At 58.4% G+C, this 57,671-nt stretch carries 55 protein-coding genes and 2 pseudogenes (2 of these 57 running past the window's edge); 28 read left to right on the top strand and 29 right to left on the bottom strand.

The window, feature by feature from the left end; translation table 11 throughout:
* Positions 1-360, bottom strand: the 5' portion of a protein-coding gene (locus QU606_RS16525; RefSeq protein WP_024074944.1) for a sigma-70 family RNA polymerase sigma factor. It extends 147 nt beyond the left edge of the window; 360 of the gene's 507 nt are visible here — the first part of the coding sequence; the start codon lies at positions 358-360; the stop codon falls past the left edge of the window.
* Between the two features lie 417 nt (positions 361-777).
* Here QU606_RS16525 and QU606_RS16520 point away from each other — a divergent pair, with 417 nt between their 5' ends.
* The 3 genes from QU606_RS16520 to QU606_RS16510 all read left to right on the top strand — a co-directional run bounded on the left by QU606_RS16520 (position 778) and on the right by QU606_RS16510 (position 2,615).
* Positions 778-924 carry a hypothetical protein gene (locus QU606_RS16520; RefSeq protein ID WP_024074943.1) on the top strand — a complete coding sequence of 49 codons (147 nt, stop codon included), beginning with the start codon at positions 778-780 and terminating at the stop codon, positions 922-924.
* A 220-nt stretch (positions 925-1,144) separates the two neighbouring features.
* Entirely contained in the window at positions 1,145-2,014 is an 870-nt protein-coding gene (locus tag QU606_RS16515; protein WP_069076414.1) for a GyrI-like domain-containing protein, read from the top strand.
* Positions 2,015-2,123: 109 nt separating this feature from the next.
* On the top strand, positions 2,124-2,615 hold the full coding sequence (locus QU606_RS16510) for a GNAT family N-acetyltransferase (protein WP_024074941.1): 492 nt from the start codon (positions 2,124-2,126) through the stop codon (positions 2,613-2,615).
* A 107-nt stretch (positions 2,616-2,722) separates the two neighbouring features.
* Here the strand turns inward: QU606_RS16510 and QU606_RS16505 are convergent.
* Positions 2,723-2,890, bottom strand: a pseudogene (locus QU606_RS16505) (GNAT family N-acetyltransferase); the annotation flags it as partial.
* Positions 2,891-2,919: 29 nt separating this feature from the next.
* Positions 2,920-3,477: a hypothetical protein gene (locus QU606_RS16500; RefSeq protein ID WP_304997210.1), complete on the bottom strand. Its 558-nt coding sequence runs from the start codon at positions 3,475-3,477 to the stop codon at positions 2,920-2,922.
* Between the two features lie 152 nt (positions 3,478-3,629).
* Here QU606_RS16500 and QU606_RS16495 point away from each other — a divergent pair, with 152 nt between their 5' ends.
* On the top strand, positions 3,630-4,523 hold the full coding sequence (locus QU606_RS16495) for an AraC family transcriptional regulator (RefSeq protein WP_304997209.1): 894 nt from the start codon (positions 3,630-3,632) through the stop codon (positions 4,521-4,523).
* Here QU606_RS16495 and QU606_RS16490 read toward each other — a convergent pair.
* On the bottom strand, positions 4,465-5,052 hold the full coding sequence (locus tag QU606_RS16490) for a LysE family translocator (RefSeq protein ID WP_024074937.1): 588 nt from the start codon (positions 5,050-5,052) through the stop codon (positions 4,465-4,467). The two genes, QU606_RS16495 and QU606_RS16490, sit on opposite strands and share 59 nt — an antisense overlap.
* Before the next feature lie 191 nt (positions 5,053-5,243).
* On the opposite strand from QU606_RS16490, the gene QU606_RS16485 reads away from it, so the two are divergent.
* The gene (locus QU606_RS16485; RefSeq protein ID WP_304997208.1) at positions 5,244-5,831 is read left to right on the top strand and encodes a TetR/AcrR family transcriptional regulator; all 588 of its coding nucleotides are present in this window, start codon (positions 5,244-5,246) and stop codon (positions 5,829-5,831) included.
* Between the two features lie 54 nt (positions 5,832-5,885).
* Here the strand turns inward: QU606_RS16485 and QU606_RS16480 are convergent, their stop codons facing one another.
* Positions 5,886-6,590 (bottom strand): FadR/GntR family transcriptional regulator, encoded by a 705-nt coding sequence (locus QU606_RS16480; RefSeq protein ID WP_024074935.1) that lies wholly within the window; start codon positions 6,588-6,590, stop codon positions 5,886-5,888.
* Between the two features lie 321 nt (positions 6,591-6,911).
* Between QU606_RS16480 and QU606_RS16475 the strand changes: the two genes are divergently transcribed.
* On the top strand, positions 6,912-8,261 hold the full coding sequence (locus tag QU606_RS16475; protein ID WP_024074934.1) for an MFS transporter: 1,350 nt from the start codon (positions 6,912-6,914) through the stop codon (positions 8,259-8,261).
* A gap of 12 nt (positions 8,262-8,273) precedes the next feature.
* Positions 8,274-9,623, top strand: a complete 1,350-nt coding sequence (gudD, locus tag QU606_RS16470) for a glucarate dehydratase (RefSeq protein WP_304997207.1) — start codon at positions 8,274-8,276, stop codon at positions 9,621-9,623.
* 36 nt (positions 9,624-9,659) lie between these two features.
* Here gudD and QU606_RS16465 read toward each other — a convergent pair whose 3' ends face one another.
* Positions 9,660-10,544 (bottom strand): NAD(P)/FAD-dependent oxidoreductase, encoded by an 885-nt coding sequence (locus QU606_RS16465; RefSeq protein WP_304997206.1) that lies wholly within the window; start codon positions 10,542-10,544, stop codon positions 9,660-9,662.
* A 143-nt stretch (positions 10,545-10,687) separates the two neighbouring features.
* Here QU606_RS16465 and QU606_RS16460 point away from each other — a divergent pair, with 143 nt between their 5' ends.
* Positions 10,688-11,125: an Rrf2 family transcriptional regulator gene (locus tag QU606_RS16460; RefSeq protein ID WP_024074931.1), complete on the top strand. Its 438-nt coding sequence runs from the start codon at positions 10,688-10,690 to the stop codon at positions 11,123-11,125.
* 5 nt (positions 11,126-11,130) lie between these two features.
* On the opposite strand, the gene QU606_RS16455 is transcribed toward QU606_RS16460, so the two are convergent.
* The 5 genes from QU606_RS16455 to QU606_RS16435 all read right to left on the bottom strand — a co-directional run bounded on the left by QU606_RS16455 (position 11,131) and on the right by QU606_RS16435 (position 17,361).
* Entirely contained in the window at positions 11,131-12,576 is a 1,446-nt protein-coding gene (locus QU606_RS16455) for a mechanosensitive ion channel family protein (protein WP_024074930.1), read from the bottom strand.
* Positions 12,577-12,704: 128 nt separating this feature from the next.
* Positions 12,705-13,565, bottom strand: a complete 861-nt coding sequence (locus QU606_RS16450; protein ID WP_102624856.1) for a pirin family protein — start codon at positions 13,563-13,565, stop codon at positions 12,705-12,707.
* A gap of 747 nt (positions 13,566-14,312) precedes the next feature.
* Positions 14,313-15,542, bottom strand: a complete 1,230-nt coding sequence (locus QU606_RS16445; RefSeq protein ID WP_024074927.1) for a M20/M25/M40 family metallo-hydrolase — start codon at positions 15,540-15,542, stop codon at positions 14,313-14,315.
* 47 nt (positions 15,543-15,589) lie between these two features.
* Complete coding sequence (locus QU606_RS16440) at positions 15,590-16,648, bottom strand: diguanylate cyclase (RefSeq protein WP_024074926.1); 1,059 nt, start codon at positions 16,646-16,648, stop codon at positions 15,590-15,592.
* Positions 16,649-16,719: 71 nt separating this feature from the next.
* A complete protein-coding gene (locus QU606_RS16435) occupies positions 16,720-17,361 on the bottom strand; it encodes a LysE family translocator (RefSeq protein ID WP_304998601.1) in 642 nt (213 codons plus the stop codon).
* Between the two features lie 144 nt (positions 17,362-17,505).
* Between QU606_RS16435 and QU606_RS16430 the strand changes: the two genes are divergently transcribed.
* Positions 17,506-18,906: a PLP-dependent aminotransferase family protein gene (locus tag QU606_RS16430; protein ID WP_304998600.1), complete on the top strand. Its 1,401-nt coding sequence runs from the start codon at positions 17,506-17,508 to the stop codon at positions 18,904-18,906.
* A gap of 35 nt (positions 18,907-18,941) precedes the next feature.
* On the opposite strand, the pseudogene QU606_RS16425 reads toward QU606_RS16430, so the two are convergent.
* A pseudogene (locus QU606_RS16425) lies at positions 18,942-19,376 on the bottom strand (thioredoxin family protein); the annotation flags it as partial.
* A gap of 317 nt (positions 19,377-19,693) precedes the next feature.
* Here QU606_RS16425 and QU606_RS16420 point away from each other — a divergent pair.
* From QU606_RS16420 to QU606_RS16395, 6 genes are all read left to right on the top strand, one after another.
* A complete protein-coding gene (locus QU606_RS16420; protein ID WP_069076425.1) occupies positions 19,694-20,434 on the top strand; it encodes a response regulator in 741 nt (246 codons plus the stop codon).
* Positions 20,431-21,762, top strand: a complete 1,332-nt coding sequence (locus tag QU606_RS16415; protein ID WP_304998599.1) for an ATP-binding protein — start codon at positions 20,431-20,433, stop codon at positions 21,760-21,762. Before QU606_RS16420 ends, QU606_RS16415 begins: the two co-directional genes overlap by 4 nt.
* A 298-nt stretch (positions 21,763-22,060) precedes the next feature.
* Entirely contained in the window at positions 22,061-22,789 is a 729-nt protein-coding gene (locus QU606_RS16410) for a winged helix-turn-helix domain-containing protein (RefSeq protein ID WP_150055737.1), read from the top strand.
* Positions 22,782-23,537 (top strand): hypothetical protein, encoded by a 756-nt coding sequence (locus QU606_RS16405; RefSeq protein WP_304998598.1) that lies wholly within the window; start codon positions 22,782-22,784, stop codon positions 23,535-23,537. The genes QU606_RS16410 and QU606_RS16405 overlap by 8 nt, the downstream gene beginning before the upstream one ends.
* 31 nt (positions 23,538-23,568) lie before the next feature.
* A complete protein-coding gene (locus QU606_RS16400; protein ID WP_024074918.1) occupies positions 23,569-24,252 on the top strand; it encodes a winged helix-turn-helix domain-containing protein in 684 nt (227 codons plus the stop codon).
* 255 nt (positions 24,253-24,507) lie between these two features.
* A complete protein-coding gene (locus QU606_RS16395) occupies positions 24,508-25,899 on the top strand; it encodes an undecaprenyl-phosphate glucose phosphotransferase (RefSeq protein WP_069076429.1) in 1,392 nt (463 codons plus the stop codon).
* An 899-nt stretch (positions 25,900-26,798) separates the two neighbouring features.
* On the opposite strand, the gene QU606_RS16390 is transcribed toward QU606_RS16395, so the two are convergent.
* From QU606_RS16390 to rfaH, 14 genes are all read right to left on the bottom strand, one after another.
* A complete protein-coding gene (locus QU606_RS16390) occupies positions 26,799-28,874 on the bottom strand; it encodes a YjbH domain-containing protein (protein ID WP_304998597.1) in 2,076 nt (691 codons plus the stop codon).
* Positions 28,871-29,638: a capsule biosynthesis GfcC family protein gene (locus QU606_RS16385; RefSeq protein ID WP_102624862.1), complete on the bottom strand. Its 768-nt coding sequence runs from the start codon at positions 29,636-29,638 to the stop codon at positions 28,871-28,873. The genes QU606_RS16390 and QU606_RS16385 overlap by 4 nt, the downstream gene beginning before the upstream one ends.
* The gene (locus tag QU606_RS16380; protein WP_370531102.1) at positions 29,635-30,294 is read right to left on the bottom strand and encodes a YjbF family lipoprotein; all 660 of its coding nucleotides are present in this window, start codon (positions 30,292-30,294) and stop codon (positions 29,635-29,637) included. Before QU606_RS16380 ends, QU606_RS16385 begins: the two co-directional genes overlap by 4 nt.
* 12 nt (positions 30,295-30,306) lie before the next feature.
* Complete coding sequence (locus QU606_RS16375) at positions 30,307-31,419, bottom strand: polysaccharide biosynthesis/export family protein (RefSeq protein ID WP_304998596.1); 1,113 nt, start codon at positions 31,417-31,419, stop codon at positions 30,307-30,309.
* Positions 31,420-31,512: 93 nt separating this feature from the next.
* On the bottom strand, positions 31,513-31,752 hold the full coding sequence (locus QU606_RS16370) for a hypothetical protein (protein ID WP_024074912.1): 240 nt from the start codon (positions 31,750-31,752) through the stop codon (positions 31,513-31,515).
* 180 nt (positions 31,753-31,932) lie between these two features.
* The gene (locus QU606_RS16365) at positions 31,933-33,342 is read right to left on the bottom strand and encodes a mannose-1-phosphate guanylyltransferase/mannose-6-phosphate isomerase (RefSeq protein WP_304998595.1); all 1,410 of its coding nucleotides are present in this window, start codon (positions 33,340-33,342) and stop codon (positions 31,933-31,935) included.
* A 23-nt stretch (positions 33,343-33,365) separates the two neighbouring features.
* Positions 33,366-33,824 carry a GDP-mannose mannosyl hydrolase gene (locus QU606_RS16360; protein ID WP_041161167.1) on the bottom strand — a complete coding sequence of 153 codons (459 nt, stop codon included), beginning with the start codon at positions 33,822-33,824 and terminating at the stop codon, positions 33,366-33,368.
* Positions 33,825-33,829: 5 nt separating this feature from the next.
* Positions 33,830-35,038, bottom strand: a complete 1,209-nt coding sequence (locus tag QU606_RS16355) for a glycosyltransferase WbuB (protein ID WP_304998594.1) — start codon at positions 35,036-35,038, stop codon at positions 33,830-33,832.
* Positions 35,038-36,015, bottom strand: a complete 978-nt coding sequence (locus tag QU606_RS16350) for a GDP-L-fucose synthase (RefSeq protein WP_102624863.1) — start codon at positions 36,013-36,015, stop codon at positions 35,038-35,040. Before QU606_RS16350 ends, QU606_RS16355 begins: the two co-directional genes overlap by 1 nt.
* Positions 36,016-36,017: 2 nt before the next feature.
* Positions 36,018-37,139, bottom strand: a complete 1,122-nt coding sequence (gene gmd, locus QU606_RS16345) for a GDP-mannose 4,6-dehydratase (protein WP_024074907.1) — start codon at positions 37,137-37,139, stop codon at positions 36,018-36,020.
* Between the two features lie 69 nt (positions 37,140-37,208).
* Complete coding sequence (locus QU606_RS16340; RefSeq protein ID WP_024074906.1) at positions 37,209-38,144, bottom strand: glycosyltransferase family 2 protein; 936 nt, start codon at positions 38,142-38,144, stop codon at positions 37,209-37,211.
* Positions 38,141-38,710, bottom strand: coding sequence for an acetyltransferase (locus tag QU606_RS16335; protein ID WP_041160909.1), 570 nt, complete (start codon positions 38,708-38,710; stop codon positions 38,141-38,143). The genes QU606_RS16340 and QU606_RS16335 overlap by 4 nt, the downstream gene beginning before the upstream one ends.
* Complete coding sequence (locus QU606_RS16330; RefSeq protein WP_041161166.1) at positions 38,707-39,852, bottom strand: glycosyltransferase; 1,146 nt, start codon at positions 39,850-39,852, stop codon at positions 38,707-38,709. Before QU606_RS16330 ends, QU606_RS16335 begins: the two co-directional genes overlap by 4 nt.
* Positions 39,853-40,101: 249 nt before the next feature.
* A complete protein-coding gene (gene rfaH, locus QU606_RS16325; RefSeq protein WP_304998625.1) occupies positions 40,102-40,635 on the bottom strand; it encodes a transcription/translation regulatory transformer protein RfaH in 534 nt (177 codons plus the stop codon).
* A gap of 358 nt (positions 40,636-40,993) precedes the next feature.
* Between rfaH and QU606_RS16320 the strand changes: the two genes are divergently transcribed.
* The 10 genes from QU606_RS16320 (at position 40,994) to QU606_RS16275 (ending at position 52,237) form a co-directional block, all read left to right on the top strand.
* Positions 40,994-41,434, top strand: a complete 441-nt coding sequence (locus QU606_RS16320; protein ID WP_024074902.1) for a low molecular weight protein-tyrosine-phosphatase — start codon at positions 40,994-40,996, stop codon at positions 41,432-41,434.
* Positions 41,435-41,476: 42 nt separating this feature from the next.
* Positions 41,477-43,702, top strand: a complete 2,226-nt coding sequence (locus tag QU606_RS16315) for a polysaccharide biosynthesis tyrosine autokinase (RefSeq protein ID WP_102624864.1) — start codon at positions 41,477-41,479, stop codon at positions 43,700-43,702.
* Between the two features lie 196 nt (positions 43,703-43,898).
* The gene (locus QU606_RS16310; protein WP_024074900.1) at positions 43,899-45,221 is read left to right on the top strand and encodes a UDP-glucose/GDP-mannose dehydrogenase family protein; all 1,323 of its coding nucleotides are present in this window, start codon (positions 43,899-43,901) and stop codon (positions 45,219-45,221) included.
* Between the two features lie 170 nt (positions 45,222-45,391).
* A complete protein-coding gene (locus QU606_RS16305) occupies positions 45,392-46,630 on the top strand; it encodes a hypothetical protein (RefSeq protein ID WP_024074899.1) in 1,239 nt (412 codons plus the stop codon).
* 153 nt (positions 46,631-46,783) lie between these two features.
* Positions 46,784-48,094 (top strand): hypothetical protein, encoded by a 1,311-nt coding sequence (locus QU606_RS16300; protein ID WP_304998593.1) that lies wholly within the window; start codon positions 46,784-46,786, stop codon positions 48,092-48,094.
* Complete coding sequence (locus QU606_RS16295) at positions 48,091-48,873, top strand: glycosyltransferase family 2 protein (RefSeq protein ID WP_024074897.1); 783 nt, start codon at positions 48,091-48,093, stop codon at positions 48,871-48,873. Before QU606_RS16300 ends, QU606_RS16295 begins: the two co-directional genes overlap by 4 nt.
* Positions 48,874-48,890: 17 nt before the next feature.
* Positions 48,891-50,039, top strand: a complete 1,149-nt coding sequence (locus QU606_RS16290; protein ID WP_024074896.1) for a glycosyltransferase family 4 protein — start codon at positions 48,891-48,893, stop codon at positions 50,037-50,039.
* 239 nt (positions 50,040-50,278) lie between these two features.
* Positions 50,279-51,421: an acyltransferase gene (locus QU606_RS16285; protein WP_304998592.1), complete on the top strand. Its 1,143-nt coding sequence runs from the start codon at positions 50,279-50,281 to the stop codon at positions 51,419-51,421.
* A 178-nt stretch (positions 51,422-51,599) separates the two neighbouring features.
* Complete coding sequence (locus QU606_RS16280; protein WP_024074894.1) at positions 51,600-51,908, top strand: hypothetical protein; 309 nt, start codon at positions 51,600-51,602, stop codon at positions 51,906-51,908.
* Entirely contained in the window at positions 51,905-52,237 is a 333-nt protein-coding gene (locus tag QU606_RS16275; protein WP_024074893.1) for a hypothetical protein, read from the top strand. The genes QU606_RS16280 and QU606_RS16275 overlap by 4 nt, the downstream gene beginning before the upstream one ends.
* On the opposite strand, the gene QU606_RS16270 is transcribed toward QU606_RS16275, so the two are convergent.
* On the bottom strand, positions 52,189-52,809 hold the full coding sequence (locus tag QU606_RS16270) for a hypothetical protein (RefSeq protein ID WP_370531101.1): 621 nt from the start codon (positions 52,807-52,809) through the stop codon (positions 52,189-52,191). The two genes, QU606_RS16275 and QU606_RS16270, sit on opposite strands and share 49 nt — an antisense overlap.
* A 258-nt stretch (positions 52,810-53,067) precedes the next feature.
* Here QU606_RS16270 and QU606_RS16265 point away from each other — a divergent pair, with 258 nt between their 5' ends.
* Positions 53,068-54,144, top strand: coding sequence for an LLM class flavin-dependent oxidoreductase (locus QU606_RS16265; RefSeq protein ID WP_168233562.1), 1,077 nt, complete (start codon positions 53,068-53,070; stop codon positions 54,142-54,144).
* A 162-nt stretch (positions 54,145-54,306) separates the two neighbouring features.
* Here the strand turns inward: QU606_RS16265 and QU606_RS16260 are convergent, their stop codons facing one another.
* Together QU606_RS16260 and QU606_RS16255 are read right to left on the bottom strand one after the other, a co-directional pair.
* Positions 54,307-55,101, bottom strand: coding sequence for a class II aldolase/adducin family protein (locus QU606_RS16260; RefSeq protein WP_024074890.1), 795 nt, complete (start codon positions 55,099-55,101; stop codon positions 54,307-54,309).
* A 323-nt stretch (positions 55,102-55,424) separates the two neighbouring features.
* A complete protein-coding gene (locus tag QU606_RS16255) occupies positions 55,425-56,330 on the bottom strand; it encodes a LysR family transcriptional regulator (protein ID WP_069076435.1) in 906 nt (301 codons plus the stop codon).
* Positions 56,331-56,557: 227 nt separating this feature from the next.
* Between QU606_RS16255 and QU606_RS16250 the strand changes: the two genes are divergently transcribed.
* Entirely contained in the window at positions 56,558-57,169 is a 612-nt protein-coding gene (locus QU606_RS16250) for a cysteine dioxygenase (RefSeq protein WP_304998590.1), read from the top strand.
* Positions 57,166-57,671: the start of a rhodanese-related sulfurtransferase gene (locus QU606_RS16245; RefSeq protein ID WP_024074886.1), read on the top strand. It continues 1,078 nt past the right edge of the window; the window shows 506 of its 1,584 coding nt (coding positions 1-506); the start codon lies at positions 57,166-57,168; the stop codon falls past the right edge of the window. Before QU606_RS16250 ends, QU606_RS16245 begins: the two co-directional genes overlap by 4 nt.

Below are 57,671 nucleotides of genomic sequence, written 5' to 3'. Positions count from 1 at the left end.
AGGCAGGCCAATCAGCAACGAGTCAAGCTGCAACAAGGTTTCGATCACCAGATAGCGGGCCTCGGGTGACGATTCCACCCCTTCGGGTCGAGCAGCCAACGCTTCAAGATAAGCCCGCTCAATCTCCTGGCGGCGCCAGCGATTGATCAGCAGTCCATTGGCAATTGCTGCGAGAAACGCCATGGGCTGGCGCAACTCGCGCACCTGCTGAGGCGCGCGCAGCACGCGGATGAACGTGTCGTGGGCCAGGTCCTCGGCATCGGCACTCTGCCCCAATCGCCGGTTCAGCCAGCCCTGCAGCCAGCCGTGATGATTCTCGTACAACTGTTCGACGGACGATATTGGGCTGGCATCCTGCATGTGAGGCTCGCGAGACGTGAATGATAACGCTTCTCATCTTATTGATCCGGCGGAGGGTTGTACAGCGTTTACACATGTTTCGCGGTGGAATTCTCCGCCAATCAAACTACGACCCGGTGACCTTGCGGTGCGTATGGGCAGGAAATTCCGTGTCGTTTCGCTGACTCCCCAGCCTCAACGCCACCGCGGGCGGCTCGAAACTGTCCAGTTCGAATTGATCAACCGGGGCCCCGCCTCAGTTGTCCGAATTTGATTATATCTTGGCAGCATACTCAATATCGGCAAGGCCCAGCAGTCCCTACCATCCTCATCAAGGCCATTGCCGACGGCGAGACTCAACCGATCATGCGGCGCTGGCTGGACGGGAAACGCGGATATCCGCACCCGTTTCAGTTCAAACAACCAGGGTGAGATGAAATGAAGCAACTTCTTATTTGGGCGCTTTTCGGCACGATCGTGTCGACTCCACTGGCCGCGCAGGCATCGGATGGGGCTGATGCGTTGGTGCGCTGGCATGAGCAATTCAAGCAAGAGCAAAAAAAGCTCACTGAGCGCCAGGAGTGATCATGGCTTCGGTTCCAAGCCGGCAGTTCTCAGCCATCCGGCTTGATCTATGTGCCGGGAGCTGTCGTTCAGGCGGCAACTATATGGCCATATGGCCATGGCCGGCACCGCGCACGTCGGTGAGTCCGCTGGTCTATACACTTGAGCAAGTACGGCTAGGCGCAGGCATGTGGGTATAGTCGATCCTATCGTCCAGCGCACATCCCGGAGTTTCCAACCCGTGTCTGACTTGCCAGGCAACGCCGCCTACACAAAACGCTTCGACGCCGTACTCGCCTATATCGACGCGAATCTTGAGGGCGACTTGTCGGTGAAGACGCTGAGCCAAGTGGCGTATTTTTCGGCGTTTCACTTCCATCGGCAGTTCACCGCGTTTGTGGGCATGCCTGTTGCGCGCTATGTGCAACTGATGCGTCTACGACGCGCGGCGCATGACTTGTCTTCCCGCGCTGACTATTCGGTGCTGGAGGCCGCATCGGGGGCGGGCTTTGAAAGCCCAGAAGCCTTTTCCAGGGCGTTCAGGCGAGCGTTCGGCATGGCGCCGAGCGCATTCAGAAAGCGGCCGAATTGGCAGGTCTGGCGTGGGGTGTTCAGCGTCCCTCATTTTTCCAGGAGCATCATCATGCAGGTACGAATAGTTGAGTTTCATTCCGTCAGGGTTGCTGCATTAGAGCACCTCGGCGACCCAGAGCGCGTGGATGAAAGCGTGCAGTCATTCATCGCCTGGCGCATGCAGAGCGGGCAATCGCCGGTAGCTTCCAGTCGCAGCTTCGGTATTCCTTTCGGCAATCCTGATACCACCCCGGCCGATGAGTTCCGGTTTGCCATTTGCGGCGAGATCCACGCGCCGCTGGCAGCAAATGCGTTCGGCGTCACTGAGCGCGTCATCCCGGGTGGGCGCTGTGTGGTGGTGCGTCATGTGGGTTCGCCGGATCACATCGCAGAGTCGATCTATCCGATCTATCGTGACTGGCTCCCTGGCAGCGGCGAAGAGCTTCGAGACCAGCCATTGTTTTTCGAGTACCTGAGCATCTTCCCCGAAACACCGCAGGATCAATGGCAGACCGATATTTATGTGCCATTGCAATAGCAGCGCTTTACCGCCGGTAGAGTGAAGAATGCCCATCCAAGGCCGCGATGGCGGTGTTATTGGTGCACCGCTATGATGTGGCCTTTCGCTAAACGCCTCAGGAAAGACCATGCCCGCCCTCACCTTCCGCAACGCCCTGCCCGCCGACGCCGCCCGTTGCTTTGATATCGAAATCAGCGCCTATGAGGGCGACGAAGCCGCGACGCTGGAGAAGATCGCCACGCGTATTGCGCAATACCCGCAAGGTTTTTTGATCCTGGAGGCCGCTGGCGAGGTGGTGGGTTTTATCAATTGTGGCTGCGCCCATCAGGTGGTGATGTCGGACGAGGCGTTCAAGGAGTTGGTGGGCCATTCGCCCGAAGCGCCGAATGTGGTGATCATGTCGGTGGTGGTCGACCCGGCGCATCAGGGCAAGGGCTATTCCACGCTGCTGATGACCGAATTTGTGCAACGTATGCGGGCCATGGGCAAGCAGACCATTCACCTGATGTGCAAAGAGCGCCATGTGCCGTTGTACACGCGCATGGGCTACCGCTATGTGCAGCCTTCGCCCTCGGATCACGGCGGGATGGCGTGGCATGAGATGGTGATGGCTTTTTAATGGAGCCCCGTGAAACCAATCCCGTTTGCAGCATCCAGCCAGGCACCACGAATTGACTCGGAATGCCTTGATGTCCAGGACTCGGATTAGCAGCCGGGTGTTTCTGTCTAAAGCGCTGTGATCGTCAGGGCTTTACCGAACAACCGGTTCTCATGGGTTTCGCCCTGGAAGGTATACGTCGGCGAACCGAGCAGCTCGTACCCGCGCCGAGGGTAGACCCCTAGCGCCCGCTCATTACCCACCCACGCCGTCGCCCACACTAACGTCGCGCCCCCCAGCCGCCCAAGGCTGGGTAGTAAGGTTTTTACGGGTTAGAGATTAACGTCCCCGTACCGGCAGGCGGGTAGATGATTTCCTGGGTATCCAGGTTCCGGATGCTGGAATAGGTGTGGTACTGGGTACTGTAGTTGGGCCCGACCCCCTGGGTGCTTGCACTCAGGCGGTAGGTCACCACATAACGCTGCCCGGCCTTGAACTCCACGTCGTCGGCGCCTTCATTACAGAACGCACCGCCAGTGCCCAGGGCATTCATCGACACGTTGCACCAGCGCAGCGAATGTTTGCCAGGGCTGAGCTTCAGCGCCTGTTCGCCGGTCACGTTGAGGATCGAGTGACGGCCAGCACCGGGCAAGGACACACCATCGACTTCGAACGCCAAGGCCAGGCGGTGAAATGGCACGCCCAGTTCACGTTCGCGCCAGGTATCGAAGTACACCAGCGCGGGGTTGGGGGCGCCGTTGGACAGGTCGACGGGGTGGAGTTTTTCCGGGGCCCAGTCGCCCTGGTAGTTTTTGTAGTGGTAGTCGGAGCAGGCGCCGAGCAGTGGCAAGGTCAATACGGCGGCAAGTTTCAGCAGTTTCATCGGGTAACGGTCCTTGTGGGCGATGAGATCCTATCGACAGCACTTTTGTTTTCTTGAATAACCATCGCGCCCGAACACTGACAACCATGGCGGTGCCTCGCCGGGCTGTGTAATCATCGCCTCTCGATCTCTCGAGGGATGGAGCCACCGCCATGTCGCTGAACACCACCACCCACCCGGCGCAAGCACCGCGCTTCTGGCGTGACGAGCGTCTGCCGTTCATCGAAGCGCGGACCATTGCCGACGGGCGCAAGGTCACCTACACCCGCCACTCCCACGAGCATTTTTCCATCGGTGCGATCACCACCGGGCGCAGCTATTACCACTATGGCGCGCAGACCTTCCAGATCAGCGCCGGCACCGTGGTGTTGATGAACCCCGGCGATGTGCACGCGTGCAACCCGATCCATGACCAGCCCTGGTCGTATCACATGCTCTACCTCGACACCCCGTGGCTGACCGACCTGCAATACCAACTGGGGTTCAGTACCGACCAGGGGTATCGCCCGTTCAGTGCGCCGCACACCCGCGACCCGGTGCTGTACAAGGGCCTGATCGAGCTGTACCAGGTGCTGCTGGATGAGCAGGCCGAATTGCTGCACAAACAGAGCGTGCTGGTGAGTTACTTCACGGAAGTGCAACAGCGCCTGAACCCTTCGCCGGCCCCCGTGCGGGAGGTCAACCACAAGCTGGAGCGTGCAGCCGAGTACATCCGCGTACACTGCACCGAGGCCTTGAAACTGGAAGACATCTGCCTGGCCGCCGAGCTGTCGCCGTCTTATCTGATCCGCGCCTTCAAGCAGTATTACGGGCTGACGCCCCATGCCTTCCTGGTGAACCGGCGCATCCAGTTTGCCCGTACCCAATTGCGCAAGGGTGAGTTGATCGCCGATGTGGCCTTGGCTGCCGGCTTTGCCGACCAGGCGCATTTCCAGCGCACCTTCAAACAGCATTTCGCGGCCACGCCCGGGCAGTACCGCGACTTGCTCAAGCCATCAGCAAATAACCCACACTGGCCACCAGCAACGCGGCCATTGAGCGGTTGAACAGGCGCACGCCGTGCGGGTTGCCGAGGTAGCGGCGCAAGAACGTACCGGCATAGGCCCAGCACGCTACCGACAGGTAGCAGATCACCAGGTAGAGCCCGGCAAACAACCACACTTGCCGGGCGTCGCCATCGGCGACAAACAAGCCCATCCCCGCCACGCAGGCCAGCCAGGCTTTCGGGTTGAGCCATTGCATGATCGCGCCATAGAGCATCGACGGCGCGGTGGCCGAGCCGTCGGCGTCCAGCCGGCCATCGTCCACCGCCAGCTTCCACGCCATGTACAACAGGAAGGCCACCCCGCCCCACTGGATCAACTGAGTCAGGATCGGCCAGCGCACCAGGACTTCATGCAGCCCCAGGCCGATCAGCACCAGTAGCAACGTAAAACCTGTGGCGGCGCCGAACACGTGTTTCTGGCTGGCGGCAAACCCGAAGCGCGCGCCTGAACTGAGCGCAACCACATTGACCGGGCCCGGGGTGATGGAGGTAGCCAGAGCGAAGGCCGCCATGGAAATGATCAAGCTCATTGCAGTTCCTTTTTGTCATGCCAAGCGAAGATGACTTCACGGTAAAGGGCCAGGCCAACGCGGTATTGAACAAAATGACCCTGGCGCCTCAAATGCGCCCCGGTTGGGCTTCCTTGACGGTAAATAGACCCTGTACCCTGTCGCCGCGCCCCCACTGTGCGCCGACCGATCCCAGCCACGTCAGGATGCCAATGCCAAACCCGATTCCTCGACGGCGCGATGCCGCCGTCACCCGCGACGCCATTTTGCTGTCTGCGCGCAAGGTGTTCGCCCGCTCGGGCTATGACGCCGCTACCGTGCACGACATCGCCGTCGGCGCGGGCCTGACCACGGCGCTGGTCGACCGCTACTTCAGTTCCAAGGAGCAGTTGTTCGCCGACGTCATCGCCGACACCCTGGCCCGCCCGCTTATTCCCGCCGGCGGTCATCTGCGTGCGGACAACCTCGGGCGCACCCTGGCGACGGCACTGGTGAGCATCAGCGACGACAGCAGCGCGTCGCTGGAAGGTTGGCTGCTCCTGCTGCATTCGGCGTCGAGCCCACGCGCAGCGGCGATTGGCCGCGCGCAACTGGAAAACAGTCAACAGCCGAGCATGGCCGCGACACTCAAGGGCGCGCACGCGCAAGAACGCGCGGCGCTGGCGATGGCGCTGGTGGCGGGGTTTCAGGTGATGCGCCAGCAACTGGCGTTGTCGGCACTGGTCAAGGCTGACCCGCAGGTGTTGATTGACTTGCTGACACCGCTCTTTCAGCAGTTGGTAGACGCACCCTCGACGTGACGGACGCGCGGCCATTCAACTGGAGTGAGCATGGGGACCGGGCTGCACACTGGCTTACTCGCCGGTCATGCGCGCCAGGCTGTTGCTCAAATGCAGCAGCATCGCCGCGCGTGCCGCGTCAGGGTCCTGGCGGCGGATGGCGTTGAGGATCGCCTCATGTTCCAGGTTGGCCAACTGCCCCAGCTTCATCAAGTCCGCATCGCCGCGCTCCTGGGCATTGATGCGCGCACGCGGAATCACTGAATTGCCCAGGTGCTGGATCACGTCGGTGAAGTAGGTGTTGCCGGTGGCCTGGGCGATCAATTGGTGAAAACGCACATCGGGCTCGACGCTGCTGCTGTCCTGGTTGCCGAGTGAGTCCTGGTAATCGTCGAGGGCCTGGCGCATCTGCTGCAATTGCGCGTCGCTGCGGCGCAAGGCGGCCAGGGCGGCGGCCTGGGTTTCCAGGCCCATGCGCAATTCGAGGATGCCGCGCACGCTGACGGCGGTGTCATGGGTCAGGTGCAGGCCCTGGCGCTCGTCGCGCGCCAGCACAAATGTGCCCACGCCATGCCGGGTTTCCACCAGCCCGGCCGCCTGCAGTTTCGACAATGCCTCGCGCACGACCGTGCGGCTGACGCCGTACTCGCCGACGATGGCGGATTCGGAGGGCAACCTCTCGCCCGGCAGCATTTGGCCAAGGAGGATGCGCTGGGTCAGCGCGGTGACGATGTCATGGGCCAGGCCCTGGGAGCGCTTGCGAGGGGGGTTGTTGAGCATCGGTCATTCCATGCATGGGACTCGGCCAATACTAACACCCTCGATCGTCACCAACTTGTATGACAACAAACAAACTTATCCTTTGCGATGCTGCGTTTTTTTACCGGACCGACTTGCCTGCGGGGAAAGTCCCGCAGCGCATACCTCCCGCAATATCGATGTTATTCGAGGGAAACCGGCTTCCACACAGCGTGCAGACAACTGAAATTTACGTTGCCACATCGAAAATCCAAGTTGTATGATGTCTATCAAGTTGTCAGACCTCTCCGACAACCCCTGAACCCATCCCCGCACAACAATAATCAGTGGGAGTTCTACCTCGTGACCCCTTCCAGCCCTGCGACAGCTGCGCCTGCCCTCGACCCCGTCCTGGCCCGCGCGATCAAGAAAGTGAAGAGCCATGTGCTCCCACTGTTCGTGATCATGTTCATCGTCAACTACATCGATCGCGTCAATATCGGCTTCGTGCGCACCCACATGGAACACGACCTGGGCATCGGCGCGGCCGCCTATGGTTTCGGTGCCGGCTTGTTCTTTATCGGCTACGCCTTGTTCGAAGTCCCCTCCAACCTGCTGCTGCAAAAAGTGGGCGCGCGTATCTGGCTGACCCGCATCATGTTCACCTGGGGCATCACCGCAACCCTGATGGCCTTTATCCAGAACGAAACCCACTTCTACATCCTGCGTTTTCTGCTGGGGGTGGCCGAGGCCGGGTTCTTTCCGGGGGTGATCTACTACTTCACCCGCTGGTTGCCTGGGGTGGAGCGCGGCAAGGCGATTGCGATCTTCCTCAGCGGCTCGGCCCTGGCTTCGCTGATCTCCGGCCCGCTGTCCGGCGTGCTGCTGCAAATCACCGGGCTGGGCCTGCATGGCTGGCAATGGATGTACATCATCGAAGGCATGGCCTCGGTGCTGCTGTGCTTTTTCGTGTGGTTCTGGCTCGACTCCAAGCCCCACGACGCCAAGTGGCTCAGCCGTGAGGAACAGGACGCACTGGTGGGCGAAATCGAGCGCGAACAACGCGAGCGTGACGCCGCCACCACGGTCAAGCCGAGCCTGGGCAAGCTGCTCAAGGACCGCCAGATCATGCTGTTCTGCGCGCTGTATTTCTGCATCCAGCTGACCATCTACGCCGCCACCTTCTGGCTGCCGAGCATCATCAAGAAAATGGGCGACCTGAGTGATATCCAGGTGGGCTTCTACAACTCCATCCCCTGGCTGATCTCGATCATCGCCATGTACTCATTCGCGGCGCTGGCCGGCAAGTACAAGCACCAGCAGGCGTGGGTAGCCACGGCGCTGTTGATTGCAGCGGCGGGCATGTTTTTCTCCACCACCGGCGGACCGATCTTTGCGTTTGTCGCCATCTGTTTTGCGGCGATTGGCTTCAAGTCGGCGTCGTCACTGTTCTGGCCGATCCCCCAGGGTTACCTGGATGCACGCATCGCGGCGGCAGTGATTGCGTTGATCAACTCGATTGGCAACCTTGGCGGGTTTGTCGCGCCCACGACCTTCGGTTTCCTGGAACAGACCACCGGGTCGATCCAGGGCGGTTTATATGGGCTGGCCGGCACCTCGATCCTCGCCGCGATCCTGGTGTTTTTCGCCAAGACCCTGCCCGGCGCCCACACCCCCAGCGTGCCGCACCCCGCCCCCGTCTTGAGCAAATAAGGAAGCGTTTTCATGAACACAGAACATCAGCACCACGCCCGCCACGCTCCGGTCGTCACCCACCTGGACGTGATCCCGGTGGCCGGCCATGACAGCATGCTGCTCAACCTCAGCGGCGCCCATGGGCCGTTTTTCACGCGCAACATCGTGATTCTCAAGGACAGCGCCGGGCATATCGGCGTGGGCGAAGTACCGGGGGGCGAACGCATCCGCGAAACCCTGGAAGACGCGCGCAGCCTGGTGATCGGCAAGCCGATCGGCCAGTACCAGGCCATCCTCAATGCCATGCGCCGTACCTTTGCCACCCGCGACAGCGGTGGGCGCGGCCTGCAAACCTTTGACCTGCGCATCACCATCCATGCCGTCACCGCCATGGAAGCCGCACTGCTCGACCTGCTCGGCCAGTTCCTCGAAGTGCCGGTAGCGGCGTTGCTGGGCGAAGGCCAGCAACGCGATGCAGTGAAGATGCTCGGCTATCTGTTCTACATCGGCGACCGCCACCAGACCGACCTGGCCTACCGCAGCGAAGCCGACGCGGACGACTGGTTCCGCCTGCGTCACGAACCGGCCATGACCCCGGGTGCCATCGTGCGCCTGGCCGAAGCTGCCCAGGCCCAGTACGGCTTCAACGACTTCAAGCTCAAGGGCGGCGTGCTGCGTGGCGCCGAAGAAATCGAAGCGGTCACCGCGCTGGCCGAGCGCTTCCCCGACGCACGCATCACCCTCGACCCGAATGGCGCCTGGTCCCTCAAGGAAGCCATCGCCCTGTGCCGCGACCAGCATCACGTGCTGGCCTATGCCGAAGACCCCTGCGGCGCGGAAAACGGCTACTCGGGGCGCGAAGTCATGGCCGAATTCCGCCGCGCCACCGGCCTGCCGACCGCCACCAATATGATCGCCACCGACTGGCGCGAGATGGGCCACGCGATCCAGCTGCAATCGGTGGACATCCCCCTCGCCGACCCGCACTTCTGGACGATGCAAGGCTCGGTGCGCGTGGCGCAGATGTGCCATGAATGGGGCCTGACCTGGGGCTCGCACTCCAACAATCACTTCGATATTTCCCTGGCGATGTTCACCCAGGTGGCCGCCGCCGCACCGGGCGATATCACCGCGATCGACACCCACTGGATCTGGCAGGACGGCCAACGACTGACCAAGGCACCGCTACAGATTGTCGACGGCCATATCCAGGTGCCCGCCAAGCCGGGCCTGGGGGTGGAGATCGACATGGACGCCGTGGCCCACGCCCACGAACGCTACAAGGGCATGGGCCTGGGCGCGCGCAATGACAGCGTCGCCATGCAGTTCCTGATTCCCGGCTGGAGCTTCGATAACAAACGCCCCTGCCTGGTGCGCTGAGCCGATGCCCGCGAAAAAGTGACAGCCCGAGTGGCGTCAACCGTTGATCAACGAGAAGTGCGCGCCCACCCCGGCGCGCACGCCCTCGGCCACCGCCAACGCCACGGAACCGGCGGCCAGTGATGCATCGCCACAGGCAAACACGCCGGCCACGGAGGTCTGGCGGGTTTCGTCAGTGTGCAGGTAAGGACCGGTGGGGCCGTCGACCCGCCCGCAGCCCAATTGTTCGGCCAACGGGCTGAGCCGGGTCCGCGACATTGTGAACACCCCATCCAACTGCACGATTCGGCCGTCAGCCAGTTCCAGGTCGGCACGCTCACCGCTGATGCGCGTCACGGCTGCGCTTTCCACGCTGACACCGCGCCGGTCCAACTGCGCCTGTTGCTCGGCATTCGGCGTGAACACGCCATTGGTGAACAAGGTGGTGCTGCCCCAGTCCGGCAACATCAGGGCATGGTGCATCGCCAGCGGCGAGGTGGCCAACACGCCGATGCGCCCTTGGCCCAGCTCATAGCCATGGCAATAAGGGCAATGGAACACCCGCTTGCCCCAGCGCTCCTGCAAGCCGTCAATGCCGGGCAATTCATCCACCACTCCGGTGGCCAGGATCAGCCGCTTGGCCTGGAACTGCCCATTGCATTGGGTGCGCACGCTGAAACCGCCCTGCTCCGCCCCCGCCTGGACCACGCTGTCCTGCACCCAGGTGACCGTCGGGTACTCCATCAACTGGCTGCGACCTTCGGCGGCGATAATCCCGGGCGCCTGGCCGTCCTGGCCGAGAAAGCCGTGGGAGGTCGGCGCAAACCGATTGCGCCGCAGCCCCGCATCAATCACCAGCACCTTGCGCCGCGCCCGCGCCAGTTGCAGGCCCGCTGACAGGCCGGCGTAGCTGCCGCCCACGATAATGACGTCGTGCATCATGGAAGTGACCCCGTGTTGGCGCGCGCGGTGGTCCGTGCGCTTTCACGACACACCATAAGTTACGTAAAAATACCGCGTCAAGTGTCTCGCAACTTTTTAGGTTACGAACGATACTCCCGACCGAATCGACTTGAGGGTTTTTGATGAGAAATGACACCCGCCTCTCGCGCATGCTGCATGTGCTGATCCATATGGGCCGCCATGAAGCGCGCGCCACCTCGGAGACCATCGCGCAGATGCTCGGCACCAACCCGGTGGTGGTGCGACGCACGCTGGGGCTGCTCAAGGAAAAGGGCTATGTGCGTTCGGAAAAAGGCCATCAGGGTGGCTGGACCCTGGGCAAGCCCTTGAGTGAAATCACCTTGCTGGATATTCACAACGCGCTGGGCACGCCGTCGATCTTTGCCATCGGCCTATCCACCGATCACCCGCAATGCCTGGTGGAGCAGGCGGTAAACGCGGCGCTGACCGACGCGTTCGACCAGGCCCAGGCCTTGTTGCTGGCGCGCTTGGGCGATGTGACATTGGCGCAACTGGCAGATGACTTTGACGAGCGCTACCGCATCGCCATGGCGCCCTGATCGCGTTACAACCCGCGCTTGCGCAACCACTGCAGGAACCCCTTCTTCGCCGGCACCACCGGCGACTCCTGGGTCATGACCTGCGCAGCATGGATGCGGAAATCCAGCAGTGCTTTCATCGCTTCGCCGATGTCATGCCGCGCATCCAGGCACGGCTTGAGGTATTCCTTTTCGATACGGTACAGGGTGCAGAAGGTCTTGGCGGAGAAGTCCGCCGGGGTGGCCTCGTCGGACAAGATCCCGGCTTCGCCAATCACTTCCCCCGGCCCCATGCGCCCGGCCTCGAACTTGTGCCCGCCCTTGACCAGCATCACCGAGACCACGCCGGACTCCACGATAAACAAATGGTCGCTGACCTCCCCCGCCGGCAGGATCATTTCACCGGCACGGTAGCTGTGCAGGGTCATGTTCTGGCTGAAGGTGTCTTTCTCTTCCTGGCGCAACGTGGAGAAAATCGACGAGCGTTCCAGCAACGCCCGCGCACCGGACACCGCCGGCGGCGCGCTGCTTTCAGTGGCGGATAACAGCCCCACGCCCGCCGCCTGCAAATGCCGGAAGGCCAGGTCATACAGCTGGTTGCGCACCTCGCGCTTGAGCGGCATGGCCGGCACGAACCCGCTGATTTCGTACTCCACGCCCCCACTGGCCGAGGTCTTGAACGCCACGCTCGGCGCGGGCTTGGCCAGCAGCGGCCGGCAACCTTGCATCGCGCGCTCCAGCGCCTCGATCACCGTTTGCGGGCGCGCATGGGGGCTGACTTGCAGGCACACCGACAAGCCGAACATATCCGCCGGGCGCGAAAAGTTGATGATCTTGGCCTTGGCCGCCAGGGAGTTGGGAATCACCGCCATGCTGCCCTGGGAGGTTTGCAGCCGCGTGGCGCGCCAATCGATGTCAGTGACACGCCCTTCGGTGCCGTCGATGGAGATCCAGTCATCCAGCTGGTAGGGCTTGGTGGTATTGAGCACGATCCCGGAAAACACATCACTCAAGGTGCTTTGCAAGGCCAGGCCGACAATGATCGCCACCGCGCCGGAAGTCGCCAGCACGCCCTTGACCGGGAGGTCGAGCACATAGGCCATGGCGGCGATGATCGCGATCAAGAAGATCACCGCGCCCATCAAGTCCTGCAACAACCGCCCGGTATGCCCGACGCGCTGCATCATCAAGGTGCCGAGCAACACCGTGAGGGTCCGCGCGGCGAACAGCCACCAGCCGATCTGCAACGCGGTGGCCGCCAGGTGCAAGGCCGTGTTGTCGGCATAAGGCGCCAACTGCATGGGGTTCATGCCGTCGTTGAACAGCACGGCGCTGAATACCGCGAAGATCACCAGCCGCGCCGCCAGCTTCCAGTTGGCCAGGTTGGCGGAAATCAGGCGCCATACGGCGATGTCGATAAAGATCAGCGCCAGCGCGCATAACATCGGGTGATCAGCGATAAATGAGGGCATCCAGGCGACTCCAGGGTGAATGACGGGAAGATCGCATGAAATGGGGAGGCGGGGTATAGCGCAGAACAAAATGTGGGGGCGAGCACGCTCGCTCCCACATCAGGTTTGGCGTCACCTTTGAGTCAGTGCTACATCCGCCCGAACTTACCCGATTGGAAATCGGCAAACGCCTGGTGAATCTCCTGCTCGGTGTTCATCACAAAGGGACCATGCCCAACGATCGGCTCGTCGATGGGTTCGCCACTGAGCAGCAGCACCTTGGCGTCGTCATTGGCCTCCAGGGTCAGTTGGGTGCCGTCACGCTCGAACACTGCCAATTGCCCCTGGCGCGCAAGCTCTTGGCCATTGACCAGCACCGTACCGCGCAGGATCACCAGGGCGGTGTTGCGTCCGGCATGCAGGTCCAGGCTGACCGCCTTGCCAGCACGCAGGCGCAGGTCCCACACATCGATGGGCGTGAAGGTGCGCGCCGGGCCTTGGGTGCCCGCGAACTCACCGGCGATCAGACGCAATTGCCCGGCCTGGTTGGCCAACGGCAACAGCGGAATATCTCCGTCGAGAATCGTCTGGTAGCCGGCGTCGGCCATCTTGTCCTTGGCTGGCAGGTTGACCCACAGTTGCACCATCTCCAGTGCCCCGCCGCTGCGGGCGAAGGCTTCGGAGTGGAATTCCTCGTGGAGGATGCCCTTGGCGGCGGTCATCCATTGCACGTCGCCCGGGCCGATCTTGCCGCCGGCACCGGTGGAATCACGGTGTTCGACTTCGCCGTCATACACGATGGTCACGGTTTCAAAACCGCGATGCGGGTGTTGGCCGACGCCGCGACGTTGCTCAGTGGGGGTGAAATCGGCCGGGCCGGCGTGGTCCAGTAACAGGAATGGGCTGATGTGTTTGCCCAGGGTGTCGTAGGAAAACAGCGTACGCACCGGAAAGCCATCGCCGACCCAATGGGTGCGGGGGCTGGTGTAGATGCCGATCAGTTTCTTCATGGTGGTCCTCCAAAGTGCCTACACCATAAGTCGGCATAAGCTGGAGTACTAGCCGGTGAAAGCAGCTTGGTTCGTTCTACGTATAGGACAATCCGCTGACTCGGCGCTCACGTGCCAATGGGGAAGCCCTATACGCCGCCAACACCTGGCACGCTTGGCCCCGCCCAATCGGCGCGCTACTGCCGTCACGTAAATAGCTCAACGACAAGCCGCCAAACCCCATCCCCCTCTTAGCCAACCGTTGGCATTGTCACGCTCATCACCACAATCCGCCGCGTGATATTGCGCAGGGCTCAGGTGAAACCGACGGTCTGCATCGCGCGTCGGGAAGGCGCCGGGGCATCCGACAGGGAAATAGTCCGAGGGCTGGTCATCCCTGGCCTATGTGCTGATTGGCGGAGTCCTGGTGGGCACCGTGTTGACCCTGTTGTTTTTGCCGGCGCTGTGCAGCCTGGTGCTGGGGCGGGAGAAGCAGATAAGTGTCGAAACCTCCCACTTGACGGCCGGATAGCCTTCCGGGACACCGCTCTCCAAGGCTATACCGCCCCCCCTGTGGCGAGCGAGCTTGCTCGCGTTGGGCCGCGAAGCGGCCCCAGTCCAGGCGATGGGGATGTTCAGGTCAATCGCGTTGTTTGCTTCAGGGCTGCTGCGCAGCCCAACGCAAGCAAGCTCACTCGCCACAAAGGGAGATGCGATCATCGGCTAAGAGGGGCTCACCCACACTGAACGGATGAGCGCCTATCCCGGTCAGCGCTTTGAAAGCTCCATGATCATCCGGCTCAGCAAGTAGACCCGCGGCGCGACACTTTCCACTTCCGCATATTCTTCAGGCGTATGAATGTTGCCGCCGACAATCCCAAAGCCATCCAACGTCGGTGTCCCGACCCCGGCCGACAAACTCGCATCCGCCGCGCCACCACTGCCTTCAATCGTCAACTGTTTGCCCAATTCCGCATAAATGCCTTGGGCAATCGCCACCAACTTGTCTGACTCCGGTGTCTGCGGCATCGGTGGCAAGCCGCGTTGCAAACTGGTCTTCACTTGCGTCTCGGGAATCAACTTGTTGGCCGATACCCGCGCCAGATCTTTTTCGATCCGATCGAACTCTTCGGGTAACGCCGCACGCACGTCGGCCTTGGCGATGGCTTGATCGGGGATGACATTAGTGCGATCCCCGGCCTTGATCACAGTGAAGTTGATGGTGGTTTTCTTCTCTTCATCCCCCAGCTTGCCCAGTTGCAGGATCTGGTGCGCGGCTTCCATGGCGGCGTTGCGCCCCAGTTCCGGAGCGACGCCGGCGTGGGCGGCCTTGCCTTTGACTTCGACCACCGCAGTGGCGCTGCCTTTGCGCCATACCACCAGGCCGTCCGCCGGCCGGCCGGGCTCCAGGTTCAGGGTGACGTCGTGGGCCTTGGCGGTATTGCGGATCAGCTCGGAGGCGGCGTCGGAGCCGGTTTCTTCGCTGGCGTCGAGCAGGAAGGTGATTTGCGCATAGTCCTTGAAGCCTTGGTTTTTCAGGACCTTGAGTGCGTAGATACCGGCGACGATGCCGCCCTTGTCATCCATCACGCCGGGGCCATAAGCGCGGCCGTCCTTGATGTGGAACGGGCGCTCGGCAGCGGAGCCTTCCTTGAATACGGTGTCCATGTGGGCCATCAGCAGGATCCTGGCCTTGCCGGTGCCCTTGAGGGTGGCAATCACATGGCTGCTGTTGGCGGCCGCATCCGGCACGCGCTCGATACTGAAGCCCAACTGCTGGAGTTCATCGACGGCAATGTCACTGACCTGGGTCAGGCCCGGCCCGTAGCCGGAGCCCGAGTCGATATTCACCAGGCGCTCGAGCAGTTTCAGGGCATCGGCCTTGTACTGTTCGGCGTCTGCCTGGATCTGTTTATGGGGTTCGGCGCTGTAGGCCGGGAGCGTGAAGGACAAGGCCAGGGTCGCGGCCAGAAGGGTACGGGGGAAGGTAAAAAGCATGCAACGGTCCTTGTTTTTATAGGGAGGTCACGCCACACCCTACCCCACTAGACCGACCGCAACCAAGCCCCCTGCACCGCACTGACGCAGTTGCGCCCGCTGCTCTTGGCTTCGTACAACGCCAGGTCAGCGTCATTGAGCCAACTGGTGGAGTCGGCATGCGTGAGTTGATAAGGGGCCAGGCCGATGCTCAAGCTGGCGCGCAAGGTCGGGTCCTGGGCGTAGGCCAGCGCGTTGAAGCGATCACGCAGGGCGTCCATCACTTCGGTGGCACGGTTGAGCGGCATGCCCGGCAGGATCACGCAGAACTCATCACCGCCGTAGCGCCCGGCCAGGTCGGCGACACGCAGGTTCTGGCGCAGCACCTTGCTGAGCTGGCGCAGGACGATATCGCCAGTGACATGGCCGTAGGTGTCGTTGATCACCTTGAAATGATCGATGTCGATCAACGCAATGGCCGCGCCCTGCTGCTCGCGCCGACAGCGCTGAAACTCGATTTCCAGATGGTCCTTCCAGGCGCCATGGTTGAGCAGGCCAGACAGGCTGTCGGTGCGGCTCAGGGCCAGCAGTTCGCGCTTATGCCGTGCAAGGTTCAAGGCCTGGCGGTAGCAGATCCAGCCCAGGGCCAGCGGGTAAAGCATGAGGATCGGCAGGCACGCATAGAGCTGTGCCGGCGTGGTCAAGGCAATGAACGCGGGCGTGAATATCAGCAGTGATACGCCAATCCCCAGCCCCTGTGCCACCCAGCCCATCAGCATGAAACGCGGGCCGCCGATGGCGACGTTGTTCATGGTCATCATCGACAGGGTGGTGACGCTGGGCAACGGGTTGAAGTGCATGGCACCGACCCAGAAGCCGCCGCAAAAGGAGTCGAACAGAAGGTTGCGGCGTTCACTGCGCAGGGCCTGGGGCGCGCGCAATGTGGACTGAAAGGCCAGGTGCGGCCATACGAAGGCGTTGAGGATCATCCAGACCCACACCCATAGGGGCGGGTTCACTGGATACATGCCAAACGCCACGCACACAAAGCCGAGCGTCAGCCCCAGGGTGCGGGATTTATACAAGCGTGTAGCGAGTGGAAATCCCTTTCCTCCGGCGGCCGGCATGCTCTGATGATCCTATATGAATGCCTGGAGTCTATCAGGGCGGCGGCAATACGCCACTACCGCTTATAAGCTTACAGCCCTGCCGGGGAAAAACCCCGCGCCAGCATCAACGCCACCCCCAGCAACAGCGCGGCCGTGACCCGTTGTAACAACACCCGCCGCCGGGGGTTTTCCAGCACGTGCCGGATACGCTGGCCGAAATAGCAGTACAGGCAACCGCTGGCACATTGCAGCAGCAGGAAGGTCAGCCCGAGGATGGCGATGTCCATCGTCGAGCGGTGCGCCCCTGCCCCGGCGAATTGTGGGAACACGGCGCTGAACATAATGAGGGTCTTGGGGTTGGAAAACCCCGTCAGCAAGCCCTTGCCGAACAGGCCGCGCGCGCCCTCGACACTGCCGGCGGTGTCGATTGGCAGGCCGCTGCTGGTCCACTGCTTGTAGGCCAGGTAGAGGATATAGGCCACGCCGACAATCTGGATGCCCTGGGTAATCGCCAGGTTGCCCTTGATCAGTTCGGAAAACCCCACGGCGAAGATCAGGATCGAGATCAGGTACGACACGCTGGCACCGACCTGCGCCGGGATCGAATTGCGCAACCCGCCCTTCAAGCCCAGGCCCAGCAGCAACAGGGTCATGGGGCCTGGGCTGAACGTCAGGGTGGTGCAAAACAGCAGAAAGTAGAGAAACGAAGATAGCGTCAATGCGCTGGTCATGGCCCTGGCTCCTGGGATCAGACAGCCGCAGATGGGCCGGATGCCGCGCAGTCTAGGCCAGCGGCATTGCGCAAGGCAGGTAAAGTAATGCCTAATTCGCCCGAACTTCACCGGTAAAATGACCGGCAAAGACAAGGAAGCCTTATGTTGGTAACCCCCATCGCTTTTGTCGATGGCACCCCCAAGGTGCAGCAGATTGTCGACGCGTTCAGCCAGTCCATCGAGCAAGGCGAATGGGCACCCGGCAGTAAATTGCCGTCGGTACGTGAGTTGACCGAGACCCTGGGCGTCAGCAAATTCACCCTCAACGAAGCGCTGGATCGCCTGCGCGGGCGCAACCTGCTGACGTCCAGCCAAGGCCGCGGTTTCTTCGTGGCGATGGACACCGCCCGCCCCGCCTCGGCGGCCTGGGTCGACCTGCTGCCCCAGGACCTGCTCAGTGTGTTGCGACGGCCCTTGGTCAGCGCCGGCAGCGACCTGCGCCCCGGCAGCGGCCACTTACCGGAAAGCTGGCTGGACAGCGAGGCGATTCGCCAGGCGATGCGCAGCGTCGTACGTGCGCCATCGCTGCGTATCGCCGGGCTGGGCACGCCGGCCGGGCTGTTGCCGTTGCGCCAGGCGCTGCAACATAAGCTGCACGGCGAAGGCTTGTCGGTACCGGTGGAGCAAATCATCACCACCCCCAACACCGTGCAGGGCCTGGACATGCTGATGCGCTTGCTCGCGCGCCCCGGCGACACGGTGCTGCTGGACGCACCGTGCTACTTCAACTTCCACGCCAACCTGGCCCTGCACGGGGTCAAGGTGTTGACGATCCAACGTCGTCCCGACGGTTTCGACTTCGCCGCCCTCGAACAGCTGCTGGCCGAGCACCGCCCCAGCCTGTACCTGACCACCAGCGTGCTGCACAACCCCACCGGGCATTCCTTCAGCCCTGGCCAGGCGTTTCGCCTGCTGCAACTGACCCAGCGCTACCACTGCCATATCATCGAGGATGACCTCTACGGCGACCTTCACCCCAACCCGCCGCCCCGCCTGGCCGCCCTCGCCGGGCTCGACCAGGTCACCTACCTGTCAGGCTTCTCCAAGATCCTCAGCGCCAACACCCGCGTCAGCTACGTGGTGGCGGCGCCACAATTGGCGGCGAACCTGACCCACATGAAGTTGATGAGCGGCGGCGTGACCTCCGAGCTGTTCGAGCAGATCGTCTACCGCATGCTCAGCGAAGGCAGCTACGCCAAACATCGCAAGCGCATGGTGCAGCGCCTGACGGAGGCCGGTGGGCGGGTGGAGCAATGGCTCAAGCGGTGCGGCTGTGAACTGCCGATGGGGTATGAAGGCGGGATGTTCATCTGGACGCGCCTGCCCGCCGGTGTGGACGGCGAGCGCTTGGCCCAGGTCGCATTGAAGCAAGGCATGGTGCTGGCGCCCGGCGCACTGTTCGGCTACGACCCGGCCCATCGCGACTCGATGCGCTTCAATGTCGCCCACAGTGATGAAGCGCAGGTGCGGCAGCTGTTCGAGGCGCTGCTGCTCAAGGCGTGACGCGCCCCAGCCGTGCCAGGTGCAGCCGGACGCAACGCCCTGGCTTCCTCCAACAGTGTCTGGATCACCTGCTCCTGCTCGTCATAACGGCCCTCTCCCCAATGGCTGTAGCGCCTTTTGCCGGTGGCGTCGAAGAAGTAATGGGCCGGCCAGGCCTGGTTGTCGAACGCCTGCCAGATCCTGAAGTCGTTATCGATAGCCACCGGGTACCCGATCCCCAGTTTCTTCACCTGCTGACGCACGTTATCCAGCACTTTTTCGTGGTCGTACTCGGGGGTGTGCACGCCGATCACCACCAGGCCGTCCTTGGCATACTTGTTCGCCCACTGGTTCACGTACGGCAAGCTGCGCTGACAGTTGATGCAGTCGTAGGTCCAGAACTCCACCAACACCACTTTGCCCTTCAGCGCGGCCGCATCAAGCGGCGCTGAGTTGAGCCAGGCCACGGCACCGTCCAGGGACGGCATGGTCGGGTTGGACTGGCTGAAAGGCTCGGCGTCGACGGCTTTGGGCAGCAAGTAACATAAGGCAGCGGCCAGGGCCAGGCTCGCGAATAAACAGCAGATGGTCCGGGTCTTCATCACAGCGTCCTCGGCAGGTGTTCGATGACGTCCATTGAGCCTGCGCGAGGTATCCGGATTGTGTCGAAAAAAGCCCGCGGTATCGGTATTTTAGCCTCACCGTGTATCTGCTTATCGCCAGATACACTGGCATACAAAGGGCACAAGGCAAGGCACCGGGCAGTGACTAGACTGCGCAGCAATAATGACTGCTTGAGGAAAACAGCATGGACCACGTCGATCACATCCTGATCGTGGATGACGACCGGGAGATCCGCGAACTGCTCGGTCATTACCTGAAGAAAAACGGCATGCGCACCAGCGTGGTCGGCGACGGTCGCCAGATGCGCAGCTTCCTCGACACCACCCCGGTGGACCTGATCGTGCTGGATATCATGATGCCCGGCGACGATGGCTTGCAGCTGTGCCGGGAACTGCGGGTCGGCAAGCACAAGGGCACGCCGGTGCTGATGCTCACCGCGCGCAACGATGAAACCGACCGCATCATCGGCCTGGAAATGGGCGCGGATGATTACCTGGTCAAACCCTTCGCCGCACGCGAGCTGCTGGCCCGGATCAACGCGGTGCTGCGCCGCACGCGCATGCTGCCGCCGAACCTGGTGGTCAGCGAAACCGGGCGCCTGATCCGTTTCGGGCGCTGGCGCCTGGACACCACCGCGCGCCATCTGCTCGATACCGACGACACCCAGGTGGCCCTGAGCGGCGCGGAATATCGCCTGCTGCGCGTGTTCCTGGATCACCCGCAACGGGTACTCAGCCGCGACCAGTTGCTCAACCTGACCCAGGGTCGCGACGCGGACCTATACGACCGCTCCATCGACCTGCTGGTCAGCCGCCTGCGCCAGCGCCTGCTGGATGATGCCCGCGAACCGGCCTATATCAAGACCGTGCGCAGCGAGGGTTATGTATTCTCCCTGCCGGTGGAAATCCTCGGGGCCGGACAATGAAGTGGCGCCTCGGCTGGCCACGCACGCTGGCGTCGCAGTTGTCGCTGATCTTTCTGGTCAGCCTGGTGTGTGCCCATGGCCTGTCCTTCAGTGCGCAGTTCTACGAGCGCTATATCAGCGCGCGCACCACGATGCTGGATAACCTGGAAAACGATGTGGCCACCTCGGTGGCAATCCTCGACCGCCTGCCCGCCAATGAGCGCGCCAGCTGGCTGCCGCGCCTGGACCGGCAGAACTATCGCTACCTGCTCAATGCCGGCGAAAGCGGCGAACCGATGAACAGTGATGACATACCAATGGCGGCCGCGTCGATCAGGCATGCCCTGGGCGAGCATTACCCCCTGACCTTGCGCACGATCCCCGGCCTACAGAAACACTTTCAGGCGCACCTGACGCTGGCTGATGGCAACCCGATCACCCTCGACGTACGCCCCGCCGCCCCGCCCGTTGCACACTGGTTGCCGGTGGTGCTGGTCCTGCAACTGGCGCTGCTGCTCGGCTGTACCTGGGCGGCCGTGCGCCTGGCCATCCGCCCGCTGACCCGTCTGGCCCGCGCCGTGGAAACCCTCGACCCGAACGCCCACCCGACGCCCCTGGACGAAACCGGCCCCACCGAAGTCGCCCACGCCGCGGTCGCGTTCAATGCCATGCAGCAACGCATTGCCGAGTACCTCAAGGAACGCATGCAGATCCTTGCGGCGATTTCCCACGACCTGCAAACCCCCATCACCCGCATGAAACTGCGCGCCGAACTCATGGAAGACTCCACCGACCGCGACAAACTGTGGAGCGACCTCGGCGAAATGGAGCATCTGGTGCGCGAAGGCGTGGCCTACGCGCGCAGCGTGCACGGCGCCAGCGAGGCCAGTGCACGTATCAACCTCGACGCATTCCTCGACAGCCTGGTGTTTGACTATCAGGACATGAACAAACACGTCAGCCTGTCTGGCAGAAGCGCTCGGGTCTTCGACACCCGCCCCCACGCACTGCGCCGCGTGCTGGTCAACCTGGTGGACAACGCGCTGAAATTTGCCGGCAGCGCCGAGCTGGAAGTGGGCGCTACGGCGACGGGCGAACTGTCGATCAAGGTGCTGGACCGCGGCCCCGGGATTGCCGAGGGTGAACTGACGCAAGTGCTGCAGCCGTTTTACCGGGTGGAAAACTCACGCAATCGTGGCACCGGCGGCACGGGGCTGGGGTTGGCAATTGCGCAACAACTGGTGGTGGCGATTGGCGGGACGCTGACCTTGAGCAATCGTCTGGGCGGCGGGTTGTGTGCCGAGATTCGCCTGGGTCGGCCAGTCAGTCGGCCGCGCAAAGACTTATAATGCGAAGGGGCTTGGTCGACACCTCACGATCCTCCACATATGGCAAATACTAAACTGCCACCACGGACAAAGACCGCTTCACCTAAATTACTTATCACGCATTAAAAAACTGCACTAGCATATGTCTACAGCTGCACAAACACCCCCGCGCGCGCCCCCCGCTCACCGCGTTCACTCCTATAAAATAAACGGACGAATGTTAAAATTTGTCACGTTTTTCCGTAATCAATTCGATTAGTATCTAAACGCTAGCAGCGATTGAACTGTCGACCTTGCATGCCGGAAAAGGGAGTAGGTGATGCATTTTTCCAACGTCCTCGCTATTGCACGGACTCCGTCTAAAACCGAGGATTTTAGAGCGCTTATAGTTCGCACTGTACCGAATGATTTAAAAGTCGATACACGTAGCTACGGCCAACTAGTTGACTCGCTGGATGACCCCATCAATTACCGCGCCATCATTATAGAAATCGATACGCCCTCTGCCAGCCATCAAACTCTGGACATCATAAAGAAGACACGAACCCAACATCCGGGTTGCATCATATGTGTCGTGGTGACATTTGCGTCCACCCAGAGCAAGACCAAATACTATTTGGCCGGCGCCGATTACTGCATCAAAGTAGTCGAAACTTCCCCCGAGAAAAAAATCGATTTAGTCGATGCGTTTCTGAATGAAACGTATCGGTCGGATTCTTGCGAACTGATCCTCGACCAGGACCGCATGTGCATTTACGGCGGCGGCCAAAAGTTAGAGATCTCCTTCGTTGAAATGAAGGTACTCGAAGCACTGATTCATAAGCGACTGCTCAGTCACGATGAAATCGCCGCGGTCATGGGCCTCAATACCAAGTTCTACGATTCCCGCGCCCTGGAAAAATCCATCAGCCGCCTGCGCAGCAAGATCAAGGCGCAATATGGCGAAAACATCATTCAGAATATTCGAGGCTACGGCTATAAATTAAGCCGCGGGATTATTTCTGCCAACCATCTGTACCCTGTCAAGGAGAGGTCGAATCGTGAATAGCGAGAAAAAATCACCTGCAGGCATTGCCGAGTTCAAGTTCCTGAGGCAGGCGATAGTTGAGCGAAATTGCACGCTATGGGGAAGTGAAACTCGCGTCGACAGCACGACCAACTTGCTCACTCTTGCGCATGGACTGCATCCGATGTGCCGTGAACAACTGCAATGTGCCTATCGTGAGGCCTTGCAACTGTTGACGCCACGTTCAACGAGCGCGACCCGAAAACTACCAGCGGCTTCGCGTTACCCGGCCATGCATAAGTTCCTGCGCATTGACCAATCGGCACTGATGTGCCCAGACATGCTCAAGCAGTTAATCCAAACTTCCGATACGTTGGAGCAGTACAAACAGCAACTCGTCATCAGCGTAGAAAACCCCTTGGACGCATTGCCAAGTCCAGTGGAGCGCAGGGCCATGGTGCGCCAGCTTTATACCCTGAAAGACCGCAGCGGTATCAAACTTGCCTACAATAACTACAAACTCGATACAAAGCCGGCTGACCTGCTGATAGAACTCAAGCTCTATGACTATATAAAAATGCCCTTTCCGGACACAGCCATCCGTTTGAGCCTAAATACGCACTCCGACCTGTTCAATCGGCTCTATGACCGTATGTTAGAGCTGATAAGCGTCACGCGAGTGTCATTTATCGCGGACCAGGTTGAATTTGCCGACAGTGCCATGCTCGCCAAACACCTGCCTTTTAATTACTTTCAGGGCGGTTATTACTCGCCCGCTGAAAGTTTATAGTTTTCTCCTCCCACTGATAACGGTGAACACGATGAGCTCACTCAAAAAGCACGCCTTCTCGCCCGCACCTGTGCCTATTGCGCTTCAGGATTTTGCACCCAACGTCGAGTTAACCTATCGCGACCACACTTATACTTTACGGGACAATACCGTGAGGGCCACGCTAACGTCTGCGGTGATCGACACTCCGTTGCATCACAACCACTACTTCACCCCACCGACAAGTCACTACATTGTCATTGATAAACTCAACTTCTCAACTACCCCGTCAACACCGTGCCTGCAAGCTGCTGCACAACCGTCCAGTGACAGCCACTTAAAATCTCAACTTACCAACACTAAGACACATCGCAATCTCCAGGAAAACAACGCTGACTTCACCGCGCTGCACACGCCGGACTTTTGGTTACTGACACAACAGGATCGGATACTGGTTAAAGGTGGCCTGCGTATTTCATTAACCACGATTGAATCGGCGCTGATCAAGAAGATGCTCCACCATGAAGAACGGGTGGTCAGCAAAGAGGAACTGATCCGCAACATCGGGCGCGAACCTGAACTGTATCGCGGTCTGGAAATGTGCCTTAGCCGCCTCCAGGAAAAATTCAAACGGGTTAACGACGGCGAGCGCTTGTTTCGTTCAGTGCGAAATCGAGGCTATTGTTTGACGCAGAAGATAAAAAAGTCACTGGAGCTCACCACGCAACGCCACTAAAACAAAAATAATACACTTACACAATAATCACCCTGCCACCCACCACCCTATTAAAACTGCCTTTTTATAACAACCCCCTCCTCGTCATACAGCTACTAGATACTGCCATGACCCTGTTATAAGTCGTCAGCTACTGCTCCCTACCGTTGATTACTATCCCCTTGTGCGCCTCTGCGCGCCTGTCGTTTGGTGGTTATTAACGCCACGTGTCGCTTAACTCTGCCACCACGAGTGGTCACCACTGGGAGCAGTAGCATGCTGAATAACCAAAGAATGCATCGTCATCTAACACCTAAGGGTTTGACCTTCTGGGGGCAATGGACACTGGCCTCCAGCCTGGTCGTGGCATTACTATTTGCATTGGTTGTTTTAAAGACCGGCCAACTTGACTATTACTATCGGGCATTGGCCGCTTTTACGATACTTGCCTCTCTACCGGCGTATATGTTGTGCGATGTGTACAGCAAGAAAGATGATTATGGCGTGGGCCTGGGGCGGCTCTTCATGGGCTGGCTGCTAACACTGATTATTTTATTAGCCGTGGGCATCGCCTGTAATGCCGGGGCACTGTTCCCCCTGGAGATCCTGTTACTGTGGGCCGCCACCAGCTACGCGCTACTAGCATTATGCTATATCCCTATTCATAGTCTTTCCCGTTATTACCACAACCAACTTCACGAGCGGCATAAATCGCTGATCGTCGGTACGGGCAAGCTCGCCGCAGACCTGGCCACCACCCTGTCCCGGCGTAAACGCTCGCCCCTGGTTGGCTTGGTCGGCGCCCGCGACACCGCTGCGCCGCAGCTGCAGTCGCAGATACTCGGCGAGCTGCCGGACCTGCCGCAGTTGATTCGCCAGCACGGTATCCGTCGGCTCTACATCACCCATTCACTGCAGGAAGCCACGCATATCGAGGCGTTGTACATCAACCTGTTGGACATCAGCGTGGATGTGATCTGGGTACCCGACCTCAATAACATGCTGCTGCTCAACCACTGCGTCGCCGAGGTGGATGGCTTGCCGGCGATTTTCCTCAATGAAAGCCCACTGACCAGCCGCCCGACCGCGGCCCTGAGCAAGTCGTTGCTGGACAAGAGCCTGGCATTGCTGGCGATCATCCTGCTAAGCCCGTTGTTGTTACTGTTCGCCGTGCTGATCAAGCTCACCTCTCCCGGCCCGGTGATTTTCAAACAGGACCGGCACGGCTGGAACGGCCAGGTGATCAAGGTGTGGAAATTCCGCTCGATGCGTGTGCATGACGACAAGGAAGTGCGCCAGGCCAGTCGCAACGATTCGCGCATCACCCCGGTGGGCCGCTTCATTCGCCGCACCTCCATCGATGAACTGCCGCAATTGTTCAACGTATTGCAGGGGCACATGGCGTTGGTCGGCCCACGCCCCCATGCGGTGGCGCACAACGACTACTACTCCGGGAAGATTCACGCGTACATGGCACGCCATCGCATCAAGCCCGGTATCACCGGCCTGGCACAGATCAATGGTTGCCGCGGGGAAACGGAGACCCTGGAGAAGATGCAAAAACGCGTCGACATCGACCTGCGCTACATCAACAACTGGTCACTGTGGCTGGACATCAAGATCCTGCTGAAAACGCCGTTTACGCTGCTGTCCAAAGACATCTACTAGATCACTGTGGCGAGCGGGCTTGCCCGTTAAGGCTTTTTGTAGGAGCGAGCTTGCTCGCGAAGAACTCACAGGCGCCGCGTTCATTCAGGAAACACGCGTTATCGTTGACGTTTTTCGCGAGCAAGCTCGCTCCTACAGAAGCCGATTAGGGCTTGCCCTCATGCCGTTCAGTTAAGGCTTTTTTGTAGGAGCGAGCTTGCTCGCGAAGAATTCACAGGCGCCGCGTTCATTCAGGAAGCACGCGTTATCGTTAACGTTTTTCGCGAGCAAGCTCGCTCCTACAGAAGCCGATTAGGGCTTGCCCTCATGCCGTTCAGTTAAGGTTTTTTGTAGGAGCGAGCTTGCTCGCGAAGAACTCACAGGCGCTGCGTTCATTCAGGAAGCACGCGTTATCGTTGTTTTTCGCGAGCACGCCGGCCCACAGAGCCGATTAGCAAGCCCGCATGCCGTTCAGTTAAGGCTTTTTTGTAGGAGCGAGCTTGCTCGCGAAGAACTCACAGGCGCCGCGTTCATTCAGGAAACACGCGTTATCGTTGACGTTTTTCGCGAGCGCCTCGCTCCTACAGAAGCCGATTAGGGCTTGCCCTCATGCCATTCAGTTAAAGCTTTTTTGTAGGAGCGAGCTTGCTCGCGAAGAACTCACAGGCGCCGCGTTCATTCAAGAAGCACGCGTTATCGTTGACGTTTTTCGCGAGCAAGCTCGCTCCTACAGAAGCCGATTAGGGCAAGCCCGCATGCCGTTCAGTTAAGGCTTTTTTGTAGGAGCGAGCTTGCTCGCGAAGAATTCACAGGCGCCGCGTTCATTCAGGAAGCACGCGTTATCGTTGACGTTTTTCGCGAGCAAGCTCGCTCCTACAGAAGCCGATTAGGGCAAGCCCGCATGCCACAAGGGCTACTGCCTACTCAGTGATCTTCTCGAAGTTCTTGTAGAACAGGTCACTGTCACGCCCATCGGTCATCGAATGCAGTGAGTACGCGCGGTTGAGTCGCGCACCGCCATCACGCGTCAGCGGTGCCCACACCAGGTTGGCGCGGCGCAGGGTCGACAGGCTCATCAACTCATCGAAGGGAATCGACAGGTACAGGCCCTTGTCGAAACTGCCTTCACCGAAGGCTTCCTTGGAGGCCGTGGTCCGCGTGACCCACGCGCCAATACGCACGCCATTGTTGAATTGCCGCGACAGGTCAAGGGTCGCGCCCCAATCCCGCGCCAGGTAGCGGCCGACACTCAGTGCGCCCTGGGTGTTGAACGGCAAGTCGGTGTAGCCGGTGATATGGCCGGTGAGCGTGCGGTAGTCGCGCAGGCTGAAGTCCTGCTCGAACCCGCGCTGGCGCACATAGTTCAGGTCAGCCCCCAGCGCCCAGCGCTGGCCCATCGGCCGGTACAGCACTTCACTGCCGACACCGGCATACATCGACTCCAGCAAACCGCCGTAGACCATGCCGTAGAGGTCCTGGTCCAACTGCACCGCACGGTTGAGCTGAAAGGTCGGCAAGGTCACATCGGACGTGGTCATGTACTTGCGCAGATCGGTACGTACCCGTGGCAAGCCACTGGGCGCGTCGTAGGTGAAGCCATCGTAGTTGTTCAGCAGGTTGACGCTAAGCAAGCCGCTCCACCAGGTGTTGCGGGTGAAACGGTACTCGGCGTCGAGGTCGGCGGAAACCTGGTAGAGCAAGCCATCCGGGCCGCCGACGTTCTGCTTGTAGCCCAGCCCGGCGCCGTAGCTCAGGGGGTTGGCGGATTGGGTGTAGAGCACCGTCTGGTTGTGCGCGCTGGCACGATTGACTTCGGTCTGGCGGTGCAGGTCCTGCAAGTCCTCGCGGTTGGCGACCACCTCACGAAACGTCTCGCGGGGCACGCTGGTTTCTTCGATCGGCATCGCGTACCGCTCGCTGACCAGGGTGAACCAGCTGATCTGGTCATTGACACTGTTGTCGAGGATACGACTGGCGCGGCCCACGGCCTTGGCGCCATGGAAATAGCGCTGTTGCTCGCCATACACCAGCAACTCCGGCCCGCGCTGGGCGATGCGCTGGACGTTATAGCCGGCATTGTCCTGCAAGCGCTTGGACACTGCCGCCCAATCCACCTGGTCCATGGGCGTGGTCGGTGCCTGCGCGGGCAGTGGCGGCGGCGGTGGGTCATACGTCTTGACCGGTGCCTTGCGGCTGACGAAGTTGGTGTGCAGGGTAATCCCGAACATGGCGGTGTTGCCCCGCTCCCAGGCGGCACTCAGGTCGATGGAGTCGGCGACCTTGAAGACCAGGCCAAGGTTGATCGGCGAGTCCTGGCGCTGGTTGTTATCACGCGGCTCGTGCTGGTAGTCATTGCCCTCGTATTCAAGCTTGAGGCTCAGCGGCGCCCAGGGTGTCTGGTAGGCGACGCCTCCAAACAGCGCCGGCCGGCCGCGAAAATATCCGTTGGAAAAACTGCCGGAGCCTTCGGCCGTGGGTCGCTGGTTGAAACGATCATCCAGCGCGCCCAACGGGTTGCCCAAATCGCCACGGCTGCCCATGTAGCCCCAGGCAATACCGGCACTGAAATCCACATCGCCATAGCGCTTGTTGGCCACCAGGTACTCGCTGGAAAACAGCCCCGTACCGCCCAAGTCCATCATCCCCAACGCGACCTGGGGCAGCCAGTGGCTCTCCTCATACAGGCGCACTTTGGCATCGACGGCCTTGTCCTTATAGCTCTGGCCGCCACTGAACGACTCAGGGCCATAGGGGCGGTTGGTGATCGCGGTGTAGCGGAAGGTGCCTTCAAGCCAGTCCAGCGGCTGCGCCGAAAAACTGTAGCGGCTGTAGGGGTCGGTGCGGCTGGCATTCACGCTGAGTTCGCCAACCGGGGCCATGCGTGCGGTGGGGGTTTGCAGCAGCCCGACGCCGCCGAAATCATTCTGGGTGTAACGGGGTTCGCCATGCGCGACGCCACAGGGCACCAGCAGCACGGCCGCAATACATAATTTCAAGGCGTGACCTCGGCCAGGGGTTGGGTGGCGAGAAACTCGGCCAGTTGCTGGTTCAACTCGGGGGTGGGCGGCTCCAGGTCGTCGCTGCGCAGCGGCACCAGCACGGTGCTGCCCGGTGCCGGCGCGGCGCCCTCCTCGCGGTTCCATGGGGCAATGCCCAGGCGGGTGACGTGGCCGTCTGGCTGGATCAGCCACAGGTAGTCGCTATCGGCCCCCGCCACGGGCGGGCATTCATCCAGGTAATCACGGGCCTGGCGCTGCGCCTGGAAGGCCACCGTGCATGACGCCGCGACGGCGCCGAGGATGCGCACGCTTGCGGGCCTGGGTGGATAGATCAACTGGTCGCCATCGTTGACGCGCGGGTTTGGCGCAAAGCCGACCTCTACCGCCACCGGGTCCAGCACCGCGACTTGCCGGCCGGTCACCGGCAGTGCCTGCACCTGCTGATAAAGGCGCGCCGCCTGAACGGCGCGGTTCTCGCGCCCGGCGTCCAACGCGGCGTTGCGCAATGTCTGAAGGTCAAACAGCACACCGGCCTTGAGGCGTGCCTGGCGTTCCAGCAACGGCCGGCGCAGCCAGGCCGCACCCAGCCAGTAGCCCTCGGCATCCGGCTGCGACGCGATGATCACGTCGAGCAAGCGGGCCTCGGGAGCCAAGGGGATCGGCCCCGGATGAAGCACTTGACCGCTGACGGTCATGGCGGCCTGGCATGCGCCGGCACAGCTCCACGCCAATGCCAGTACCCAGCGTCTACGGCAGCTCATCGGGCCTCCTTGCGTGCGGGTTGCAATTGGGTGATTTTCAAGGTGAGGCGCGGGCTGAGGTGTTGTTCGCTTTGCACGATAAAACCGTCACGGGGGTCGACCCAGTAACGGTTGCGCGCCCGAAAGCCCAGGGCGGCGGCTTCGATGTCTTCATCCACGCGCAGCAAGGTGTAGGGTTTGTCGAGGATATCGACGGTCTCCAGGCCCTCGCGGGTCAGGCGGCTGGTGACGCTGATGCCGACGCGATAACCGTCCACCAGGTCGATCCGCCGCGTACTGCGATAGCCATCCGGCACGCGGTGCAGGCCCTGTTGGAAGGGCGACGGGCCGTCCCAGTGCGTGCCGTCCAGGTCAGTGCCCAGGCCTACGGTGCGCACCACCAGGCCGTCGCGCAGCAACAGCACCTGCTTGCCGGACGCGACCCAGAATTGCAGGTCGCCGCGCTGGCGAATCATCGCCATCACCCCTTCGCTGGACACCGTCTTCACCTGGATCTGGGGAAACGGCACGGCGTCCACCTGGGCCTGGGTCAGCTCCAGGGGCGAAGGCCCCGAGACCGCCGCCTCAAAGGTGTCGAGCGAGGCCTGCATCAGCGGATTGCAGCCAGCCAACAGCCACGCCAACCCCGCGTACGTACCGATTTTCAGACTGTTCACGCAGGTTCCACCCTATCGGCTGTTGGCTTCGCTCAGGTTGTTCTGAGTGGATGCACCAATGCCGATAATCGACGCGGAAGGCACCAGTTGGCTGATAAAGCGGTTCCAACGCGTGATATTCGCCGGCCCGACAAACACCACGTCCTGGGGCTGCACATCAAAGCGCGTGGCCAGGGCCATGGCTGAGGGTGAGGCGGCTTCCAGCTGGAACACCTTGGCCGGCTCCACATCCAGGTTCTGCGCGCCACGGATCACGTAGATGGCATCGGCGTTGGAGGTGTTCTGGTTGACCCCACCCACCGAACCCAGCACATCGGAGAGGTTCATGCTGCGGGTCTTGAAACTCAACGCACGGGGCTGCATGACTTCACCCATAACATAGATGCGCTTGCGATCGTTGTAGGCCAGGTAAAGCTGGTCACCGTCCTTGAGGTAGACCTCGTTCAAACGCGACGCTTCGAGGTTGAGCGTATCCAGGTCCAAGGTGTAGTGCTTGCCGCCACGGGTCAGGGTCAGGTTCGACAGGTCAGCATTGAGCGGGTCTATACCGGCGGCCCCCAGGGCTTCACTGACGTTCATGGGGATGGTGGTGATCGGCACCGGCCCGGCCTTGACCACTGCGCCGCTGATCACCACTTTCTGGCTGGCAAAGCGCAGCACACTGACATCCACTTGGGGGCTGTCGATGTAGCGGCGCAACTTGTCGGTGATCTCGCTGCGCAGCGCCTCAATGGAACGGCCCTTGGCAACCAATTCGCCCACATAGGGGTAAAACAGATTGCCCTCCGGGCTAACCAGTCGGCCATTAGCATCGATCTGCTGTTGCGGGCCGGACGGCGCGGTGAGTTCAGGGTGATCCCACACGGTGATATACAACGCATCATTGGCACCGATCAGATACGGGCCGGGTTTATAACTCAGTAGTTCCGCCGGGATGGCATAAGGCACTTGCGTGGCAGCGTCCATGGCCAATAACTTTGGGGTAATTGGAATTAGATCCACTCGGCTACTCTCTGCCCCGCCCGGCTCAGTCAAGGCCGCGGTGTCCATATATTGACCCGGGGCAAACATGCAGCCTTGCAATAAGACAGCGGCCACGACGGCCAGGGGAAAAATACGCATCATAGTGTTAGGACACTCGCGATAAACAACAAGAAAAAAAGACCACTTGGATGGGGGTGCCAAGCGGTCTAAAAGCGGAAGGTTTGCAACTGGCAACTAGCGACTGGTACTCGTGGTACCGGTAGTACCGGTGGTACCCGTAGTGCCGCCGCCATTGGAGCTGCCGCCGCTGTTGGACACCGCGGCAACACCCGCAATCAGGGCAGCGCCAACCAGCAGCGTTTGCCCAACTGTCACGGTACCCACCACTTGCGTATCAAGTCCCAACGGCAACTCATCGGCCAACGCAGAAGTGCTCAAGACACTGAGCACCATGATAGCCAGTGATTTTCTCATTTCAGACTCCTTATCGTCAGTGAACAGGAAAGTCGATAGTGCCACTCAACTAAACAACGCACCAGACGCGCAACTTTTAACTGACTTAGTTGAAAATAACGTTTTTCCGGTGAAGCGCCCGGTGGCCACTGCATCGGGACAATCAAAGTTATTTAAAACGTTATTAATTGTCGAAAAACATCAGGCCCTGCCGTACTTGTCTTCAAAGCGCACGATATCGTCCTCGCCCAGGTAGGAACCCGACTGCACCTCGATCAATTCCAGGGGAATCACTCCTGGGTTTTCCAAGGCATGCACCTGACCGATGGGGATGTAGGTCGACTGGTTTTCCGCCACCAGGTAAGTCTGCTCGCCATTGGTGACCCTGGCCGTACCGCTGACCACGATCCAATGCTCGGCGCGGTGGTGGTGCATCTGCACCGACAACTTGGCCCCCGGCTTCACCGTGATACGCTTGACCTGATAGCGCTGGCCGTTGTCCACCGAGTCGTACATGCCCCATGGTCGATACACCTCGCGGTGGTTGAGATGTTCATGGCGCCCGGCCTGCTTGAGCAGGTCGACGATGCCCTTGACCTGCTGCACCTGGTCCTTGTGGGCCACCAGCACCGCGTCCTTGGTCTCGACAATGATCAGGTTCTGCACCCCCACCGTGGCCACCAGCCGACTGTCAGCGTGTACGTAGGTATCGTGAGTGTCCAGGCTTAGCCCATCGCCGCGTATCACATTGCCGCTGGAGTCTTTTTCGCTGGCCTCCCACAACGCCGACCACGAGCCAATATCACTCCAGCCGGCCTGCAACGGCACCATCACCGCGTCACTGGTTTTTTCCATCACCGCGTAATCGATGGAGTCGTCGGGGCAAGCGGCAAAGGTCGCGGCATGCACGCGGGTGAAGGGTTGATCCTGGCTGCCGCCTTCCAGCGCCACGCGACAGGCCTTGAGGATGGCCGGCTGGAAGCGTTCCAGTTCCTCCAGGTAACGGCTGGCGCGGAACATGAACATGCCGCTGTTCCAGTAATACCCACCATCGGCCACATACGCGGCAGCGGTGGCGGCGTCCGGCTTCTCCACAAAGCGCTTGACCTGATAACCGCCCTCGCCCGCCGCCGCGCCTTGTTCGATATAGCCGTAGCCGGTATGGGCGCTGGTGGGCGAGATACCGAAGGTCACCAGCTTGCCGTCACGGGCAAGCGGCAGCGCCACTTCCAGGCTGGCATGAAACGCTGGGGTGTCTTCGATCAAATGGTCCGCTGCCAGCACCAGAAGGATCGGGTCCTGGTCCTCGGCCACCGCCTTGCACGCCGCCAGCGCGATGGCCGGCGCCGTGTTGCGCCCCGCCGGCTCCAACAGGATGCTGGCCTGTTCCATGCCCAACTGGCGCAACTGCTCGGCCACCAGGAAGCGGTGCTGTTCATTGCAGATCAACTGCGGCAGCGCGACGTTAGCGCCTTCCAGCCGCGTGATGGTCTGCTGCAGCATCGAAAGGTGCGCGTCGGTCAAGCGCAGGAACTGCTTGGGGTTCAGTTGCCGCGAAAGCGGCCACAGGCGCGACCCCGAACCGCCTGCCATGATCACGGGTAACAACATGAGAGCGTCCTCGGGAGAGAGAGTCAGAAATAGGCGCGAGTGTGTTCATGCACCCGCAGGCTGATGCGCAGTTCATCCTCGGACCACCAGCGGTAATGCTGGTGTTGCTCCGTGGGCGGCTGCAGGGTCTGGCCTTCCGGCAGGTCCAGGCAATAGCTGAGCACCACATAATGGGTGTCCGGCCCGGCCCCGGCGTTGGCAAACACGCTGTCGTCGTAGAAGTGCTCGAACACCCCCAACAGCCGCGCCTCAGCGCGCTCGAAGGTGTACCCCAGTTCGTCGCAGGTGATGCGCCGGAATGCGCTGTCGAGGTTTTCGTTTTTCTGGATACGCCCGCCGGGCACGAACCAGAAGCCGTAGGCCGGCCGGTTGACGCGCAAGCCCAGCAGGGCCTCGCCACGGGTATTTCTTACCACCAGGTCGATCGCCACCAGCGGCGTCGATGCCACGACCGTATTGAAGGTCGGTAAATCAAGCCACATACCCATCAGACCTGTGCCAGAAAGCGTTGCAGAATGCGTTCCTTGTCGAGGAACTCCTTGGCGTAGTTCAGCGCCACCTCGTTGCGCGCGGGCAATGCCAGTGCCCGCTCGATCCCTGTGCTCAACGCCGCGACGGATTCCGGTTCAGTCAACACCGCAATGCCGGGGTGTTCCTCGCACAGGCGGCCGAGGGTGGTGCCAGGGTCGGCGGTGATGATGGCGTGGCCGCCCACCGCCAGAATGTTGGTCAACTTGGAAGGCAGCACCGAGTCCGCCACCCCGCGCTTCTGGATCACCAGGTGCACGTCGGCCGAGGCCAGCAGCGCCGGTAAATCCTCGTAGGCCTGCAACGGCGCAAACAGCACATTGCGCAGGCCATCACGCTGCACACGCTCAAGCAAGCGCGCCTTGCCGGTGCCCTGGCCGACGATCAGGAACACCAGCTCCGGACGATCGACATGGGCCTGGGCTGCATCGAGGATCAATTCCAGGCCCTGCTTCTCGCCGATATTGCCGGAGTACAACAACACCTTTTGGCCGGGCGCCACACCCAGGCGTTGCAGCAGCCCACGACTGTGGTGCACCTGGCGAAAGCGGGCGGTTTCCGACCAATTGGGAAAGAACAGCAGGCGCTTGCTGCTCACGCCTTTGCCCCGGGCCTTGTCGAGCATGCCGCTGGAAATCGTCGAGACCCGGTCAAAGCGCCGCAACAGCCAGCGTTCAAGCCCAAACGCCAGGCGACGCATAAGGGAGCCGCCACCGAGGCCGAGGCCGAACATCGCGTCCACCTCGTAGTCCTGGATGTGCAGCACCGAGCGCGCGCCACTGAGCTTGGCCAACAATAGTGCCTGGGGCGCACAAAACAGGGTGGGCACTACCAGGATCACCAGGTCCGGTTTCCAGCGCAACTGCCCCATGACCGCAAGAAAAGAACTGGCGGAAAAGCTCATCAGGTGCAGCAACCGCGTCAGCGCACGAGGCTGGCGCGGTACATACAGCGGACAACGAATCACCTTCACACCCTCATCCTGCTCGGTGCGAAAGCGCCATGGCGAATACCCCTCGCCCACCTGCCACAGCGGGTAATACGGCGGCGCCGTCACCACCCGCACGTCATGCCCCTGGCCCGCCATCCAGCGTGCCTGTTCACCGCTGTACTTGCCGATGCCGGTGAGCTCCGGGCTGTAGTTGATGCCGTACAGGAGGATCTTCATCAGTAGCCCCGAGGCTGTTCAAGGGCCGCGAGGTAGGCGTTGTAGGCGTCACGCAGGCCCTCCTCCAGCGGCACATAGGCTTCCCAGCCGAGGGCGTTGATCCGGCTCACATCCAGCAGCTTGCGCGGTGCGCCGTCGGGCTTGCTGGCGTCAAAGCGTAACTGCCCCTTGAAGCCGGTGACCCGCACCAGCGCCTGGGCCAGTTCGGCGATGGTGCAATCCACCCCGGTGCCGACGTTCAAATGCGAACACATCGGCTGGGTCTGCTCGCGGTAACGTTCCTGGCTGAGTTCCATCACATGCACGCTGGCCGCCGCCATATCATCCACATGCAGGAACTCGCGCCGCGGCTTGCCACTGCCCCAGATCACCACTTCCTCATCGCCGCGCTGGGTTGCCTCATGGAAGCGCCGCAGCAAGGCGGCGATCACATGGCTGTTCTGCGGATGGTAGTTGTCGCCCGGCCCGTACAGGTTGGTGGGCATCACGCTGCGGTAATCGCGGCCATGCTGGCGGTTGTAGCTTTCGCACAGCTTGATCCCGGCGATCTTGGCCACCGCGTAGGGTTCGTTGGTGGGTTCCAGCGCGCCGTCCAGCAACACCGCTTCGATCATCGGTTGCGGCGCATGCACCGGGTAGATGCACGACGAGCCAAGGAACAACAGCTTTTCCACGTCATGGCTGTGGGCAGCGTGGATCACGTTGGCCTGGATCATCAGGTTCTGGTAGATGAAATCGGCTGGGTACGTCGCATTGGCGTGAATCCCGCCGACCTTGGCAGCCGCCAGGTACACCTGGTCCACACGGTGCCTGGCGAAGTACGCCTGCACCGCCGCCGGATCGAGCAGGTCCAGTTCGTCACGGCCGGCGGTGAGCAACTGCGTGTAGCCCAGGGCCCATAGGCGCCGCACGATGGCCGAACCGACCATGCCGCGATGGCCGGCCACGAAGATCCGCGCATCAAAGTCACGTGCCATGCTCAGTTCTCCACTGCAATCGGTGCGTCATGCCCGTGCAGGCGCAACAAGGCGTGGCGCTGGGCGATTTTGAGGTCTTCGCGAACCATCTCCGCGCACATTTCCTGGGCGCTGATTTCCGGCACCCAGCCGAGCAGGCGCTTGGCCTTGGACGGGTCGCCCAACAGCGTCTCGACTTCCGCCGGGCGGAAGTAACGCGGGTCGACGCGCACAATCACATCGCCCACCAGGATACCCGGCGCCAGATCGCCGTCGATCTGCTCGACCACCGCCACCTCTTCCACGCCCTCGCCAACAAAGCGCAAATGCAGGCCCAGTTCCGCCGCAGACCAGCGAATAAAGTCGCGCACCGAATACTGCACCCCGGTGGCGATCACAAAATCCTCGGGGTGTTCCTGTTGCAGCATCATCCACTGCATGCGCACGTAGTCCTTGGCGTGGCCCCAGTCGCGCAGTGCATCCATGTTGCCCATGTACAGGCATTGTTCCAGGCCCAGGGCGATGTTGCTCAGGGCGCGGGTGATCTTGCGGGTCACGAAGGTTTCGCCGCGCCGCGGCGACTCGTGGTTGAACAGGATGCCGTTGCAGGCATACAGCCCGTAAGCCTCGCGGAAATTCACGGTGATCCAGTAGGCGTAGAGCTTAGCGACCGCATAGGGCGAGCGCGGGTAGAACGGCGTGGTTTCCTTTTGCGGGGTTTCCTGCACCAGCCCGTACAGCTCGGAGGTGGACGCCTGGTAGAAGCGGGTCTTCTTTTCCAGGCCCAACAGGCGGATCGCCTCAAGGATGCGCAAGGCACCCAGGGCATCCACATCGGCGGTGTATTCCGGCGAATCGAAGCTCACCGCCACGTGGGATTGGGCGCCGAGGTTGTAGATTTCGTCGGGCTGGATCTGCTGGATGATGCGCGTCAGGTTCGACGAATCCGCCAGGTCGCCATAGTGCAGGATCAGGTTCTTACGCAGGGCCTGCGGGTCCTGGTAAATATGATCGATGCGCTGGGTATTGAACGACGAAGAACGTCGCTTGAGGCCGTGCACGGTATAGCCTTTTTCCAGCAGCAGTTCTGCCAGGTACGAGCCATCCTGACCGGTGATCCCGGTGATAAGCGCGACTTTATTCATGTCTGTCTCCCAATTGATAGGCGAGCGAAGGCCGACACCCAGACTTGGGTGTTTGTTAAAAACGCTCAGTTACTTCGGTGTGGGCAGGTTCAAGTTATGTCCGGTCAACTTTGATAGTTCCCGGACAATGGCTTCCTTATCGTTTAAGTGCGCAATCGCGGTTTCCAGTTCGAGCACTTTGGCGCCCACCAGAAAGCGGTACCAATAGCCCTGGAGCAGGTGATAGACCAGACCACTGCGGCCATCGAGAAACCCCAGCTGGATGATGTAGCGCCACAGGAAATACGCGGTAGAACTCAGGGTGAATGGCACGCGGTTATATAGGCGGTTTTTCACAAGGCGCTTCGCCCTGGCCTGGAACGAACTCTGCCCGGCATGCAAGTCGTCACGTATTTCAAACAGCCCCAGCCGTGCATTCAGCACTTCAATCGCTTCACGGGTGGCATAGCCGTTGTGCTTGTGGGTGAAGAAGGTCAAGTCATGCAAATTGTGGTCGGCAAAACCGCCTTCCAGCGTGATGGTGCGGCCCTCGGCCACCGAGATGTGCTCGTCCATCCAACGGTCTTCGATACGGCCTTTCCCGGTACGCCACAACCGCAGCATCTTCAACGGATAGCGGCCGCCATGACGCACCCAGCGCCCCATGAAAATATGCTTGCGCTTGAAGTTGATGCCGGTGATGTCACTGGTCAGTGTGGGCAGCCGGGTATTGATGGCGGCGGCCAGGTCCGCCTCGATGATCTCGTCGGCGTCCAGACGCATCGTCCAGTTGCCGGTGATCGGCAAATGGTCCAATGCCCACTGGAACTGCTTGGCCTGGTTGACGAACGCATGCTGCACCACTAGCGCACCGTGGAGCCGGGCGATGTCACAGGTGTCGTCGCTGGAGAACGAATCCACCACCAGCACTTCATCGCTGAAGGCACGCGCCGACTCGATGGCTCGGGCGATGTGAAGGCTTTCGTTATAGGTGAGGATGATTACGGTGATGGTTTCACGCGTCATGGCATCACCTCGTGCAAGTGTTGTGTGCGGTGGCCGATTTGCCGGGCGGGATGCCCGGCGTGGACGGTCCACGGCTGCGCAATGCTCTTGATCACCAGGGTGCGGGCGCCCACTACCACGCCATCGGCAATACAGACTCCAAGGGTGACGAACGCGTCGGCGCACACCCACACATGCTCCCCCAGCACAATGGGCTTTGCGTACAACTGAAAGTTTCGACTGTTGTAGTCGTGAGAACCGCCGCACAAATGAGCGCCCTGGGAAATGACGCTGTAGCGTCCGATGGAAATCATGGCCATGTTGTAAAGATTGGTGCCATCGGCAATACCAACATGATCACCGAGTTCAAGATTCCAGGGTGCCCACACTTTCGCGCGCGGATAAACATGTACACCTTTGCCCAGGCGTGCGCCGAACAGTCTCAGTAAGAAGGCTCTCCAGGCATGAAACGGGCGCGGACTGGGCCGAAACAGCAACACGTACACCATATTCCAGAGTTGGCGACGCACCCTGTGCACGAACGAAAACGAGGGCGAGTGATGGGGGTCATTGCCTTGAAGAATCATGGGAGGCACTCCCGCACGATCTCCAACAGACGCTGAGCCCCACGTCGAATATGAAAGCGCTCGGCGAAGCACGCTTGGGCTCGCCCGGACATTTGACCGTAGCCGGGCAAGTCGAGTCGCAACCAGCGTTGCAGGTTTTGCACGGCGCCAGCAGCAGTGTCTTCGCTGACAAACCCTACGGCGTCCTTTTCGATTTCACGCCAGATATTGACCTTGTTACTGATCAGCACCGGTTTGCCACAGGCCAGCGCCTCCGCCACGACTACGCCGAAATTTTCCTGATGTGAAGGCAGGCAAAATACCTCGGCCGCATAGAACGCCCCCCACTTTGCCTCCCCCTGCAACATGCCAGGCCACGTCACTCGATGAGCCACTCCCAAGTCCAAGGCTTGGGTCTTCAACGCCTGTACCCAGCCCCCTTGATCAGGGCCGGCCATGACCAGATGCAAACGCTCATCTTGCCCTGCGACCTGGGCAAATGCCTGCAGCAGTTGGTCGCAACCTTTCTTTTCATGGATACGACTCAAGAACAGGATCACCCGTTTGCCCTTCAACTCCGGGTGGTCATTGACGAAAGCCTGAGCCAATCGTGCATCGTCCGACGGCGGGCTGGCGGTACCGTAAGCCGTTATCGTTTCATTAGCCCGGTATAACCAGAACGACTCACGCGCACGGATTTTCTCTTCTTCACTGGTAAATACCACGCGCTTCGCATCCCTCAGCACCCGGTACTCACCCCACGGCCAATACAACCATTTCTTCAAATGCTTGAGTGGATAAGCGTGCTTAAACCAGGGATCAAGCATCCCGTGGGTATACACAATGTAGGGTCGGCCCAACTTGTTCAGCACCTGGCGAGCGACGAAACCGTGGTACTGCCATAGTCCATTGATGATGAAAAAGTCATAGTGCCGTGCGTGCTGTTCAAGCCACTGCCGAATGTTTGCGTTCAAACCGTAGCCAAATCGGCTCGGCCCCATGAAGTGCACCGTTCCCGGATAGTCGACAGCGAAATCCGCATCCAGCGTCAATACATCAACACGATGCCCGTCCTGAACGAGGACCTTGTCAATTTCCCGAGCGGCATTAATAGGACCGCCATTTTCCGGTTTAACCGAAGAGATGATTCTTAATAACTTCAAGTGCTGTCCGCTCATCCGTTGAATAGATTCAGGTCTTCTTACAAGTAGCAAGATCCAGGTAGACGGCGTTCACGCCTGACGATCAGGTATTGGCCCTGCCTTGAATAAAGTCGGCAATATGAAATTCGCACACTGACAAACAACCCACTGTTATCTCAGGGACCGCACTGAATACGCTTTCCTGCCACCGCGCCACATCAAAGAGTGCCGTGTTGGCACGCCAGGTGATTATTAACTATTAGTGAATAGTTAAAGCCTGCTAACGCCCGCCAGCGGCAAACTGAATACCTGCTCTCCTAGCAGGAAATTCATCAGCAAAACAACCCTCTCACTTCCCTCCATTGTCAGAAAGATCGCCTTCAACTCGGCAAAGGGGCCTTCATTAATACGCACTGTTTCCCCGGGAGTAAGGCATGCCGCTACGGGAGCATCGCTATTGCGCTCGTAAAGCTGCGCAATCAACACATCACGGACCGGCAGCGGCTTACCACCAAATGCCACAACTCGTAATACTCCACGGGTCGAACGCAGAGGCCCCCAATTGTCGTTTGAACTGACTTGGATAAATAAATAGCTGGGAAAGAGAGATTCACAAACCACCCTTCGTTGCCCTTTTAGAATCCGCTCACGCCGATGCGTGGGACGAAAACAGGTATAGCCTTGTTCGATCAGATTATTTTCAGCTCGCTCATCCTGATTCGCCTTGCATTGGACCAAATACCAGGCAGTGGAACCACCGTCCTCACTCTGGATAATCGGAATGCTTGTCGCGTCATGTGCCAACACTTTCAGCCTCCAACTAAGCAAGGTTAACGGACTTCCTGCACACTAACGTCAAAAACAACTAACTCACTTTATACCGAGCGACGCCCAAAAAAGCCATGAATGTTATTTTTTGTCAGTTGGAAACTGAAGTGTTATTTTTTGTCGAACTTTAAAAGCTGGCGAACTTCGAACAATATGGCATTAAGTACACAGGTGATATTTAGGGTTGCTGTTACGGCGCATTCAACGTTAAGCTTCTCAACGTGAATCCCTCTAAGCAAATTATTCAACTGACGCTTAAACCTTACAATACCCCTCAGCATTCTCGAATGGGTTAGTTCACCTGAGCACTTGTCTACGCGCCAAGGAGGTTGCCGTGTTTAAAAAAATTCTGGTCGTCTGCATCGGCAACATATGTCGCAGTCCTACTGCAGAAGTTTTGTTACGTGAAGCCCTCGCTCGCTCCGACATCGAAGTTAGCTCGGCTGGCCTCGCCGCCCTGGACGATAACCCTATCGAGCCTACTGCGCGAATGGTCCTTGAGGAACACGGCTACGTGCCCACTGCGCACAAAGCCAGTCAACTGACCTCAGAATCGGTATGTGGGTCGGACATTATCCTGGTAATGGAGCAAGGCCATATCAAGGGTGTTTTGAACATCGCCCCCGAAGCACGGGGAAAAGTCTTCTTGCTGGGTAAATGGCAAGACAACCGCGAAATCAGAGACCCCTACCGTCAAGGGAAACCTGCTTTTGTACATGCTTATACGTTGATAGAAGAAGCCGTACAGGCATGGGCACAGCGTCTCGCACGCTGAGTGTCATTCACCACATAGTCATCAGGGCCGATAAACTAACTTATGCAACAGTCAACCGTAGTGAATGCGCAGGATTATGACGATGACGAGATTGATCTTCTCGGCATGTTCGGAACGATGATAGATCACAAATGGTTGATTATGGCAATTACCGTGATCTTTATGATCGTGGGCATTGCGTATGCGCTGTTGGCCTCGCCCATCTATCAGGCGAATGCGCTGGTTCAAGTTGAGTCCAAAAAGAATGACTTGCTCGGGTTCTCGGATGTCAGCAGTATGCTGGGTAAAGAATCTCCTTCTACCACCGAGATCGAACTGATCAGGTCGCGTGCAATTATTGGCGAGACGGTCGATAAACTACAACTTGATATTGTCATCGTGCCGAACTACTTCCCTGTGGTAGGTGAGTTCATTTCTCGCCGTTTCAAAGGGACGGCTCAGGGCGAGGTCGCCAGCCCGTGGCTGGGTATGAACAGCTTCGCGTGGGGCGGAGAGTCTCTTAAGGTGTCTCAACTCAACCTGCCGGAAAGTCTACTCGGTAAAAAACTGACCCTCGTCGCCGGCGACAGTGGGGATTACGTACTGCTCGACGAAGACGGCAATCTGTTGGTGGAGGGCGAGAGGGGGCAAGCAGTCAATCAGCGGGGGATTAAACTTCAAATTGATGAACTGCGCGCGAATCCAGGAACGAAGTTCAGCGTTGTCCGCAACCCTCGTCTGAACAGCATTTTGGAATATCAAGACGCCTTGGATGTGCTTGAACGCGGGAAAGAATCAGGCATTCTCAATCTTTCACTGGAAAGTAAAGACGCGAGAAAATCGGTAAAGATACTAAATACCATTGCTGAGCTTTATGTACGCCAAAACGTGCAACGCACCTCGGCAGAGGCTGCTCAAAGCCTGGACTTTTTGAGAGAAAAGCTCCCAGAGATCAAAAAAGATCTGGAGAAAGCCGGGAATGCGCTGAACCAATACCAGACACGTAACAAGTCCGTGGACATCAGTCTGGAAACCAAGTCGATCCTTGAGCAGATGGTCAATTTGGATACCAACATATCCAACATGAAACTCCAGCAAGCGGAGATGGATAGAAAGTTTACCCCTGAACACCCCGCTTACCGCGCTCTTTTGACGCAGATCGGTGAGTTGACCGAAAAACAAAAGATGCTGGAGAGAAAAGTTACCAGCCTACCCGCCACCCAGCAGGAATTACTCAGCCTCACTCGCGATGTTGAGGTTGGCACTGAGGTCTACACACAGCTGTTGAATAAATCCCAGGAACTTGACGTCATGCGGGCGGGCACCGTCGGAAACGTGCGCTTGATCGATACTGCGGATGTGAATATTCAGAAGCCCGTCAAACCCAAGAAATTCTTGATCGTACTGGGCGCTACCCTATTCGGCGGTTTCTTCGCTGTGGCCCTGGTGTTATTTCGAAAAACATTGAACAAAGGGTTGGAAAACCCGGATGCGATCGAGCAATTAGGCTTGCCAGTGTATGCCTCTATTCCCTACAGCGTGTTGCAGGAATCCGAGGAAGCAAAGACCCATCGAGGTCAGGGCCTTTACAAGGCTGCCGCTTTGCTCACCCTGTCTCATCCTACCGACCTGGCGATTGAAGCGCTGCGCAGTCTGCGCACCAGCCTGCACTTTGCAATGCTGGAAGCACCTAACAACCGTTTGATGATCTCCGGTCCCAGCCCGCTGGTGGGGAAAACGTTTGTCTCGGCAAACCTCGCCGCGGTGATCGCGCAGTCAGGGCAGAGGGTCTTGTTGATCGATGTGGATATGCGAAAAGGCTATTTGCATAAAGTGTTGGGAACGCCGGCAGAAAATGGGCTGTCCGACTTGCTGGTTAAACGCTGTGATCTCATCACCGCCATACACAAAACGGATATCGAAAACTTCGATATCATCGGACGAGGGCAAATCCCTCCCAATCCGTCGGAACTGTTGATGCACTTCAACTTCAGTGAGTTGTTAGATCAAGTCAGTGCCCTTTACGACCTCGTAATTCTTGATACACCGCCACTATTGGCAGTGACAGACGCCGCCATTGTTGGACGCCAGGCCGGTACCAGCTTGATTGTTACGCGCTTTGGCATGAGCCCGGCCCGTGAAATTGAATTGACTATGCGTCGTTTCTCTCAAAATGGCATACACCTGAAAGGTGCCATCTTTAACGGAGTTGAAAGACGAGCGTCGGCAGCTTATGGTTATTCAAACTACGGCTACTATCACTATGACTATAAGTCCGACAAGGCTTAAAGCGCCACCCACTGCAGGTGATTCTATTTTTCCAGTTTCACCGTGTATTCAGTAAGCGCCTACTGAGCCTCTATCGGCTTGGATGCAATTAACTAATCAATCGATATCGCTCTCAGGGACTAGCAGAACATCCTGGGGCGGTAGCGTGCCAAACACATTAACTTTTCGCACTTAAATACTTCCATAGAGAATCGACATGAAAGTCACCGTTTTCGGCATTGGTTACGTAGGGTTGGTCCAAGGCGCGGTCCTGGCCGAAGTCGGTCACGAGGTCGTCTGCGTTGATATTGATGCTGATAAGGTCCAACAACTCAAGCAGGGGCACGTACCGATCTACGAGCCGGGCTTGGAAACCTTGGTAAAAGAAAATTACGCAGCGGGTCGTCTCACTTTCACCACAGATGCAGCCTCAGCCGTGAAACATGGTGATGTGCAGTTTATTGCCGTTGGGACGCCACCGGATGAAGATGGATCGGCCGATTTGAAGTACGTGCTCGGCGTCGCCGAAACAATCGCCCAGTACATGGAAAGCCATAAGACAATCATTGACAAATCCACCGTGCCCGTAGGAACGGCCGACAAGGTCAATAGGCGTATCGTGGAAGTCCTTGCTCAGCGAGGACGTGAAGAACTGACATTCGAGGTCGTGTCAAATCCCGAGTTTCTCAAGGAAGGCTCCGCAGTCGCAGACTGTATGCGCCCTGACCGCATTGTCATCGGCACTGACAGTGCATATGCCGAGGAGGTCATACGTGAACTGTATGCACCGTTCAACCGCAACCATGAAAAAATTATTGTCATGGATGTACGGAGTGCCGAACTCACGAAATACGCGGCCAATTGCATGCTTGCCACCAAAATTAGCTTTATGAACGAAATGGCTAACCTTGCGGCGATGCTCGGCGCGGACATCGAGATGGTTCGCCAAGGCATAGGTGCTGATCCCCGTATCGGCTACCACTTCATCTACCCTGGTGTCGGTTACGGCGGATCGTGCTTTCCGAAAGATGTACAAGCGCTGATTCGCACAGCCAGCAGCGTCAATTTCGATGCCAGCATCTTGAAAGCAGTTGAACACCGGAATAATGAACAAAAAACCCTCCAGTTCAAACAAATCCATAAGCATTTTTCGGGTGATCTGGTGGGTAAGACATTCGCTGTCTGGGGCCTGAGTTTCAAGCCCAACACTGATGATATGCGTGAGGCCCCCAGCCGAGTACTTATTGAAGCGCTATGGGACGCGGGAGCCAAGGTTAGTGTCTACGATCCGGAAGCCATGGAAGAAACCCAGCGTATCTATGGCGTCCGTGACGATCTGAATTTGTGTGGCACCAAGGAAACGGCACTGAAAGATGCAGAGGCACTGGTGATTGTTACCGACTGGCCAGCGTTCAAAGCACCGGACTTCGAGTTCATCAAACAGCAGCTCCACCAGCCCGTGATTTTCGATGGTCGTAACTTGTATGAGCCCGCACGAATGAAAAAGAAAGGCATCACTCATTACTCCATCGGGCGATAAGTAAATCAGGCCTACAGCCCCCTCGAACGATCGAATTCACCATTGACACAAGCCCCCTGCCCCACCCAAACCAGAGATCTTATGCTGTGCGTCTAGATAATCGACTTCGAAGGCTGGTCAAGAATATTTTTGGGTCCGCGGCCGCCCGATTATTTAATCTGTTGATTGTAATGGCTCTTATCCCGCTCACTATTAACGCGCTGAGCGTGGTTGATTATGCATTTCTGTCAATGGCGATATCGTTATCAGTACTGTCCGCCTACGCAGACTTTGGTATTGGCTTGGCCATTGTCAACACCCTTGCGGGAGAGAGCAAAGATTCAGTGTCCGAAGGCTCACGCAAAGCGGTTTCGGTGGTCTGGTTTACATTACTGACGATTGCATGCGTGGCCCTGATCGTGACGGGCGGGTTAGCACTGTGGGTCTACCACTACGCGCCCATCGCTGACATTGCACGCTATCAGGCGATGTTGTTGGGTTCCGCCTGCGTCTTCGTGGGTTTGCCATCAGGGCTCATCCAACGGATTTTGTTCGCACGTCACCGTACGACGGAGGCTAATGCCTGGACCACCAGTGGACGCCTGCTGTCCCTGCTGTTTGTATGGGCTGTGGTAGAGAGCGGAGCCGCAAACTTGTCACTGCTCGTCTTCGGGGTGATTGGCGTACCGGTGATCATTGGCTGGGTTTCAGTGCTGGTGGTATTTCGTAGAAGCAGCATGAAACTGTTGGTGCCTCGATTTAAATATTATGACCACACCCTTTTAAAACCTTACTTGATAACGGGGCTGTCATTTTTGATTCTGCAGGTCGTTCCGTACGCGGAAGTAGGCATAAATACCTTACTGGCCGGCAGTTTGATCGGCATCGACATCGTCCCCTCGCTGGACGTGTACACCCGGCTGTATACCTATGTACCCGCCCTCGTCTCCATTGCGCTATTTCCCCTCTGGCCAGAAATTGCCAACGCAAAAGCGGAAGGGAATGGCGCCTGGATTCTAAAGATCACCCGCTGGGCTTATTACCTTACAGGGACGCTGGCGTTCATCATCAGCTTGGTTCTTTTGCTCTTCGGGGAACGACTGGTCAACGTGTGGACCCACCAAAACCTGACACTTCCTTCCCCCGTGCTGACCGGCATGGCGGTGTTCGCAGTACTCACGTGCATAGGCACTGTACAGTCGATGGTATTAAACGGTGCGGGTGTCATCAAGCAGCAGGTACAGCTCTACATCGTGTACTTATTCATTTTATTCACGGCAAAAGTATTAGCCACCTCTACACTGGGATTAGTCGGAATGATCTGGTCATTGAATGCTTGCCAGGTACTCAGGCTGGTGGTCGGAGGAAGCCTTCTCAGAAGCCACATCAAACTGACGCTCCCGAAAAATTTGCAGACAACCTGTCCTTAGCTAATAAAAAATCGCGATCGGGCTTCTCTAAAGTGGATCAACGCTCGTCGGCTTATTTATTAGATAGTGAGCGTAAACAAACTCACGACACCTTTTTCAATGGACAGCCTCGCGCAACTACCGCGCCACCTTATTGTGACTGGGACTATTCGCATGCCCGATCTTTATCCTCTACCAGGTCGACCCACGGTGCTACCTTCGCTTAAAAAAACTATCGACCTGAACAGATCTCGACTGAAAATGGCACTCCGTTTGACGCCATTATTCATCGGTTTTTTCTCCAGCCAGAAATTGTCCTTCGGCGGTGAGATTTATGCAGGAGAGATCCTTGCGCTCATTTATCTGGCGTTGAACCTGGGCCGGCTTAAGCTGGGAAAGGGTATTGGCACACTTGTTGTATTCGGTATGATTTGGACCATTTGCCAATTTATTTCCGATCAAGTCAATCAATCCGAAACCGTAGACTCGGTTAAAGGTATTGGCGCGCCCGTTATCTTTCTGTGTACGTTCGTGGCCTTATCGACATATTTTGATCGTGACATCCGGCGCATGCCATCTTTTTTAATCGGTGCCTATCTCGGCGCTATCCCTCAATTTATTTTATTTCCCAGTGAGTACTTCCTGGGCAATGCTTGGAAATGGGGGATAGGGCAACTGGTCATCGCACTCTTTGCCACGATTTACACTTTTTTCATTGCGCGGAAAAAAAATGCCCATCTCATCCTGTTGATATCGATTTTTTCAATCTTCAGTTTTTTTAACGATTCACGCAGCATGGCCATTTTTCCACTTCTCGCGGTCACCGCTTATACACTGCTCAGTCGAAAACGTCTTGCAGCAGCCCTCAACAGTATGAAAGGATCATTTGCCGCGACTAAAATGCTTTTTTTTATTTTTGCATTCCTTCTATTAATCAATGCCGTCTTTACCTCGATTTTTTCATCAGACTGGTTCCTGGATAAACTGCCCGAAGAGTCGGCGAAGAAATTTCAGATTCAGGCCAGTGGTGAATATGGCGCTCTGCTCGGGGGGCGCAGTGAAATGCTTGTGTCTGTGGGTGCTTTCCTCGACAAACCCTTATTGGGGCATGGCTCATGGGCAAAAGACACAGGGGGTTATCAGGACAAACTGACCGCGCTTAAATTTGCATTGGGCTATTCGGAAAAAGACGAAGCAAACTACAACACGGATCTCATACCGGTTCATTCCTACCTCATGGGTGGACTGGTCTGGGCTGGCGTTGGCGGTGGTCTTTTCTGGATAGTCATGAGTCGCTGGTTATTAATCGAGTTTATTAAAAACTTCAGATTTCTCGGATTTTATTTCTATAACGGCATCATAGAGTTGTTCTGGAATATTATGTTCTCACCCTTTGGTGCGAGTGCACGGTGGAGTACAGTCATATTCATTGCTGCGCTCTACTGCTACTCAAGACACCTGTCAAAGCACGGAAAACCACATTGAAAATCTCAATTGTCACCATTTCATTTAACCAGGCTGACTATCTAAAAAAATGCATAGACTCAGTCCTGTCACAACATTTCAACGACCTCGAATATATTGTCGTTGACCCTGGCAGCACTGACGGTAGTCGAGAAATAATCGAGTCGTATGGGGATCGATTAATTAAGGTTTTCGAAAAAGATACTGGCGCCGCCGACGGCCTTAACAAAGGATTTTCACGCGCCACTGGCGATATTTTCGGCTTTATCAACTCCGACGATGAGTTGCTTCCTGAGGCGTTGGAAAAAGTCGCTGAAGCTTTCCGGACAAACACTCAAACCAGCGTTATTTCTGGTTGTGGTTACTTTGTTGATGCCTCTGGCGCGTTTATAAAATCAATTACGCCATCGAAATTTACGGCTTGGCGATACGCGTATGGCGCAGTTTCAGTCTTTCAACAAGGCACTTTTTTTCGTAGCGAATGGTTTAGAAAGGTAGGCGGCTTCAATACCGAAAATCGTACATGCTGGGATGGCGAACTGTTTTTAGAGATGGCCCTGGCAGGCGCCAGTTTCAACACCATGGGTGAAGACTTGGCTATTTTTCGCTTGCATGACGCCTCCATCACTGGGAGCGGGCGCCTGAATGAATTGTATGCGAGGGACGCTGATCGTCTTTTCCGCTCAGCGCTCAAACGGCCACGGTCCGAACGAGACCGTTACATTGCGATTCTGGCAAGGCTGCGCAAATGGCTTCTTGAGCCTTCATGGCTGATACGACGTATAGCCCGACTCCGATAGTTGCAGGATAACTTGATATGCATACCGATTCCCCCGCCCTTCGAAGACTGGTTATCTGGGAGCCGTCACTGTCCCCGCACAAGGCAGATTTCTTCACGGCACTGGCACGCTTGAACCCTCAACTGGAGTTGATTTGCTGTGCCGATAAAGAACTCTCTGAGAGTCGTCGCGCGCTCGGCTGGAGTGTTCCTGACCCAATAGGCTACACAACACTCGTTGCCCCCAATCTCCAAACTATCGAATCGTTAGTGGCAGAGTCCGTTTCAAGTTCGCTGCACATCTTTTCAGGGATAAGGTGGGTTCCAACGATCCTCAAAGGACTGACATCCATTAAAGCCAATAAAGCGCGCTATGCCATTATGTCTGAACCACGCGTCGCCTCAGGCTGGTCTGGTGCATTGCGGTGGCTGCAGTCCTGGGGCGAGGAACGCTATCACCGTCGCCACGCTGCGTTCATCCTGGCCATCGGTCGTAATGGACCACCGTGGTTTACATCGATTGGCTATCCTGCGGAAAAAGTCATTCCATTTGCTTACTTCATATCCCCTCCGATCGTGAAGTCCCATATACCGCCGCCTACCGAAAAACTCCGCATCGGCTACTTGGGACGTTTGGTGAAGTCAAAAGGTATATTTGATGTGGTGGACGCGCTGGCACAATTGAACGGCCGCGTAACGTTCGATATTGCCGGTGGCGGCCCCGAAGCAGAAGCAATGAAAGCCCACTGTATTTCAGCCGGCGTCGAAGCGACATTCCGGGGCGTATTGCCCATGAGCGAAATTAATTGTTTTTTCCGTCAGATCGATGTCCTGATATTAGCCTCTACCACGTCCGATGACGGGTGGGGTGTTGTTGTCAGCGAAGCCCTCATGTGCGGGGTCGCCGTTGTGGCCACCACAACCGTCGGCGCCTCGATAGTCCTGGACCGAAGTCTCTTTGGTCGCTGCGTTCCACCCAATAACCCTACTGCGATTGCCGATGCCATTGAACAGCTAAGAGACACAGGCGAACTAAAACCTGCCAAGAGAACGCTACGCACTACAACGGCAGTGAACATTCTCTCAGCGTATGCGGGTGCTGAATATCTCATGCAGGTGATTTCATGGAGTGACGGTCACGGTGCTCGACCGCAGGCTTTTTACCAGAAACATGACAAATGCAGTTAGTGGCCCCCCTCTCTCCTCAGTCGAGGACTCTTAACGTTCCGCCAGGTAATAACGGGCTAAAAACCTCAACCAACACGTGATAAAAACTCAATCCAGCCTGTTAGTTTTTGTCGAATTAAAACCGTCGCCGGCGATCAGGACTATGCGTATCGTCGCCACATCCACCGACTATAAGTGCATCGTTTCGCCTCGTGAAATTGGGCACACGATCAAGACCCATTAATGATCGAGCAGACAGTATGAACAATGCTTTTTTGATCGTTACTGCATATAGTATTTCCCTGCTTTTTTTAAGCGTGTCCTTTGCGCGTCTCAACCTCTTGACCGAGCATACCTTCTTGAGGTCTTCGCCCATTGATGCCCTTCGCGGACTGCTGGCCACGTCTGTGGTTTGTCATCATTTTGTTGTGACCTACCACTGGAAGGTCAGTGGGGTTTGGGAGCGTCCACAAAGTGCCATTTTAAATAATATGGGGGTGGTGCCAGTTTCGCTTTTCTTCATGATAACCGGCTTTCTATTTTTTGGAAAAATATACCAAAAAAATCCGCAGTGGAACCTTCTACTGAGGTCAAGAATTCAAAGAGTGATGCCACTTTATATATTTGTCGTCCTCATGGTCTTTGTCATTAGTCTTATGAAAACCGGTTTTGTTTTTGATGCCGACACCAAGGGACTCATAAAAGGCCTGGTGAGCTGGGGGCTTTTTGTCGGTTCGTCTTTTAATGGGTCGCCAGACAGCGTTCATATGACATCCGGCGCGCATTGGACACTCCGATATGAATGGCTTTTTTATTTATCTCTTCCCGCAGTGGCTGCTATTTTCAATAGGCGCTGGTACGGCAAATATCTCGCCTTATCAGTAACGGTAATGATAGTGGCGATCCCAGGCATTTACCTCGGCTTGGTAGTTCCTAAATTAGCCCTGCTATTCTTTATTGGTTTTATTCCCGCAATCATAAATATAAATTTTCCGGCGTTTTCGTCGTTTGCCAAATCGAGGACGGCGTCTGTTGTGGTTTTAGCTTTTATCGCCTCTGGGATGTTTATTGACCAAGGATATTCTATTTTCCAGATGCTGCTACTGGGTATCCCCTTCATCATGATTGCCCTTGGCAATACTCTCTTTGGTGTACTGGAAAGCAAGGGGCTCAAGACCCTGGGCGAAGTGAGCTATAGTATCTACCTGATTCACGGACTGATTCTTTATATGCTGTTTTCAGTATTTAACGTATTTTCCTTCGAGAAGGGCAGCGCACTTCAATATATCGCATCATTACCGATTGTACTTGCGCTGGTCTCAGCTGTTTCCGTTTTGACTTTTTCCGCGATAGAAAAGCCATTTATCTTTGTAAGGGATAAAAAGCTCACAGCACTCCCCTGATGCGATCAGTTTATTGACTGGCTGTATGGACCTTCCTGCAAGTTGGGCGCGACAGCAAAATTGGCTGCTGACGTGCCCCAAACAACTATTGGCCACCCCTTCATGATCAGCGATTACTCATGCTCTGGGCCCTTTCGGTGGAGCCTGGGCTTATTGAACAACGCAACGGAGTACCCTCATGAAAAGTCCAAAGTTATTGGTAGAGCGCATCGGCCTATTTCCTTCTTCAGGGAATATACATATCGAGGTGAATAACTCGACCCGTGTCCTCGAACGCATGCAGGTGCTGTACGCCGACCACTCCCTGGACAGCGATGACTCCGGCGCCGGGCTGTCCATGGTTTTCGCCGACTGGCGTTTCAAGCTGCAGGTCAGTGATGCACTGTCGGTGTGCCTGTGCGTGGAAAGCCGTGGCGACAGCCAGTTCATGCAGGTCAAGACCGATGAGTTGCTGGCTAATATCTCCGGCACCGAGGAGCGGCCATGAACCTGTGGGAGGACCTGCGCCGTAGCCATGCCCTGAGAAAACTCACGGGCATTTTCGAAGGGCTTGTGGAGCCAGCAGTCGGCGCTCAGTACCAGCAGAACACCCGGGCAATAGGCTACTGGCTGGACCAGTTGCAAGGCAGCTCACCCCAGCAAATCACCCATGCGCTGCTCAAGCAGATGCAGGGTGCACAACGTCGGGGCGATATGCGGCAGTTCAATGCGCAAACGGTGCTGCTGGAACTGATGGTGGAGAGCAACCGCGCCCTGGACCTGGCGACCTATTCGGCCTTGCCACGCGCGGCGCCCAGACGCCAGGCCGGTTCCTGATGGGCTTGTTCGGCCCCTGAAAGGCTCACGGCAACGCGGTTGAGCAGCAACTCCGCGTTATATTTGGGCACCAGCGCACAGGCCAGCAAAAACACCAGCCCACCGCTCATGAACGAGGGGGATACCTTGACGTTGGCGGTATCAATACGCCAGAGAAAGGCAATCGCGGCGACGGCGCCCAGTGCGGCACCGGCCAGGGCTTCATTCAGTGGGTGTATATAGGGAGCGACACAATAAGCACTGAACCCGATACTTAGCGTGAGCGCCACACACGCCGCCGGCCAGCGCCACGCCAAATTGAACTGGCGCGCCAACATACTTGTTGCCACCGTCACCATTAAACAGGTGTTCATGGCATGGCCGCTTATTACTGCAATGTCCACGTGCTGGAAAGATAAACCCCACCCTTTGAACATTAACTTACTAGCCGCCACAATCGAATAAGTCACACCGACCGTCATGACCCACGCCCGAAGCGCCCAAGGGGAGGAATACCTTAACCAGACAGCAATCACCACCGCGGCCGGAATCATGACGGTGATACCGCCATATTGCGCAAGTTCTGCCCGCATCAATGCTCAACCTTCGAGGTGCCGTTTTCGGCGCCCATCAGACCTTAGCCCTGGGCAAAATACAACGTTATCTAACGTCAGCCTTACGCACAAAATGCAATTTACTGATCAAACAACTAAACTATGATTCTATATTTTAATAATTAGAATAGAACCAAACGGCATTTTACACAGGCTTTGGCTGGCCCTACCGTGTATGAGCATAACCGACCCCCTGCCCGGTGGAGGTGTTAACCCCGTACTCGACAAGGACAGACCATGAGCATTGAATTCATCGGCTATATCGGTGGCCATCACGCATCCGAGATCCACCCGCGCAGCGGCCCGACCCTGCAACCGGACTACGTGGAGACCGTGGCCCGGGCTCACGAAGAGGCCGGCTTCGACCGCGCCCTGGTGGCCTTCCACTCCAACAGCCCGGACAGCACGCTGATCGCCTCCCATGCGGCCAGCGTGACGAAAAAACTGCAATTCCTGATTGCCCACCGCCCCGGCTTTGCCCAACCGACCCTGGCTGCGCGCCAGTTCGCCACCCTGGATGTGTTCAACGGCGGGCGTACCGCCGTGCATATCATCACCGGGGGTGACGACCGCGAACTGCGCGCCGACGGCAGCCATCTCGGCAAGGACGAACGCTACGCGCGTACGGACGAATACCTGAGCGTGGTGCGCCAGGAATGGACCAGCGAACAGCCCTTCGACTTCGCCGGCACTTACTACCAGGTGGAGGGCGCGCACTCTGCGGTGAAGTCACCGCAACAGCCGCATATCCCACTGTACTTTGGCGGCTCCTCCAAGGCCGCGATTGAAGTGGCAGGCAAGCATGCCGATGTGTACGCGCTGTGGGGCGAGACCTATGAGCAAGTGCGCGAAATCGTGACCCAGGTGCGGGCTGAAGCGGCCAGGCACGGGCGCACGATTCGCTTCAGCCTGTCGTTGCGGCCGATCCTCGCCGAGACCGAGGAACTGGCGTGGGCGCGGGCCGAGAGCATCTTGCAGCAGGCGACGGCGCTGGCGCAGAAGAACGGTTTTGTGCGGCGTGAACCGCCAAACGAAGGTTCACGCCGCTTGCTCGCGGCGGCGGCGCAGGGGGCGCGACTGGATAAGCGTTTGTGGACCGGGATTGCTGGGTTGCTGGGGGCACAAGGTAACTCCACCTCGTTGGTGGGCACCGCTGAGCAAGTTGCGGAGGCCTTGGTAGATTATTACGACCTCGGCATCACCACCTTCCTGATTCGTGGGTTTGATCCGCTCAACGATGCGATCGACTATGGCAAGCGGTTGATCCCCCTCACCCGCCAGCTGATTGCTGAACGCGAGCAGAAAGTCGCCTGACAACCACTACAAAACCAAGGTGGGAGGGGCGGTGCGACGATTCGACTTGCCCCCCGATAGCAGTGGGTCAGTAACAGATGAGCTGACTGATACACCGCCATCGGGGGCAAGTCGAATCGTCGCACCGCCCCTCCCACACTTTGATCTTCACCAGGCTCCGGATCAGTTCTTATAGTCGGTATCGTTGCGCTCCAACTGCCGAATCAGCGCATTCCAATGCCGCGCCACACCCGGCCCCTCGCCGCTGGCAAACGCCTTGGCCTGTTGCTCGACCTTCGCCACCACTTCAGCTGGCGGGAAGATCAACTCCGCATTCCCCGCTGCCTGCGCCGCGACCTGGATATTGCACGCGCGCTCCAGCTGTTGCAGCTGTTGAAACGCATGTTCAACGCTGACACCCGCGGTCAGCAGCCCATGGTTACGCAGGATCATCACGCTCTTGTCGCCCAGGTCGGCCACCAGGCGCTCACGTTCGTCGAGGTCGAGGGCCACGCCTTCATAACCGTGGTAGGCCACCCGCCCCGAGAAGCCGATGGAGTGCTGAGAGATCGGCAACAGGCCGTCCTTCTGCGCCGACACCGCAATGCCGTCGCGGGTGTGGGTATGCAACACAGCGTGCAGGTCATGGCGTGCGCCGTGGATGGCACTGTGGATCACGTAGCCGGCGTAGTTGATGCCCAAGCCGGTAGGGTCGTCGACGATGGTACCGTCGAGGTCGACCTTGACCAGGTTGGAGGCACTGATTTCATCGAACAATAGCCCGAAGGCGTTGATCAGGAAGTGCTCGTGCGGCCCCGGTACACGGGCGGAGAAGTGGGTGTAGATGTGGTCGGTCCACTTATACACGGCCGCCAGCCGGTAAGCGGCGGCCAGTTTGACGCGCACGTCCCATTCTTCGGGAGTGACACGCTGGCGAACATGGTTGGAAACGCTGGAAATCGGGGTGACGCTGCTCATGGCAAAACTTCCTGGATGGCCTTAAGGACTTCCAAGCAAGCCTAGGGGATGGAAAAAAATAAGAAAAAGCACATTTTAATCTAAGCTAATTATTATTTTTTTTCATAACACCCACACCACCAACACAAAGCCCCCTCCCACATTTTTGATCTCTATACACCCAGTCAAACCGGAGCTGTTGCCCAAGACAGTGAATGCCAAGAATGCCTTGAAGGCTTGCACAGTCCAAATGTGGGAGGGGGCTTGCCCCCGATGGCAGTGGGTCAGCGACAGACGAGCTGACTGATACACCGCAATCAGGGGCAAGCCCCCTCCCACATGGATCAGGCTGCGTTGCGGATCTTATGCAGGGACGCCGCCACCAGTTTGCCAAACGCGTCCACCGGCCCCTGCAAGTTACCGAGGAAGTGCGGGTAGATCAGCCACAAATCCATCACCGGCTTGAAATCCTTGAGCGGCATCACCGCCAGTTGCTCGCGGTGGGCACTGCGCTCCAGCAAAGGCCGCGGCACCAGGCCCAGGCCCAAGCCGTCGGCCACCAGGCCCAGTTGCAGCTCGGTGCCGAACGTCTCCAGGTTGACCCGCAGGGCCAGGCCTTGATCGGACAAGGTGCGCTGCAAACCGGCGCGAAAACCGCAGCCATCCGGATTGAGGATCCAACCGTTCTGGTACACGTCCGCCAGCTTGCAGGGCTTCTTCGGCAGTTGGGCCTTGGCGCAGACCACCACCAGTTCCATCTTGCCGATGGACTCGCCGACCACGTTGTCGGGGAAAACCTTGCCCGCCGGAAACAGGGCCGCCGCCGCGTCCAACTCACCGCGCTCGATCTTGCCCACCAGTTGGCTGCCCCAGCCAGTGGCGACCTGGGCGCGCAAGTCGGGGTATTCGCTGCGCAGGTGCTTGAGTGCATCGAGCAGCACCACGTCACCAATGGTCTGCGGCACGCCCAGGCGTAACAGGCCGGTGGGCGGTGCGTCGGTGGCGACCAATTCGCGCAGGGCGTCCATCTCGCGCAGGATCAACCGGCACTGTTCATAGACGCGGGTGCCGATCAACGTAGGCTTGAGCGGCTTGGTGTTGCGGTCGAACAACTCCACGCCCAGCGCCTGCTCGAAGTTCTGCACGCGGCGGGTGATGGCCGGCTGGGTCAGTTGCAACGACTCGGCGGCATGGCTGATGGACTGGCAACGAATCACTTCGACAAAGGCATCGATATCGTCAATTTTCATTTGGGCCGCACATAGAGAACAGTCATTAAGATGTGTGCAAAGCATAGTTGCAGGACGATTATCTGGATAGCCCAGCGTGTGATCGATAACGTCTAACGCTATTCAGACCGGTTCTAAATTACCTGCAGCTATAAGCTAATCATTAAAAAATAGCATATTAACTATAAACATTATGCTTATATAAACCCATCAACCCATTCCTATCAAACGTATCCGATGGAATTGTCATGACCCAAGCCAAGCACCCCGAGAGACTCAGAGCCTTCATAGGCGCCCTGGCGGAATTGATCGACGGCAATCCACGCGAAGGCGACCTGTTGCACCGTGGCGGCAAGCTGCTGGCGCAACTGGTCAGCCATGACGACTGGCTCCCCGATGCGTTCGCCCAACCCGACCCCGAGCGCTATCAGCAATTTTTACTGCACGCCGATTCGCGCCAGCGGTTCAGCATCGTCAGTTTTGTGTGGGGGCCGGGGCAAAGCACGCCGATTCATGACCATCGGGTGTGGGGGCTGATCGGCATGTTGCGCGGTGCGGAGTTTTCCCAGGGCTTCGAGCGCGCGCCCGACGGGCGCCTGGTCGCCGAAGGCAAGCCGGTCCAGTTGGTGCCGGGCCAGGTCGAGGCGGTATCGCCCAAGATCGGCGACATCCATCAAGTCAGCAATGCCCACAGCGACCAAGTGTCGATCAGCATTCATGTGTACGGCGCCAATATCGGTGCCGTGCGCCGCGCGGTGTACCAGCCCGACGGCAGCGAGAAACTGTTTATCTCCGGCTATTCCAATGCCTTCCTCCCGAATATCTGGGATTTGTCCAAAGAAAAGAGCCCCGCCCTATGAGCACCGTATCCACCCGCAGCTACGCCCAGATTCGCCAGGCCCTGTTGGACCGTGAAGAAGTCGCCCTGGTAGACGTGCGCGAAGAAGCACCGTTTGCCGAATCCCACCCCCTGTTCGCCGCGAATATCCCGCTGTCGAAGCTGGAGCTTGAGGTGTACTCGCGCATTCCGCGCCGGGATACCCAGGTCACCGTCTACGACAACGGTGAAGGGCTGGCCGCCCGCGCGGCCGAACGTTTGCTCGCGCTGGGCTATACCCAGGTCAGCCTGCTCGAGGGTGGGCTCGACGGTTGGCGCAAGGCCGGTGGCGAGCTGTTTATCGACGTCAACGTGCCGAGCAAGGCGTTTGGCGAGCTGGTCGAAAGTGAGCGTCACACGCCGTCCCTGGCCGCTGAAGACGTGCAGGCGCTGCTCGACAGCCAAGCCGATGTGGTGGTGCTCGACGCGCGCCGTTTTGATGAATACCAGACCATGAGCATCCCCACCGGCATCAGCGTGCCGGG

The organism is Pseudomonas sp. OVF7, assembly GCF_030644265.1.
Classification (GTDB): Bacteria; Pseudomonadota; Gammaproteobacteria; order Pseudomonadales; family Pseudomonadaceae; genus Aquipseudomonas; species Aquipseudomonas gorinensis.
The sequence above is the reverse complement of the archived record's forward strand: the minus strand, read 5'-3'. Positions and strand labels throughout refer to the sequence as shown.

Excerpts from the sequence above, each read along its gene's own strand:
- QU606_RS16520 (WP_024074943.1), top strand. The coding sequence starts at position 778 with ATGAAGCAACTTCTTATTTGGGCGCTTTTCGGCACGATCGTGTCGACT.
- QU606_RS16510 (WP_024074941.1), top strand. The coding sequence starts at position 2,124 with ATGCCCGCCCTCACCTTCCGCAACGCCCTGCCCGCCGACGCCGCCCGT.
- QU606_RS16500 (WP_304997210.1), bottom strand. The coding sequence starts at position 3,477 with ATGAAACTGCTGAAACTTGCCGCCGTATTGACCTTGCCACTGCTCGGC.
- QU606_RS16495 (WP_304997209.1), top strand. The coding sequence starts at position 3,630 with ATGTCGCTGAACACCACCACCCACCCGGCGCAAGCACCGCGCTTCTGG.
- QU606_RS16490 (WP_024074937.1), bottom strand. The coding sequence starts at position 5,052 with ATGAGCTTGATCATTTCCATGGCGGCCTTCGCTCTGGCTACCTCCATC.
- QU606_RS16485 (WP_304997208.1), top strand. The coding sequence starts at position 5,244 with ATGCCAAACCCGATTCCTCGACGGCGCGATGCCGCCGTCACCCGCGAC.
- QU606_RS16480 (WP_024074935.1), bottom strand. The coding sequence starts at position 6,590 with ATGCTCAACAACCCCCCTCGCAAGCGCTCCCAGGGCCTGGCCCATGAC.
- gudD (WP_304997207.1), top strand. The coding sequence starts at position 8,274 with ATGAACACAGAACATCAGCACCACGCCCGCCACGCTCCGGTCGTCACC.
- QU606_RS16465 (WP_304997206.1), bottom strand. The coding sequence starts at position 10,544 with ATGATGCACGACGTCATTATCGTGGGCGGCAGCTACGCCGGCCTGTCA.
- QU606_RS16460 (WP_024074931.1), top strand. The coding sequence starts at position 10,688 with ATGAGAAATGACACCCGCCTCTCGCGCATGCTGCATGTGCTGATCCAT.
- QU606_RS16455 (WP_024074930.1), bottom strand. The coding sequence starts at position 12,576 with ATGCCCTCATTTATCGCTGATCACCCGATGTTATGCGCGCTGGCGCTG.
- QU606_RS16450 (WP_102624856.1), bottom strand. The coding sequence starts at position 13,565 with ATGAAGAAACTGATCGGCATCTACACCAGCCCCCGCACCCATTGGGTC.
- QU606_RS16445 (WP_024074927.1), bottom strand. The coding sequence starts at position 15,542 with ATGCTTTTTACCTTCCCCCGTACCCTTCTGGCCGCGACCCTGGCCTTG.
- QU606_RS16440 (WP_024074926.1), bottom strand. The coding sequence starts at position 16,648 with ATGCCGGCCGCCGGAGGAAAGGGATTTCCACTCGCTACACGCTTGTAT.
- QU606_RS16435 (WP_304998601.1), bottom strand. The coding sequence starts at position 17,361 with ATGACCAGCGCATTGACGCTATCTTCGTTTCTCTACTTTCTGCTGTTT.
- QU606_RS16430 (WP_304998600.1), top strand. The coding sequence starts at position 17,506 with ATGTTGGTAACCCCCATCGCTTTTGTCGATGGCACCCCCAAGGTGCAG.
- QU606_RS16420 (WP_069076425.1), top strand. The coding sequence starts at position 19,694 with ATGGACCACGTCGATCACATCCTGATCGTGGATGACGACCGGGAGATC.
- QU606_RS16415 (WP_304998599.1), top strand. The coding sequence starts at position 20,431 with ATGAAGTGGCGCCTCGGCTGGCCACGCACGCTGGCGTCGCAGTTGTCG.
- QU606_RS16410 (WP_150055737.1), top strand. The coding sequence starts at position 22,061 with ATGCATTTTTCCAACGTCCTCGCTATTGCACGGACTCCGTCTAAAACC.
- QU606_RS16400 (WP_024074918.1), top strand. The coding sequence starts at position 23,569 with ATGAGCTCACTCAAAAAGCACGCCTTCTCGCCCGCACCTGTGCCTATT.
- QU606_RS16395 (WP_069076429.1), top strand. The coding sequence starts at position 24,508 with ATGCTGAATAACCAAAGAATGCATCGTCATCTAACACCTAAGGGTTTG.
- QU606_RS16385 (WP_102624862.1), bottom strand. The coding sequence starts at position 29,638 with ATGAGCTGCCGTAGACGCTGGGTACTGGCATTGGCGTGGAGCTGTGCC.
- QU606_RS16375 (WP_304998596.1), bottom strand. The coding sequence starts at position 31,419 with ATGATGCGTATTTTTCCCCTGGCCGTCGTGGCCGCTGTCTTATTGCAA.
- QU606_RS16370 (WP_024074912.1), bottom strand. The coding sequence starts at position 31,752 with ATGAGAAAATCACTGGCTATCATGGTGCTCAGTGTCTTGAGCACTTCT.
- QU606_RS16365 (WP_304998595.1), bottom strand. The coding sequence starts at position 33,342 with ATGTTGTTACCCGTGATCATGGCAGGCGGTTCGGGGTCGCGCCTGTGG.
- QU606_RS16360 (WP_041161167.1), bottom strand. The coding sequence starts at position 33,824 with ATGTGGCTTGATTTACCGACCTTCAATACGGTCGTGGCATCGACGCCG.
- QU606_RS16355 (WP_304998594.1), bottom strand. The coding sequence starts at position 35,038 with ATGAAGATCCTCCTGTACGGCATCAACTACAGCCCGGAGCTCACCGGC.
- QU606_RS16350 (WP_102624863.1), bottom strand. The coding sequence starts at position 36,015 with ATGGCACGTGACTTTGATGCGCGGATCTTCGTGGCCGGCCATCGCGGC.
- gmd (WP_024074907.1), bottom strand. The coding sequence starts at position 37,139 with ATGAATAAAGTCGCGCTTATCACCGGGATCACCGGTCAGGATGGCTCG.
- QU606_RS16340 (WP_024074906.1), bottom strand. The coding sequence starts at position 38,144 with ATGACGCGTGAAACCATCACCGTAATCATCCTCACCTATAACGAAAGC.
- QU606_RS16335 (WP_041160909.1), bottom strand. The coding sequence starts at position 38,710 with ATGATTCTTCAAGGCAATGACCCCCATCACTCGCCCTCGTTTTCGTTC.
- QU606_RS16315 (WP_102624864.1), top strand. The coding sequence starts at position 41,477 with ATGCAACAGTCAACCGTAGTGAATGCGCAGGATTATGACGATGACGAG.
- QU606_RS16310 (WP_024074900.1), top strand. The coding sequence starts at position 43,899 with ATGAAAGTCACCGTTTTCGGCATTGGTTACGTAGGGTTGGTCCAAGGC.
- QU606_RS16305 (WP_024074899.1), top strand. The coding sequence starts at position 45,392 with ATGGCTCTTATCCCGCTCACTATTAACGCGCTGAGCGTGGTTGATTAT.
- QU606_RS16300 (WP_304998593.1), top strand. The coding sequence starts at position 46,784 with ATGCCCGATCTTTATCCTCTACCAGGTCGACCCACGGTGCTACCTTCG.
- QU606_RS16290 (WP_024074896.1), top strand. The coding sequence starts at position 48,891 with ATGCATACCGATTCCCCCGCCCTTCGAAGACTGGTTATCTGGGAGCCG.
- QU606_RS16285 (WP_304998592.1), top strand. The coding sequence starts at position 50,279 with ATGAACAATGCTTTTTTGATCGTTACTGCATATAGTATTTCCCTGCTT.
- QU606_RS16280 (WP_024074894.1), top strand. The coding sequence starts at position 51,600 with ATGAAAAGTCCAAAGTTATTGGTAGAGCGCATCGGCCTATTTCCTTCT.
- QU606_RS16275 (WP_024074893.1), top strand. The coding sequence starts at position 51,905 with ATGAACCTGTGGGAGGACCTGCGCCGTAGCCATGCCCTGAGAAAACTC.
- QU606_RS16270 (WP_370531101.1), bottom strand. The coding sequence starts at position 52,809 with ATGCGGGCAGAACTTGCGCAATATGGCGGTATCACCGTCATGATTCCG.
- QU606_RS16265 (WP_168233562.1), top strand. The coding sequence starts at position 53,068 with ATGAGCATTGAATTCATCGGCTATATCGGTGGCCATCACGCATCCGAG.
- QU606_RS16260 (WP_024074890.1), bottom strand. The coding sequence starts at position 55,101 with ATGAGCAGCGTCACCCCGATTTCCAGCGTTTCCAACCATGTTCGCCAG.
- QU606_RS16255 (WP_069076435.1), bottom strand. The coding sequence starts at position 56,330 with ATGAAAATTGACGATATCGATGCCTTTGTCGAAGTGATTCGTTGCCAG.
- QU606_RS16250 (WP_304998590.1), top strand. The coding sequence starts at position 56,558 with ATGACCCAAGCCAAGCACCCCGAGAGACTCAGAGCCTTCATAGGCGCC.